Source organism: Arthrobacter echini (assembly GCF_004803505.1).
Lineage (GTDB): Bacteria > Actinomycetota > Actinomycetes > Actinomycetales > Micrococcaceae > Arthrobacter_D > Arthrobacter_D echini.
Genome location: NZ_SSWH01000002.1, coordinates 55,830 through 112,706 on the forward strand (window position 1 = coordinate 55,830; position 56,877 = coordinate 112,706).

The following is a 56,877-nucleotide window of genomic DNA, read 5'->3' on the forward strand; positions in this document are numbered from 1 at the left end:
GAGCGGTCTGGTGGTGTCCCTCGCCGGTGTCATCAGTCAGGAGTTCTTCCACGGCAGCGTCACGGGATTCCGGCGGGCTGCGCTCCTGTCAGCCCTCGTTCCCCTGGGCTTCGCGCTGCTGACGGACAGCACGGCGCTGGCGGGCAGCGTCGGCTCGGTCTTCGCGTTCACCGCCTCCACCATCTGCCCGCTGCTGCTGCTCGGGATCTGGTGGCGTGGCCTCACGGACGCCGGGGCGGTGGCCGGCATGCTCACGGGAGCGGTCCTGTGCGGAGGTGCGATCACCGCGACCGCCGTCCTGGGCCCGGGCCGGGGGAACGGCCTCGACTGGCTGGCGCAGCCGGCTCTGTGGAGCGTTCCGGCAGCATTCGCCACCATGGTGCTGGTCTCCCGCGCCACCGCCCGACGACGCCCTGCCTCGGCCTCACGCGTCCTCGCCCGGCTCCACACACCGGAGCAGCGCTAGGTGTCCCGGTGGCTCAGAGCAGACCGGGGATCAGCGTGGCGGAGAGCAGATAGGCCGTCGGGGCGGCGAAGACGATCGAGTCGAGGCGGTCCATCACGCCGCCGTGGCCCGGCAGGATGTTGCTCATGTCCTTCACGCCGAGCTCACGCTTGATCATCGATTCCGCGAGGTCACCGGCTGTTGCTGCGGCGACCACGGCGACGGCGAGCGCCAGTCCCAGCCACACGGGCTGCCCGAGCAGGAACACGGCGCCGAGACCCCCGACCACCAGCGCCCCGCCGATGGAACCGCCGAAGCCCTCCCACGACTTCTTGGGGCTGATCCTCGGCGCCATCGCGTGCTTGCCGAAGGACGCGCCGATGAGGTAGCCGAACGTGTCATTGGCGACCACCAGGAGCAGCAGCGTGATGATGACCCTGAAGCCGTCCTCCGCGCGCATCAGCACCATGGCGAAACTGAGGGTGAACGGTACCCAGAGGAGTGTGAAGGCCCCCGCCGTGAGCGCGCGGGCCGCGTCGGGTGAGGGATCGAGGGAGCGCCACACGAACAGCAGGAGCAGCGAGCCGGCGACAGCCGCACCGATCCCCTCGCCTCCGCCGAAGTAGCCGGCGAACGGCAGCACCAGCGCTCCGGCCATGGTGGGGACGAGCGGGACACGGATGTGCCGGATGGCCAGTGCCCTTCGGATCTCCCAGACACCCACGACGCCGAAGAGCGTCACCATGCCGACGAAGATGATCGGGAAGAACAGGAGTCCGACCAGGACCGGGATCAGCAGCGCCAACCCGACGCCCGTGGCGGCCGGCAGATTGCGACCTGCCCGCGATGTCCTGTTGGGGTCGGCCCCGGCCCTGCGCCGGCGCAGTATCCCGCGCCGTGCGGAGTCCTCCTGCTGCGCTTCGGGAGCAGGCGCCGCGCCTCCGGCTGCCGCCGACGGCCCGGGGCCGGGAGGATCGAGATCAGCCATCAGACCTCGAGCAGCTCGGCTTCCTTGCGCTTGAGCAGCTCGTCGATCAGATCCACCCTGGACTTGGTCAGCGCATCGAGTTCCTTCTCCGCACGCGAGCCCTCGTCCTCACCGGCGTCGCCGTCCTTGACCGCCCTGTCGATGCCGTCCTTGGCCTTGCGCCGGATGTTGCGGATGGAGATCTTCGCGTCCTCCGCTTTCGTCCTGACGAGCTTGACGTACTCCTTGCGGCGCTCCTGCGTCAGTTCGGGCAGGACCACGCGGATCACATTGCCGTCGTTGGAGGGGTTGGCGCCGAGATCGGAGTCACGCAGCGCCTTCTCGATGTCGTTCATCGCGCCGCGGTCGAAGGGAGTGATGAGCAGCGTCCGCGCCTCGGGGTTCTGGAAGGATGCCAGCTGCTGCAGCGGCGTGGGCGCCCCGTAGTACATGACCACCACCTTCGAGAACATGGCCGCGTTCGCACGTCCGGTCCGGACGGTCGCGAAGTCGTCCTTGCCGACCTCCACGGCCTTGTCCATCTTGTCGGTGGCTTCCAGCAGGGTGTCCTCGATCACAATGTCTCCTTCGTCCGCACTCGGTTGCCCGGCAACCGTTCCAGTGGTCAATCCTAGTTCACGGCTCTTCTCCGGCTGCCGTCGCCGGCGGGCGCACGATCATCACGTGATCATGCCGTGGTCACCGCGTGATGACGGTGCCGAGCTTCTCGCCCCGGATGGCGCGGGAGACATTGCCCTCGCCCTCCATCCCGAACACCACCATGGTCAGGTCGTTGTCCTTGCACATGGTCATGGCCGTCTGGTCCATCACCCTGATGTCCCGGCGCAGGGCGTCGTCGTAGGAGAGGGTGTGGAGTTTCTCTGCCGTCGGATCCTTGTGGGGGTCGGCGGTGTAGACGCCGTCCACGCCGCTCTTGGCCATCAGCACCTCGTCGGCATGCACCTCCAGCGCGCGCTGGGCCGCCACGGTGTCGGTGGAGAAGTACGGCAGACCGGCGCCGGCGCCGAAGATGACCACCCGGCCCTTCTGGAGATGCCTGATGGCCCGCCGCGGGATGTATGCCTCGGCGACCTGGCCCATGGTGATGGCACTCTGCACACGCGTCTCCACGCCGGCCTGTTCCAGGAAGTCCTGCAGGGCGAGGCAGTTCATGACGGTGCCGAGCATACCCATGTAGTCGGCCCGGGAGCGGTCCATGCCGCTCTGGGACAGCTCTGCGCCCCGGAAGAAGTTGCCTCCGCCCACGACGATCGCCACCTCGACGGTGTCCACCGTCGCGGCGATCTGTTCAGCCACGGCCCGCACCGTCTCCGGATCCACGCCCAGCTTGCCGCCCCCGAACACCTCGCCCGAGAGCTTCAGCAGAACCCGTCTCCTGCTCCCGCTACCGCCTGTGGGAGCTGTCGGGGCTGTGGAAGAAGTGGCCATGAAGTGCCTCCCGGGCATGGTGCGGTACGCCGTTCCTGGTCGGACGGCCGGTGGGGAAATGGTGAGGGACCCGTTACAGGATACGGTGCATGCTGCGGGCGCGAGGAAGGGCGGCCACCGTGCGGCAGCCGCCCTTCGACGTCGAGCTGTGGTCCGGTCTCAGGCTCCCACGCGGAAGCGTGCGAAGGCCGTGGCCTTCACCCCGGCCTCGTCGAGTACCGTGGCGACGGACTTCTTCGCGTCCTTGGCGAACGCCTGGTCCAGCAGGACACCCTCCTTGAAGAAGCCGGTCAGCCGACCTTCGACGATCTTCGTCAGGGCCTGCTCCGGCTTGCCCTCCGCACGCGCCGTCTCGTCGGCGATGCGACGCTCCGACTCCACGAGCTCAGCGGGGACGTCGTCGCGCGTCAGGTACGTCGGTGAGTAGGCGGCGATGTGCACGGCGACGTCGTGCGTGGCCTCGGCGGCAGCATCACCCGAGCCCTCGGCCGCGAACAGCACGCCGACCTGCGCCGGGAGGTCCTTGGAGGTCTTGTGCAGGTAGGCATCGACGAGCTGTCCCTCGACGCGTGCGATCCGCCGGACATCCACCTTCTCCCCGAGCAGCGCGCCGGCCTCGACGACGTGCTCGGAGACGGCCTTGCCCTCGAACTGCGACGTCAGGAGCGACTCGACGTCCGTGGCTCCCGACTCGATGGCAGCGGTGAGCACCTTGTTCGAGAAATCGATGAACGGCCCTGCCTTGGCGACGAAGTCGGTCTCGCAGTTGACCTCGACCATGACACCCACGCCGCCTTCGACCCGAGCGGCGACGAGGCCCTCGGCGGTGGAGCGGCCCTCGCGCTTGGTGGCGCCCTTCAGACCCTTGATGCGGATCAGTTCGAGTGCCTTGTCGGCATCGCCGTCGGCCTCGTCGAGGGCCTTCTTGACGTCCATCATGCCGGCGCCCGTGCGCTCGCGCAGTTCCTTGATATCAGCGGCAGTGAAGTTTGCCATATGTACTCCTGAGTTGATGTGGATCTTCGGAGGGAGACTACTCGCCGGTGGGGGCTTGCTCCGTGACGGCGGGCAGCTCCTCGGCTGCTCCGGGGACCTCCTCGGCCGGCACGTCGGTCGCTGCGGGCGTCTCGGCGGCGAGGCTCTCCGCCTCGGCGGGAGCCTGGTCGGCAGCCGGTGACTCCGATGTAGCCGGAGCACCCTCCTCCGCCGACGCGCCCTCGAGAAGCTCACGCTCCCACTCGGCCATGGGCTCCTCAGGAGCCGAGGCGTCGGAGGAGTTAGAGCGGTTGTTCCGGGCGATCAGACCGTCGGCCACCGCGTCGGCGACGACCCGCGTGAGCAGGTTCACGGCGCGGATGGCGTCGTCGTTGCCGGGAATCGGGAAGTCGACCTCGTCGGGATCGCAGTTGGTGTCCAGGATGGCGACGACCGGGATGTTCAGCTTCCGCGCCTCGTCGATGGCCAGGTGCTCCTTCTTGGTGTCGACGACCCACACGGCCGAGGGAGCCTTGGTGAGATTGCGGATACCGCCGAGGTTGCCCTGCAGCTTCGTGAGCTCGCGACGCAGCAGCAGCAGTTCCTTCTTGGTGTGGCTCGACCCGGCGACGTCGTCGAAGTCGATCTCCTCGAGTTCCTTCATCCGCTGGATGCGCTTGGACACCGTCTGGAAGTTGGTGAGCATGCCACCGAGCCAGCGCTGGTTGACATAGGGCTGGCCCACGCGGGACGCCTGGTCGGCGATGGCTTCCTGGGCCTGCTTCTTGGTGCCGACGAACAGGACGGTACCGCCGTGCGCGACCGTTGCCTTCACGAACTCGTAGGCTCGATCAATGTAGCCCAGCGATTGCTGGAGATCGATGATGTAGATGCCGTTGCGTTCGGTGAAGATGAAGCGCTTCATCTTCGGGTTCCAGCGACGGGTCTGGTGGCCGAAGTGGACGCCGCTGTCGAGCAGCTGGCGCATGGTGACTACTGGCATGACATGCCTTTCCTCAGCTTCGGCTCGAGCGCAGGGCGCTGCCGAGAGCTTGTTGACGGTTCTCGTAGTAGGACCGGGGTGGCCGCTACATCCTGGTGTCGACTCGTCCCGACGGACATCACCGCCCGCACCGGACATCGCCGGACCGTCGGGCGGGAATCGCGGCGCCCTTGCCGGGCACCGAGCAGTAGACACGCGTAGTCAGCCGACCGATTCGCCGTCGTCGCGCCCGTGGGCACAGAGATGGGTAAGCAGCAGACTGCTGGCTCCAGTGTACTACAGCGCGGAAGCCTCCCGGCCGGCACCGGATGTCCACATAGCCCACAGAACACCGGACGTGACTGCCGGCGGGGGTGCCCAATGGCCTCATGAACAGCCGATCCCTACCGGCAGGACCATCCGTCATCGCATGCTTCGTGCGCGCGCACAGGCAGACCGGCGCATCAGCCCTTCGCCGTGGCAGACCGGTTCGCAGCCTCGTCGCGATCCTGGTTCTCCTCGTGACCACCCTGGCCCCGCCCGCAGAACCGGCCCTGCCCGCGGTCCCGCCCGCAGCGCACGACGTTCCTGCCGCATCCGGCACCTTCGTCCCCGAGTGGTCATGGCCGCTGGAGCCTGTCCCGGAGGTGCTGCGCCCCTTCGACGGGCCCGCACAGCGATGGGCGCGTGGTCATCGGGGTGTTGATCTGTCCCCGGCCCCCGCCGGGTCCGCGCCGGTGCTGAGCCCAGCCGATGGGGTGGTGTCCTTCGCCGGGACAGTGGTGGACCGCGGCGTGCTGTCCATCGATCACGGCGGTGGACGGATCAGCAGCTTCGAGCCGGTGACCACGGATCTGGCCAGGGGCTCACCGGTACGCCGGGGTCAGCTGGTCGCCACCGTGGACGTCACCGTGGACGTCACCGATCGACGCGTACACTGCGGCCGATGCCTCCACTGGGGGGTGCGGGTGGACGGGGACTACGTCGATCCGCTGATGTTCGTCATGGACCGCCGCCCGTCGGTGCTGCTGCCCCTACCCGACGGCCGGACGGGGGCGGCAGCACCCTTCGCCTAGACGAACGCCGCGATGCCGGTGATCGACCGGCCGGTCACGAGGGTGTTGATCTCCTGCGTGCCCTCGTAGGAGTAGATCGCCTCCGAGTCCGAGAAGATCTTCGCCATCCCGTAGTCTGCGACGATCCCGTTGCCTCCCAGGATGTTGCGTCCGGCGGCAACGCTCTCGCGCATCCGGGCGGTGGTGAAAGCCTTGGCGAGGGCGGACTGCTCGTCCCTGGCCTTGCCTGCGTCCTCCAGCTGGGACAGGCGCACCATCATGCCCATCGAGCTCATGGCGTTGCCCAGGATCTGCACCAGCTGCTGCTGCACGAGCTGGAAGCTCGCGATCGGCCGGCCGAACTGCTCGCGCTCGACCGCGTACCGGCGTGCGACGTCGAACGCGGCCAGTTGCTGGCCCACCGCCTGCCATGCCACGGCGAGCCGCGTGACCTTGAGGACCTTGTTCGTGTCGCGGAAGCTGTTCGCACCCTTGAGGTGGAAGTCGTCCGAGATCACCACGTTCTCGAGGACGATGTCCGCGTTCTCGACGGTCCGCAACGCGATCTTGTTCTCGATCTTCGTCGACGAGAAACCGGGTGTGGTGGTGTCCACCATGAAGCCCTTGACCTGGTTGTCCTCGACGTCGCGCGCATAGATGACCACCCAGTCGGAGAACGTGGCGTTGCCGATCCAGCGCTTGGCTCCATTGAGGATCCAGGTGTCGCCGTCACGGCGCGCCGTCGTCCGGGTCCCACCGGCGACGTCGGATCCGCCGAGCGGCTCGGTGAGGCCGAAGGCCCCGATCTTCTTCAGGGCGTAGATGTCCGGCAGCCACTGCTCCTGCTGCTCCTTCGACGCGAGCGCCTCGATCGATCCCGTGAACAGACCGTCGTGAACGCCCAGGAAGGTGGCAACCGATGCGTCGGCACGCGTGAATTCCGCGTGGCAGATTCCCGCGAACAGATTCGAGTAGCCCTGGCGGTGGACGGGGCTCATCGGATCCAGCTCCGCGATCTTCGGGATGAGCTCCTGCGGGAACACTCCCTGGTTCCACCAGTCGATGGCGTTCGGGCGGATCTCCCGCGCCAGCCAGGAGCGGATCTCCTCCAGTCGCGACCGTTCCTTGTCCGTCAGGAGATCCTCGAAGGAATAGAAATCTCCATCCGCGTACGGCAGGTTGTCTGGATCGATCGATGTCTTGCTCATGGAATTGCCTCACTCCGGTCGGCGGCCTCCAGCGCTCCTCGATCACGCCGGTCGCGTGAGAGGCGCACTGCACTCGTACCCTTATGTTACCCGCGGGTAACTTAGGGCGCCACTACCGTTCCCTCCTCGGGTGTGTGGCGCCCGAAGCGAGACAGGCGCCGTCCTGCCGTACAGGACGGCGCCTGTCCCCGGCGGTTCACGACTGCCGGATCGTAGGGCTGCTGGGGCTTGAACCCAGGACAAACGGATTATGAGTCCGCTGCTCTAACCAGCTGAGCTACAGCCCCCGGCCGTGCAGCTCTCATTCTATGCGCAGCGCCGGCCCCGAGGAGATGTGCGCCCAACCATCAGCGGGCACCACCCCGTAGTAGAGTCCCTCGAACGTCTCGAGGGTGGCCTTGATGTCGTGCCTGTTCACCAGTTCCCGGCTCGCCGCGCCCATCCTCCGCCGATCCTCGTCGGGCAGCTCGAAGATCTCGGTGATGCGGCGTGCCAGCTCACCGGAGTCACCCGGGGTGAAGAGATAGCCGTTCTCACCCTCGAGGACCAGGTGCGGGAGCGCCATCGCATCGGCGAGAAGCACCGGGGTGGAGGCGGACATGGCCTCGAGGGTCACCAGCGACTGCAGTTCGGCCGTGCCGGGCTGGCAGAAGAGATCCGCGCAGAGATACCGTCTGCGCAGCTCGGCGTCGTCGACCAGTCCGAGGAAGCTCACCCTGTCCCCGATGCCGAGCCGCGCGACCTGCGCCTGCAGCGCCGGCTTGACCTCACCGCCGCCGACGATCTCGAGGCGCACACGCAGCCGCTCGGGCACCCTGGCTACCGCATCGATGAGCACGTCGACGTGCTTCTCCTCGGCGAGTCGACCCACGAACAGGACCGTGGGATCCGGACTCCGCTCGAGCGTCTCACCGGCGCCGGGCTCGTAGTTCGCCGAGTCGATGCCGTTGGAGACCGGGAGCACGCCCGGCAGGAGAGCCTTCTCGAGCATCGCCTGCGCAGCGAGCGGAGTCGGTGTGGTGACGGCGGCGGCCTTGCCCATCACCTTCCCCATGTCCTTCCATGAGTTCCGCGCGATGACGTTCTTGAGCCACTGCGGGAAGGGAAGGAAGGGGTTGAGATTCTCGGGCATGAAGTGGTTCGTCGCGACCACACGGATACCACGTCGGACCGCGGCCTCCAGGGTCTGCTTCCCCACCATGTAGTGGCACTGGATGTGCACGACATCGGGCGCCACCTCGTCGAGGAGGAGATCGATGTCACGCTTGATCTCCCACGGGTAGCACAGCCGCCAGTAGTCATGGGTGGGAACACCGTGCGAGCGGAGGCGGTGCACCGTCCAGTCGCCACCTTCCTCGGTGAAGCTGCCGCCGTCGGAGGCACCCGGAGCCAGGACATGCACCCTGTGCCCTCGCGACGTCATCCCCTTCGCGAGCCGGTACCCGAACTGGGCCGCTCCGTTCAGATTCGGCGGGTACGTCTCGGCGGCGATCAGAATGGTCAGAGGCCTGAAATCAGCCGGGTCACTCACGAGTGGGTCCCCTACGTCGATGGGTCGGTCTGGATGGTGGTGATGGCGTCAGCGCTTTCGCTGCGCGACATCGGGATGATGGCGGGACAGCGCGACCACCCCCACAATAGCAATGAGGGCTGATACACCCATCCAGAACGCGGTGAGCATGCGTACCTGCGGCTGCAGCTCGTCGAGAATCGAGATGCCGATGGCAATACCGATGATCGGGTCGATCACGGTGAGCCCGGCGATGACGAGGTCGGGCGGTCCGGTGGCGTAGGCATTCTGCACGAACCAGGACCCCAGAGCAGCCGCCGCCACGAGGGACACCAGCGTGAGCCCGGGCACATTCAGCAGCAGACGTCCGTTGGGCTCGAGCAGGTGACTCGCGGCGATCTTCGTCAGGACAGCGACGAGACCGAAGAGGACACCGGCGCCGAGGATGTAGACCGACGCGCCGAGCCGTCCACGGCCGATGGCCACGACGGAGCCGAAGAGGACCACGGCCAGACCGAGCAGCAGGACCACGGAGGACTCCTGATCCGCGTCTATGGCTCGATTGTCGCGCGTCACCGTCACGGCGAGCATCACGAACAGGGCGCTACCGCTGACGCATGCGGCGATGGCCGCCACGGTGGGGCGATTGATACGGATTCCCTGATCGTGCGAATTGACGATGGTGGTGACCACCAGTGCGATCGCACCGATGGGCTGCACCACGGTCAGACTCGCAAGGGTCAGCGCGGCCACATTGAGTACCGTACCGATACCGAGCAGTGCGAGCCCGAGCAACCAGCGCGCATTCGACAGGAGCCGGATGAATCCTGCCGGCGCGAGGGGTGATCCACCGGTGCTCGTCCGCACCGCGGTACCCTGCCGTTGCGCCCCGAACGCGAGGAAGAACGCACTGAGCAGAGCGAGCAGGATCGCCAGGAGAGGCACGCGTTCTGCCGGCTGGACCCTACTTCGTCAGGAGGCGACGCAGCATGACGATCATGGCTGCAACCGATGCTGTCAGGACGCTCAACGGCTTCCACCGGTCTGCGATGCTCGTGTTGTGCGAGACGACGCGACGCACCGATACCGCCGCGACCTCGTCGCTCCGCGACGCCCTCGTAGCACCCCGTGCCGGTCGGGGCTGCGATGAGCGGTGCCGGGCCTTCTCGAGACGCGTCTTGACGTCCGCCTTCGCCCCGAGTGAGTCGCGCGCCTCCGCCATGTGCTCGCGGCGCTCCCCCGTGCGTCCGCGGAGCTCCTCGTACGAGGGCCTCGGCTCCTTGGGTGTGGAGTCCCTGTCGTCCGAGTCCTTGCCGTCCTTGTCCTTGTCGTCCTTGGACTTCTTCACGTCGAGGGTCGCAGGATCGAAGCTCCTGCCCTCCCTGAGGACACCGAGGTCGTAGCGCACACCGTAGATGGCCTTCTCGGGCAGCAGCGGCAGTTGCTTCCTGAAGCGGGAGACCCCGATCAGTGCGAGCACGCCGGCGATCACGAGGAAGAGCAGCGCCACCAGCAGGGCGGCGAGCCAGGCCGACATCAGCTCTGCAAGACCCATGATGGCCGCGACGACGAGCGCAACGGCGAAGAACAGGGCGAACACCAGAGCCACGACGAGGAATGCAGCCGCAACACCCGCTTTGATGCCCTTCTGCTTCAGCTCCGTGACGGCGATGGAGAATTCGTCGCTGATCTGCCGGGGCGTGAGACGCCCGAGCACCTTGATGAGTCCGAAGAGTGAGAGCGAGCCCATGGGGCGCCTGACACGCGTACTGGCCGAGCTGGTCATAGGCCCTGCCTCCATTCCTGAGTTTCCTGCCGAATAATCGCTTGAACAAAATTACCACCGGGACCTCAGCCGGATGTGCCGGGCGAACCTGGAGGAGCGCCCGGCACCCGATCGGGGCCCGACCGTGCCGGCCGCGCCTGCTCAGACCGGTCTGAGTTCCGTGTTGTCCTCGAGGTCCTTGTTCATGAACTCCGGCAGTCGGGTGCGCACGAAGATGAAGGAGAGCACGGCGAACACGGTGAACGCCGCGTACATCACCCACAGTCCGAGATTCTCGCTCACCCACGGGAACGTGAGGGTGACGATGAAGTTGAAGATCCAGTTGACCATGGTGGCGACTCCCAGCGCGATCGAACGGATGCGGTTGGGGAACATCTCCCCGAGGGTCACCCACATGACAGGACCCCAGGTGGCAGCGAAGAAGATGACGAACAGATTCGCACCGACCAGGGCCACGGGACCCCATGCGCCGGGCAGTGTGATGTCGTCACCGGTGCCCTCCGCCTGGAAGAAGGAGAGCGTCGCCGCCAGCAGCCCGACGGTCATGCCGACCGAACCGATGAGGAGCAGGCGACGCCGGCCGATCCGGTCGACGAAGAAGATCGCGACGAAGGTCATGGAGACGTTGATGACGGACGTGATCACCGACGTCGTGAAGGAGTCCGACTCGCTGAAGCCGACCGACTTCCACAGCGTTGTGGAGTAGTAGAAGATCGCGTTGATCCCGACGAGCTGCTGCAGGGCCGCGATGGCCATGCCGATCCACAGGATCGGCTGCAGTCCGAGGGCGTTACCGCGCAGGTCCCGGTAGGACGCACGATCCTCACGCTGGAAGCTCTGGCGGATCTGCGTGATCCTGGTATCGGTGTCACGCACCCCCGACACGCGCGACAGGACCCCTGCAGCTTCCGCGTCTCGTCCGGCACGGATGAGGAACTGGGGTGATTCCGGAATCACCAGGGCCAGGATGCCGTAGATGACCGCGGGAGCGACGCCGACGAGGAGCATCCAGCGCCAGGCGGCAAGTCCCCACCAGAGCTCGGCCCCCGCGCTACCGGCAGCGTTGGCGAGGGAAGCGTCGGAGAGCAGGGCGGCGAAGATCCCGACCGTGATGGCGAGCTGCTGGATCGAGGCCAGACCACCGCGCCACTTCGTCGGTGCGATCTCCGCGATGTAGCCGGGGACGATCACGGAGGCGGTACCGATGGCGAGACCGCCGACGAGTCGCCAGGCCATCAGGTCCCACTCCGAGAAGGCGTAGCCCGATCCCGCGGAGTTGACCGCGAAGAGGATCGCTGCGGCGACCATGACCTTCTTGCGACCCCAGCGATCGGCGAGACCACCGGCGAACCAGGCACCGATCGCACAGCCCAGGAGCGTGATGGCGACGGTGAAACCCAGCACGCTGGGGCTCAGATCGAAGTCCGCCTGGATGGAGTCGACGGCTCCGTTGATGACGGCCGTGTCGAAGCCGAACAGCAGGCCGCCGACCGCTGCCGCCACACTGATGCCGATCACCCGGGCGAGGTGCTTCGGCGACTCCGTCTGGGCCGCACCCGCGTCGTTCTTGTCCATGTTCGATCTCCCTGCTCGTTCCGTGCTCATCACCCTACGTCAGAGCGAAGCGCTCCCACAGCAATCCGGCACGGTCCATCGAGCACGGTCCATCGAGCACGGTGCCTCGAGCACGGCTCGTCGCCCCGGTGCGCGGACGACCGGGGACACCGGGGACATCGGTGGAGCAGCTATGATCGGTCAGGCCGTCGTCGCGCTCCTCTCCCGGCACCGACCGGCCACCTCCTGCACTCAGGCCGTCCCGTTAGGCAGCAACGTGAGCACCCCCCAACCCGGCGACCTCCTCTCGCGGCGCGAGAAGATCGTCTACGTCGTCATCCTGGGCACGCTGACGGCGCTCGGACCGTTCACGATCGACCTCTACCTGCCCGCGTTCCCGGCATTGCGCGCGGATCTCGATGTCACGGAGGCCGCGATCCAGCTGACGCTCACCGGAACGGTCCTCGGCTTCGCCGCAGGCCAGTTGCTCGTGGGTCCGCTCAGCGACGCCGTGGGACGTCGCCTCCCGGTCGTCATGGCGACGAGTCTGCATGTGGGAGCGTCCATCGGCGCGGCGACCTCCGAGGACATCTCCGCACTGATGCTCTTCCGGGTGCTCCAGGGTGTGGGGGCAGCCGGCGGCGGCGTCGTCGCGATGGCGATGGTCAGGGACCTCTTCGGCGGGTACACGCTGGTGCGCATGCTCTCCTACATGGCGCTCGTGAACGGTATGGCACCCATCTTCGCTCCCGTGATCGGCTCCCAGCTGCTGTTGCTCTTCCCCTGGCCGGGCGTCTTCTGGTTCCTCGCAGGCTACGGAGCACTGGTGATCGCCGCCGTGTCGATCTTCATCGTCGAGACCCTGCCCAGGGAGCGTCGTCGTCAGTCCGGGCTGAGCGTGGGGCAGCGGTACCGCCTCGTGCTCGGCGACCGGATCTTCATCGGGATCCTGCTGGTGGGAGGCATGAACTTCTCCGGGCTCTTCTCCTACCTGTCCGCCTCGCCCTTCCTCTTCCAGGGCCCGTACGGGCTCGACGAGCAGCAGTACGGCCTGCTCTTCGCGGTCAACTCGCTCGGCATCGTCGCCGGCGTCCAGATCAGCGCCCGCGTGCTGCGTCGGGTCGGTCCGCAATGGGTCATCGCCGCAGCGACGATCGTCCAACTCGTGATGGCTCTGCTGATCGTGGCCTCCGACCAGCTCGGCTTCGGCTTCTGGGGGACGGCCCTGCCGCTGTGGTGCTACATCATGGCAACCGGCTTCGTCTTCCCCTGCGTGCAGGTGCTGGCCCTGATCAACAACGGTGCGCAGGCCGGAACGGCTGCTTCCCTGCTCGGCGCGGTCACGTTCGGCACGGCCGGGCTCGTCTCGCCCCTGGTGGGGCTGCTCGGCGAGGGCATCGAATCGGCGACGCCGATGGCCCTCGTCATGGCCGCGTGTGTCGCCCTGGGGACCACCTTCCTCTGGACGGTGGTACGACCCCGGTCCGTTCCCGCGCTGCAGTAGTTCTGCGTCAGGGCTGCACCGGAACGGACCGGCTCAGACGCGGGACGACTCGGGCTGTGACTTCTCCGGTCGTGGCTTCCTCGGCAGTTTCTCAGCAGCCCTTGCGATGTTGCGGGCCATCGCCTTGAAGATGAAGCCGTGGAAAGGAAGCACCGCGAGCCAGTACAGGCGTCCCGAGAGCCCGTAGGGGAAGAAGACCGCGCGCTGGTAGTAGTCGCTGCCCGAGCCGTCCGGTGCCACCATGAACTCGAGCCAGGCCCTGCCCGGGACCTTCATCTCAGCGCGGAGCCGCAGTCGCTCTCCGCGGACGAGCTCCTCCACCCGCCAGAAGTCGAGTGCCTCCCCGGTGTGGAGTTCGCTGGCATCCCGGCGTCCGCGGCGAAGACCGACGCCGCCGACGATCTTGTCCATCCAGCCGCGAGCAGCCCAGCCGACGGTCCAGGAGTACCAGCCGTTGTCCCCGCCGATCCCCTCGACCACGCTCCACAGCCGCTCCGGCGACGCCGTCGAGCTGTAGGTCTGCACATCCGTGTACACGGTATGCCCGGCCCACTGTGGATCGGAGGGCAGCGGATCTGCTTCTGCGCCGACCTGCGAGGCACCGGCCCAGCTCGTCTCCACCTCTCCCCCGCGCATCTTGCCCAGCGCGAGGTCCACGGCTCGCCGGTAACCCGTCAGTCCGCCCTCGGGGAGGCCGATGTACTCGTCGATATCGTGTTCGGCGGTGACGGCGTCGTGCTGCAGGGACTCCACGAGCGGCATGGCCATGGCCCTCGGGATCGGTGTCACGAGATTGACCCAGTGGCCCGCCAGGCGGGGGGTGAGCACGGGCAGTGCCAGGATGGTGCGTCTCGGCAGTCCCGCTGCGAGCGCGTACTGGTTCATCATCTCCGCGTAGGTCAGCACTTCCCGCGACCCGAGATCGAAGGTCCGGTTCAGGCCCTCCGGGAGATCGAGCGCACCCTGCAGATAGTGGATGACGTCGCGCACGGCGATCGGCTCGATGCGGTTCAGGACCCACTTGGGCGCGGGCATGACCGGCAGCACGTCGGAGAGGTGCCTGATCATCTCGAAGGACGCGGACCCCGACCCGATGACGACCCCGGCCTGGAAGGCGATGGTCGGTGTGCCCGATGCCAGCAGGATCTCGCCGACCTGCGTCCGCGAGCGCATGTGGGTCGACAGTTCGACGCCGTCGGGGTGGAGACCGCCCAGGTACACGATGCGACGCACCCCTGCCTCGGTGGCGGCCTCCGAGACGACGCGCGCGATCTCGGACTCACGCTCGTCGAAGTTCTTCCCGGAACCCATGGAGTGGACGAGGTAGTAGAGCGTGTCCACGCCCTTGCTGACCTCGCGCATGGTTCCGGCATCCTGGAGATCACCCTGCACGATATCGACGGAGCCCGCCCAGGGAACGTCCTTGAGCTTCTGCGGCGAGCGCACGATCACGCGGACCCTGTGACCGTCCGCGACCAGTTTCGTGACGAGCCGCCCGCCGATGTACCCCGTGGAACCGGTGACGAGGATGAGCCTGCCTTCGTTGTCCATGCGCTCACACTACGCCCGCCCACCGACAGTGCTACCGGGGAGCCACCTGGAAGGACGACGAAGCCCCTGACCGGTGTTTCCACTGGTCAGGGGCTCATGAGCTCCTCCGACTGGACTTGAACCAGTAACCCTTCGATTAACAGTCGAATGCTCTGCCAATTGAGCTACGGAGGAAAGCGCAGGCCCAACATTACAGATCTTCCCCAGCGAAGTGAAATCGCTCGGGGTTCACTCCTCGCGCAGCTGCCGGCGCTGCATCTCGAGCTCCATGAGGTCGCGCTGGACCTGGTTGTAGAGCGCCGGATCGGTTGCGGGATCCATGCGCTGGAGCTGCCCGAGCTTGTCCGCCTTCTGCTGCGTGATCCGCAGTTCGGTGAGCCTGTTGAGGATGTCCCGGCAGTAGCTCACCATGGCCTCGGCGTCCTTGGCGGGCAGCGGACGGACGGCGAGTTCGCTGACCAGGGGTCGCAGCACATCGGGCACACCGTCGCGCACCGATTCGACCCAGCGGGAGAGTTCCGTCCCCGCTGCTCCCGCAGCGAGGACCGCCGTATGCACCGCCGCGTAGGCGGAGGAGGTGAAACGGAAGGCGGAGAACGACTCCCACTGCACCGCGGTGAGCAGCGTCGGCTGCTGGAGGACCACCTCGAGTGCCTCGCGCTCCATGCGGGCGATCGGATCCCGCGGGTCGGGGCGCTCGAAGAACGGTTCCTCGGAGGATGTGCCACCGCCGGTGGCGCCCGGCCCGCTCTGCTGCTGGAGTCTCTGCTGCGGGAGAGCATCGGCCCCCCGGCGCTGCCCTGTGGACGGCTCGCCCTGGCGACGGGCCGCCGCGGAGACGGCCCGCGCCACCTGGTCCTCACCGACGTACTGCATACCGAGCCAGCGGGAGAGCTCCCGCGTGTAGGTGGAACGCAGCGAGACGTCGCGGATCGCCGCCACGATCGGTGCCGCATGCCGCAGAGCCTTGACCTGACCCTCCCCCGAGGAGAGATCGTAGTCGGCGAAGGACGCCTTGATCGCGAATTCGAACAGCGGACGACGATCGGCGATGAGAGCGCGCACGGCGTCGTCGCCGCCTGCCTGCCGCAGGTCGCAGGGATCCGCGCCGGAGGCCTCCACGGCGACGTACGTCTGGGCATTGAAGCGCTGGTCCTCCTCGAAGGCACGCAGGGCCGCCTTCTGACCGGCGGCGTCGCCGTCGAACGTGAAGATCACCTCGCCTCCGGCGCCGTCGTCGGACAGGAGGCGACGGGCGATCTTGATGTGGTCGGCACCGAACGCCGTACCGCAGGTGGCGACGGCGGTGCCGATGCCCGCGAGGTGGCAGGCCATGACGTCGGTGTAGCCCTCGACGACGACGAGCTGGCGGTTCTTCGCGATCTCACGCTTGGCCAGGTCGATGCCGTACAGCACCTGGGACTTCTTGTAGAGCGAGGTCTCGGGGGTGTTCAGGTACTTGGGACCCTGGTCGTCCTCGTAGAGCCTGCGCGCGCCGAAGCCGACGGTCTCGCCCGTGATGTCGCGGATGGGCCACATGAGGCGGCCGCGGAAGCGATCGTAGAAGCGGGAGGCGTTGGTCGAGGACGCGCTGAACATTCCGGTCAGCTTCAGCTCGTCGATCGTGAAGCCACGACCCGTGAGGTGATTCAGCAGGGCGTCCCAGGCCTGCGGCGCGTACCCGACACCGAAGTGCTCTGCGGCGGCGCGGTCGAACCCGCGGTCCTGCAGGAACTGGCGGGCGGTTGCGGCGCCCTGGGTGAGCAGTTGGTCCCGGTAGAACTCGGCGGCGATCTTGTGGGCGTCCAGGAGCCGCTGACGCCGCCCGACATCCTCCCGACGTGGCCCCGTGCCGCCGTCCTCGTAGTGGAGTTCATGGCCGATCCTGGCCGCGAGCTTCTCCACCGTCTCACTGAAGGAGGTGTGGTCGAGCTTCTGCACGAAGGAGATCACGTCCCCGCCCTCGCCGCAGCCGAAGCAGTGGTAGGAGCCCATCTGCGGGCGCACGTGGAACGACGGCGAGCGCTCGTCGTGGAAGGGGCACAGTCCCTTCCACGACCCGATACCCGCGGACTTCAGCGTCACGTATGCCTCGACGACCTCTTTCAGGTCCGTCCGCTGACGGATCTCATCGATGTCTTCGCGCTTGATGAGTCCGGCCATGGCATCCAGTTTAGGCCTGCGCCCTCGGCGCACCGGCAGCCGGCGTCGCGCATGTGCGCAACCCCACAGCCGGTCGGGGCCTGCGGGCAGGCTCCGAACCGGGGCTTCACCAGAGGGTCGGGACTGGTCCGACGATCCGCTCGTGGAGCCCCAGCGCGGAGCCGTCCGTGAGCGAGGCGACCTGATCGACCACGACCCGCAGGCGCGCGGCGTCGTCCGGTGCGTCGCGCCAGTCGGCGGCGAACATCGGCTCGAGGTGACGGTCCCCTGCCGCGTGGAGCTGCGAGACGAGGGAGGAGAGGATCTCCCGCTGGCGCTCGTAGAGCGGCTGGCGGTGCTCCGTGGTCATCACGTAGGTGGTGGCCAGGCCCTTCATCACGGCGATCTCCATGATCGTCTCCTCGGGCACCACCATCTGCGCGTTGTACCGGGTGAGCGCATCGGGTCCGTAGACGGAGCGGGTCGCCTGCATCGCGTCGAGGCAGAACCGGCCGATCAGCTGGCTCGTCATGTTCTTCAGCGCCGCCATCGACCGCCGTGTGCCGTCCGCCTCCCGCACCCAGACCGGTGTGGCCTCGAGCCGGGCCAGCGCGGCGTCGACGGCGGCCGGGTCGCTGCCGGGCAGGTACCACTGCTGCGTGTAGCCGACCACGCGGGCGCGGGCGTCCGCGCTGTCCATCCACCGCAGCTGCAGATGCCCTGCGACGATCGCGTCCTCGACGTCGTGCACCGAGTAGGAGATGTCGTCCGCGAGATCCATGACCTGCGCCTCCAGGCACGAGCGGGCCTCCGGCGCGCCCGCGCGGAGCCAGTCGAAGACCGGCAGGTCGTCGTCGTACGCGCCGAACTTCGTGGTGCGCTGCCCGTTGATGACGGGCGCGGACGCCGCCGTCCACGGGTACTTGCAGGAAGCGTCGAGGCTGGCGCGCGTCAGGTTCAGCCCGGCCGGCCCGCCGTCGGCCTGCATCACCTTGGATTCGAGCCGGGTGAGCAGGCGGAGGGTCTGCGCGTTGCCCTCGAAGCCACCGATACCGTGGGCGAGGTCGTTCAGTGCCGACTCGCCGTTGTGACCGAAGGGCGGGTGACCGAGATCGTGCGCCAGGCAGGCGGTGTCGACGATGTCGGGGTCGCACCCGAGGGTCCTGCCCAGTTCGCGACCTACCTGCGCGACCTCCAGCGAGTGCGTGAGCCTCGTGCGGACGAAGTCGTCGGTGTCGGGCGCGACGACCTGCGTCTTGGCGCCCAGGCGGCGCAGCGCCGAGGAGTGGAGGACCCGGGCGCGATCCCGCTCGAAATCGGTGCGGTGCAGGCTTTTCGGTGGCTCCTGCACCCAGCGCTCCGTGTCCGCCGCGCCGTAGTCGTTCGCGGATGGTTCAGGGAAGCTCATGGTGCCTTTCCGGTGGAGCGGGGTGACTTTCCGGGGCGGGGACTCTGCAGGCCGCTCATCCCCCGGAGACGTCCACCTCGGCCGCGGCGATGTCGGCCTGCTGGGAACTGTCGAGAACGCGGGCGTCCAGCCAGTGCTCGGGCAGGGCGGTCCGCTTCGGGGAACCGGCGCGGCCCCTGGGCCCCTCGGCGTCCTGCCCGGGGTAGGGCGAATCCCGGTCGAGTTCCGCCAGGAGTCCGCGCAACACCTCGAGCGTGGGTACCGTGGCGAGGCGGGCGCGCAGGTCCCCGCCCACAACGTAGCCCTTGAAGTACCAGGCCATGTGCTTGCGGATGTCGCGCAGGCCCATCAGCTCGCTGCCGAAGGTCTCGACGAGGAGCTCGGCGTGCCGGTAGACGGTGTCGGCGACCTGCCCGAGACCCGGCCGGAAGCGCTCCGCACTGCCCTCGAAGGCGTTCATGAGATCGCCGAACAGCCAGGGCCGGCCCTGGCAGCCACGGCCGATGACCACGCCGTCGACGCCGGTCCGGCGCACCATGCGCACGGCGTCCTCGGCGCTCCAGATATCGCCGTTGCCGAGGACGGGGATGTCGGGCAGGGCCTCGCGCAGTTCGGCGATCGCGTTCCAGTCGGCCTGCCCGGAGTAGAACTGCGAGGCCGTCCGGCCGTGGAGGGCGACGGCGGCGACCCCGCTGTCACGCGCGATCCTCCCGGCCTCACAAAAGGTGAGGTGGTCCTCGTCGATGCCCTTGCGCATCTTGATGGTCAGCGGGACATTGCCTTTCGACGCCTCGTGCACGGCGGTCCGGACGATGCCCGTGAAGAGATCGAGCTTCCAGGGCAGGGCTGCTCCCCCGCCCTTCCGGGTGACCTTGGGGACCGGGCAGCCGAAGTTCAGATCGATGTGATCGGCGCGATCCTCCTCCACCAGCAGGCGGACGGCTGCGCCGACGGTCTTCGGGTCGACGCCGTAGAGCTGCACCGAGCGGACGCGTTCGTCGTCGTCGTGCGAGATGATGCGCATCGACTCGGGGTTGCGCTCCACGAGCGCCCGCGAGGTGACCATCTCCGAGACGTACAGCCCGCCCCCGTACTCGCGGCACAGCCGGCGGAACGCCCTGTTGGTGATACCCGCCATGGGCGCGAGGATCACCGGGGTGTCCACGGTGATGTTCCCGAGCGTCAGGGGCGGCAACTCCAGTTTCAGCGGTGTACCCGCCACGGCAGCAGGTCCCGCACCCGGGTCGGTGGGGACGTCGTCGGACACGGCTGGGAGGATCGATACTGCGCTCACCCCTCCATTGTCGCAAGGATCCGCAAATCCTCCGGACGCGACGGCCGTCCCCGGAGGAGGGTACAAAGGATACGGACACCGGAGAACGCAGGGGCAGATCACCCGACGCGCTCACCGACGGCCGGACGAGGGAGCTGGACATGGGCTGGAAGCCACGACAGAACGACCGCATGTACCGAAGCGTGGTGTATGCGGGGAAGCTGGTCTTCGGCGCACTGCGCCTTCCCATCAGGGTCACCGGCACCGGGAACCTGCCTGCCGCGGGCCCGCTGAACGGGCGCTCGCGACGCGCGGTGCCCGGCCACGGCGCCGTCGTCGCCATCACCCACTTCGGCTATCTAGACTTCGCCTTCGCCGAACTGGTGCTCTGGAACCATGCGCGCATCCAGGCACGTTTCCTGATCTCCAAGCGCGCAGCCGAGCACTGGTTCGTCAGCCCCTTCGTCTTCGGTCTGGGGCACGTGGTCACGAACCGGATGGACGGCGCGGAAGCGTACGAGGGCGCGCTCGCCAAACTGCGTGCCGGGGAGTACGTGGCGGTCCTTCCCGAGGCGGGAGTGTCCAGGAGCTACACCGTCCGCGCCCTGAAGACCGGAGCGGTCCGCCTCGCGGCGGAGGCAGGGGTGCCGGTCGTCCCCGTCTCGGTCTGGGGCGCCCACCGGATCCTGAGCCGCGGGCACGGCTTCTCCCTGCGGCGGGCCTGGCGAACACCGGTGCGCGTCCACGTCGGCGAGCTGATCCACCCTGCACCGGGGCTCGACGTCGCCGAGGAGACAGCGAGGCTGCGCCGCGAACTGCAGGACGGGATCGAGCGCGGCATGGCCGACTACCCCGATCCGGAAGCGGGTGCCTGGTGGATGCCGGCGCACCTGGGTGGTGGTGCGATGACCGACGACGAACGTACTGCCGCGGACATCGCGGACAAAAAGGCAGGCCGGCACGACCGCGGATGAACCCCGGCGCTCCGGGCCGTCTCAGGCGGTCGTCTCAGGCGGTGGCGACGACGAGCGTCTGTTCTGCTGCCTCACGGGCCGTACCGGAGGCGAGCAGGGGCTCGACGACGGCGACGAGTGCCGCCATGGAGTCGTCCACCTCGAGCCGGACAGGGTACTGGTGGGCGAGCATGGCGACCAGCGTCGCCACCGCGGCCTGCTGTTCCTGCTCCGGGAGTGTCGTGTCGTAGCCGAGCAGGACGTCGGCCGGCTCGTCCGTGCGGGTCTGCGTGTAGCTGACGGCGAACGCAGCGATCGTCCCGCCGTCGGACTTCGGCCTCTCGCGCAGGACCACCGCTCCCCCGGCGCCGCTCGTGTCCGAGAGGAAGAGCTGCTGGGCCCGGCCCAGGCTGATGTCGGCGCGATCCCAGGCGTGCACCGACTCGTAGAACGAGGCCAGCGCGCGGGTCAGCTCCACCGACCCGGTGGCGGCTTCCTCGAGTTGCGGACCGGCGGCATCCTCGAACGCCGAGGGGGTCAGTGCGCCGGGCAGGACGTCGACGAGCCGTGAGCGCTGCAGCACCGTCAGTCCCAGTGCCGACGCGAAGAGCGCACCGCTCGACCCCGGCGTCACTTTCGAGCGCAGTGCCGTGACCTGCGAGGGTGAGGCAGCGGCCTCGTGCTGGAGCATCGTGAACAGCGTCGAGCCGATCCCGGTACGCCGGTGGTCCGCCGCGACCTCGATGTAGCACCAGAGCCGGTCGGGATGCAGCGCCGCGCCGTACACGCAGCCCGCGGCGACGGGCACGCCCTGGTCGACGGCGGTGATGCAGCGGTTCCACGGCGAGTTCGAGGAGGGCTGGAACGAGCCGCGGAACTGCTCCGCCGTGGCCGACTCCGGACCACCCCAGAGCTGGATGAGGTCGAGTTCGTCACCGTCCTGCCAGGGCCGGTACTCCACGGCCATCAGGCGCCGACCAGTCGGGCAGCGAGGTAGCCCTGCACCTTATCGAGTGCCACGCGCTCCTGCGCCATGGTGTCGCGTTCGCGGATGGTCACGGCCTGGTCCTCGAGCGTGTCGAAGTCCACGGTGATGCAGAACGGTGTCCCGATCTCGTCCTGGCGCCGGTAGCGCCGCCCGATGGCACCGGCGTCGTCGAAGTCGATGTTCCATCCCCTGCGCAGCTGCGCCGCCAGCTGCTTGGCCCTGGGCGAGAGATCCTCGTTGCGGCTCAGCGGCAGCACGGCGGCCTTGACCGGCGCGAGGCGCGGGTCGAGCTTCAGGACGGTGCGCTTGTCCACGCCGCCTTTGGAATTCGGGGCCTCGTCCTCGGTGTAGGCGTCCACGAGGAACGCCATGAAGGAGCGGGTGAGACCGGCAGCGGGTTCGATGACGTAGGGCGTGTATCGCTCGTCGGTGGCCTGGTCGAAGTACCCGAGGTCGGTTCCCGAGTGCGTCGAGTGGGTGGAGAGATCGAAATCGGTGCGGTTCGCGACGCCCTCGAGCTCACCCCACTCCGAGCCCTGGAAGCCGAAGCGGTACTCGATGTCCGTGGTGCCCTTCGAGTAGTGGCTCAGCTTCTCCACGGGATGTTCGAAGAGACGCAGATTGTCCGGGTCGATGCCGAGGTCGGTGTACCAGGAGAAGCGCTCGTCGATCCAGTACCTGTGCCATTGTTCGTCGGTGCCGGGCTCGACGAAGAACTCCATCTCCATCTGCTCGAACTCGCGCGTGCGGAAGATGAAGTTCCCCGGCGTGATCTCGTTGCGGAAGCTCTTGCCGATCTGGCCGATCCCGAACGGCGGCTTCTTGCGCGCCGTGGTCAGCACGTTGTTGAAGTTGACGAAGATGCCCTGCGCGGTCTCGGGTCGCAGATAGTGCATGCCCTCCTCCGACGCCACGGGACCGAGGAAGGTCTTGAGCAGCCCGGAGAACTCCTGCGGTTCGGTCCAGCGCCCCTTGGTACCACAGTTGGAGCAGGTGATGTCGAGCAGTCCGTTCTCGGGCGCCCGACCCTTCTTCTCCTCGTACTCCTCCTCGAGGTGGTCGGCGCGGTAGCGCTTGTGACAGTTCAGGCACTCCACGAGCGGGTCGCTGAAGACGTCCACGTGACCGGAGGCCTCCCAGACCTGGCGGGGCAGGATCACGGCGGAATCCAGGCCGACGACATCCTCCCGTCCGCGCACGACGCTCTGCCACCACTGCCGCTTGATGTTCTCCTTGAGTTCGGCACCGAGGGGCCCGTAGTCCCAGGCGGAGCGGGATCCGCCGTAGATCTCCCCCGACTGGAACACGAAACCACGCCGCTTGGCGAGGGAGATGATGGGATCGAGAGCGGACTTGGCTGCTGCCATGGGATTGGTCTCCAGTTCTGGGCAGGCCGCTGGATGCGGTCCGCCGGTCGTCGTCGGGTGGGGTTCTGCGGGAACCTCCTCGGCTGGAAAGGGCGCGAGGACACCGATCAAGCCTAGCCGCTCGGCAGTCGCGGCCCGGCGCCGCACCGCGCACCGCTCACGCTCGTGTGCAGGCCCTGCCCCGGGATCCGCCGGCTCAGCCGCGACCCGGCAGCATCAGGGAGCGGCGAGGCCAGGGCAGCGTCGTGAGGATGACCGCACCCAGGGTCAGCAGGGTCCCCGCAACCGTGGCGAACGCCACGACGGAGCCCGGTGCAGGGAACACCAGGTCCAGGACGAGCGAGCCGATCAGCTGCCCGCCGATCATGCACAGAGCCGTGAGCAGCACTCCGAGACTGCGCACGAGCAGCGCCCCGAGACCGATGAAGATGCAGCCCATCGGGCCTCCCAGGTAGTACCACCACTGGGTGGGCAGCGGATCGCCCACACCGACGACGGCGATCCTGATCAGCCAGGCGGGCAGCAGCACCGCGGTACCGGCGATGAAGTTCATGAGGGTGGCGGCCAGCGGTGTGCCGTAGTGCAGCGCCGCCGTGCCGTTCATGGCCTGCTGGAAACTCAGCAGGATTCCCGCGGCGACCGGGAGCAGCACGGGGAGCAGCCAGCCGGAGACTTCGCCGGTTGCGCCGAAGCGTGGTGAGAGGGCCCAGATGACGGACACGACCGTCAGGGTCACCCCGATGACCCGCATCGGGGTGGCGGCGCGCTTCCCCCCGGGCCCGATGCCCGCCCGGTCCACCAGGATGCCGCTGAGGGACTGCCCCATGACGGTGGCGACCGTGAACAGTGCCACCCCGAGCAGCCCGATGGTGAGGGACTGGGAGAAGACGAAGAACGCACCGATGGCACCGGCCGCAATGAAATAGGGCGGGAAACGCCGCTCCCGGACGGCGGGGATGATCTGCCGTGCTCCGGCCCGGCCCCGCGGCAGGGCGACAGTGACGACGATCATGAGCAGGAGGCCGGTGCCGAAGCTGATCAATGCCGCGGCGATGCTGTCGTCGAGCCTGAGGCCCAGTGCTCCGTTGATCCTGCCCTGGACCGGGATGGCGAGTCCCGCAGCGAGCGCGAGTGGGACTCCGAGGACGGGAGGGAGCAGGGGCGCGTCGGACACCCGTACAGCCTAGGGCGCCGGCTCGGGCATCATGGACAGCATGACGGACGACGACGCATCCAGCACCGAACTGCCCATCCGGGACGACATGATCCGGCTGGGTCAGCTCCTGAAACTCGCCTCCCTCGCGGAGGACGGCGCCGAGGCGAAGGCCCTGATCGACAACGGTCTGGTGCAGGTCAACGGCGAGATCGAGGAGCGTCGCGGCCGCCAGCTCCACCCTGGCGACACCATCCGCGTCAACGGCGCGACGCTGCGGATCGTGCGCGGATGATCCCTCGTTCGTCCGCCGGCAGCACCACTGTCCACGGCCCGGCGCCGAGGATGCTCAGCGCCGGCCCAGGACCGTCAGGGCCAGGAACTCCCGCACGTGGGCGAGTTCACGCTGGGAGATGCTGTGGAACATGTCCGGGTAGAGGATCTTCGTCAGGCGGGTGTGCGTGGTCAGCCAGGCATGCGTGAACTCGATCATCTCCGCCGAGATGACCGGGTCCTCCTGGTCTCGCCCCCAGAAGAACGGTGTCTTCGCGATCGACACCTGCTCGTCCTGGAAGAACCCGTGTCCCTCGGCCGGGACGCAGTACCCCGAGAGCCCGACGACGCACGCGAAGTCGCCCGGTCGATGGCGCAGGAGCGAGGTCGCCACTGCCATCCCCTGAGAGAAACCGAGCAGACTCACGCTCGAGTGGAGGCCGCGCACGCCGTCGAGCCAGGAAGCGACGGCCCCGACGCTCTGCACCACCGCCTCCACCGAATACGCAGGCTCGCTCGGCAGGGGGAACCAGGAGAAGCCCGGCCCCACCGGCTGCGGAGCGCGCACCGAGGCCACCGTGAAGTCCTCCGGCAGGTGATCGGCCAGGCCCATCAGGTCCTCCTCGTTCGCCAGGTAGCCGTGGAAGAGGACCAATAGCGGCGTGCCGCCCCGCTCCGACTCCGGCTTCGAGAAGAGGACCACGGGGTCCCAGGAACCGGACGAGGACGCGGCCGCGTGGGCAGTATCAGTCATGGCCCCATTTTGGCACGGACATCCCCCGGGGTAGCCGGGAAGGCGCAGCAGCTGGAGAATGGGCGGATGACCTCCTCAGCCACCCCGGCACCCGACCAGGACGACGGCGAGCCCCTCTCCCGGGCCCCCCTGACCGAGCCGGAGCAATCCGCCGGGGCGCATCCCTGGCACCGGTTCGTGGCCCTCGGGGACTCCTTCACCGAGGGCATCGGCGATCCCGATCCCGGAAGTACGGGCGGTCATCGAGGGTGGGCGGACCGGGTCGCGGAGGAGCTGGCACGCGGGCAGGAGGACTTCGCCTACGCGAATCTCGCCGTGCGGGGCCGGTTGCTGCAGCAGATCGCCGATCAGCAGGTCGAACCGGCACTCGCCCTCCAGCCCGATCTGGTCACCATCTCGGCGGGCGGCAACGATCTCCTGCGGCCGGGCGGCGATCCTGATCTGCTGGCGACGAAGCTCGACGGCGTCGTCGCGCGACTTGCGGACTCCGGTGCCACGGTGGTGATCCTGACCGGACCGGACGTCCGCGAGACCGTGCTCGGTTCCATCCGCTCCAAGACCGCCATCTACAACGAGAACCTGCGCACCGTCGCTGCCCGCCACGAGGCGCTGATCGGGGACATGTGGGCGGTGCGGCAACTGGTCCATCCGCAGATGTGGGCGCCGGACCGCTTGCACTTCTCTCCGTTGGGTCATCACACGATCGCCCTCATGGTCCTCGATACCCTCGCCGTGCCGCACACCCTCGATCCGCTCGAGCCCACGGAGCCGTCCCCGCGGTCGTGGCGGACGGCCCGCGTCGAGGACCTCGTCTGGGCACGCGAGTACTTCGTGCCGTGGGTACTGCGGCGCCTGCGGAACCAGTCCTCGGGCGACGGCGTCATCGCCAAGCGCCCGGAGCCGGCACCGATCTTCGGCCCCGGCATGCCACCGGGAACCGCGTCCTGACCGACCCGGCCCACAGTGCGGCGCCGAGACCGCAGAACGGACCGGGCAGCTGGGTGCCGACCGGTCCGTTCTGCGGTCTCGAAAGGCTCCGCCTGAAGCGTTCAGCTCTCGAGCTCGACGTCCCCGTTGGCGACGGCGTCGGCGCAGTCGCTGATGTCGGGTCCGGGCTTGAAGTCCACGAACTGCGGCTTCAGCTTCTCGAAGAGGAACTCGTAGACCTCGTCACGGGACTTCCCGTCCATGGTCTCGACGGCTTCCCGGACCGCTTCCTGCAGCGCGCGGTCGGCGTCGAGCAGGATCTTGTCGCGTGCTTCCTGATTCCAGCCGATGGTGCTCAGTTCCATGGACAGCTCCTCGTGATCTCGGATCGATAGGTCCGCGGACGTGTGCCACGGACCCGCCCGCCACACATCGGTGAGCAGGCTTGGTTCCAGAGTAGATGCGGATGGCCGGCCTACCCACCCAGATTTTCGGACGGTCGCGTCCTACGCGTAGAACGCAGCCCGGAGTGCGTGATCGAGCTGGCCGATCTCGGTCAGGAACGCGTCATGCCCCGCCGGTGAGGAGATCAGGCGGACCGGGACGGTTCCCGGCAGGTCAGCAGCCAGCTGCCGGGACTGCTCCGGGCCGTAGAGCCGGTCGGTGTCCACGGCGGCGACGAAGAAGTCCGCCGTCGTCGTCGCCAGTGCCTCCACCGGAGTGCCCCGACCGCGGGCGATGTCATGACTCATGAGCGCTTCGGTGAGGATCAGGTAGCTGTTGGCATCGAAGCGGCTCACGAGCTCGGCGGCCTGGTGATCGAGGTAGCTCTCCGCCTGGTAGCGGCCGCGGTCAGCGGGCAGGACGGCGCCCAGGGGTTGCTCCGACCCCTGGGCCGCGCGGCCGAACCGGGCCTCGAGCTCCCTCTCGGACCTGTAGGTGATGTGCGCTATGCGCCGGGCGAGACCGAGACCCGCCTCCGGATGCGGGCCCCCGTAGTAGTCCCCGCCGTGGAAGGCCGGATCGAGCCGGATCGCCTGGACCTGTGCCTGGGCGAACGCTATCTGTTCGGCCGTACTGGCGGCGGTACAGGCGATGACGGCGCACCGGCGGACGCGGCGCGGGAACGTACACGCCCACTCGAGCGCGCGTGCTCCTCCCATCGAGCCGCCGAGGACCGAGTGCCAGGTGCTGATGCCCAGCGCATCGGCGAGGAGCGCCTCGGCACGGACCGAGTCGCGGATGGTCACGAAGGGGAAGCGCGAGCCCCACGGACGTCCGTCGGGAGCCGTGCTCGCGGGCCCCGTGGAGCCGTAGCACCCACCCAGCATGTTGCTCGAGACCACGAAATACCTGTCGGTGTCCACCGTCCGGCCGGGACCGACGAGTGCATCCCACCAGCCGTGCTCGTCCGTGGCACCGCGTGCCACATGGGAGCTGCCGGTCAGGGCGTGCAGCACCAGGACGGCGTTCGAGGCGTCATGGTTCAGCTCCCCCCAGGTCTCGAAGGCGAGCTGTGCACGGGGTAGCCGGCCGCCGGTCTCCAGGTCCAGTGGTCCGATCGGTGCGATCCGCAGCTGCCCGTCACCCGGGAGCGCCCCGCCGACCCCGTGCTGCAGTGGAGCAGGAGGGTAGGTGGTCATGGCACGCAACTGGTCATGGCACGCACCGGCTAGGCGCCCTTGGCAGCCCGGAAGCCGGCGTCGAGATCGGCGAGGATGTCCGCGATGTTCTCCAGTCCCACGGAGAGCCGGACGAGCCCCGGACGCACACCCGCCGCGATGCGCGCCTCGGCGTCGAGCTGACTGTGCGTGGTGGACGCCGGGTGGATGACGAGCGAGCGGACGTCCCCCAGATTCGCGACGTGCGAGTGCAGTTCCAGGGCATCGACGAACCGCGTTCCGGCCTCGAGACCCCCGCTGATGTCGAAGCTGACGATCGCGCCGATCCCGTTGCGCCCGTATCTCCTGCCGCGCTCGTACCACGGGCTGGAGGCGAGACCGGCGTAGGAGACCTGCTCGACGTCGTCGTGTGCCTCGAGCCATTCGGCCACGGCAGCGGCGTTCTGCACATGGCGTTCCATGCGCAGGCTGAGCGTCTCCAGCCCCTGCGCGATCAGGAACGCGTTGAACGGCGAGACCGAGGCACCCAGATCGCGGAGCAACTGGACCCGGGCCTTGAGGATGTAGGCGAGATTGGCGCCGAGCGCGCTTCCCGCACCGAGATCCCGCGCGTAGACGAGCCCGTTGTAGCTCTCGTCCGGTGTGTTCAGGCCGGGAAAACGCTCGGGGTACTGCGCGAAGTCGAACCTGCCGGAGTCCACGATGACGCCGGCGATCGCCGTGCCGTGGCCGCCGAGGTACTTGGTCGCCGAGTGCACCACGATGTCGGCACCCCACTCGATGGGCCGGATCAGGTACGGCGTGGCCAGCGTGTTGTCCACGATCAGCGGCACACCGTGCTCATGGGCCACAGCACTGATGCCCTCGATGTCCAGCACATCCTGTCTCGGGTTCGACACGCTCTCCCCGAAGAACAGCTTGGTGTCCGGCCGGACCGCCGCGCGCCACTGCTCGAGGTCGTCGGGATCCGCCACGAACGTGGTCTCGATGCCGAACTTCCTCAGTGTGTGCCTGAAGAGGTTGTAGGTGCCGCCGTACAGCGACGGACTGGCCACGATGTGGTCACCCGACTCGGCGATGTTCAGGACCGAGAGCAGTTCGGCGGCCTGTCCGGAGGCGAGCAGCAGTGCACCGGCCCCACCCTCGAGGCTGGCGATCCTGGTCTCCACGGCCTCCTGGGTGGGATTGCCGATGCGGGTGTAGATGGGGCCGAGGTCGGCGAGCGCGAAACGGTCGGCCGCGCTCTCGGCACTCGGGAAGACGAACGACGTCGTCTGGTAGATGGGCAGCGCTCGCGCTCCCGTGGCGGCATCCGGTTCCTGCCCGGCGTGGATCTGTCGGGTCTCGAAGGACCAGTCGTGGCTCATGGGGAACTCCCTGTGTTCAAGGGCTCCGCCTCGTCCGACACCGGGGCCGGTGACCACAGCTCCAGGAGATCGGACCCCGGAGGAGCCCGCGCTTGCCCGACGCCGGTGGACGGCGGACCTGGTCCTCACCCGGGGCACCCCACCGCGGTTGGAGGGTTGCCGGCCAGCAAGCCGGGGCTGTGTGCTGGCACTCATGACCTGGGTCCATGGAAGCCCAGCCGCGGCAATCCGGCAACACTGTGACGCTTCGTGAAGTTCCGTGGACCTCCTCCTCGGCCACTGAACCGTTAGGCGAACCTAAGTCGAGACGTGGATCACTTAGTGCCAAGATGTCCGCATGAGACTGGATCACGTTTCTTTTGCCTGTGAACCCGACGGACTTGCCGCCACGGCGGCGCGGATCTCGACCAAGCTCGGCGTGGAACCCGTCAAGGGCGGTGTGCATCCCCGATTCGGCACCCGGAACATGATCTTCCCTCTGGTGAACGGCCAGTACCTGGAGGTCGTGGAGGTCCTGAACCACCCGGCGTCGGACAAGGCGCCCTTCGGCCAGGCCGTCCGTGCCCGGTCCGAGGCAGGTGGTGGCTGGATGGGCTGGTGCGTGGCCGTCGACGACCTGGGCCCCTTCGAGGAGCGCCTCGGCCGCGCTGCCGTTCCCGGTAATCGGAAGTTCCCCGACGGTCAGGAGCTCACCTGGCAGCAGATCGGCATCAAGGGACTCATCGCCGATCCGCAGGTCCCCTACCTGCTCCGCTGGGACGAGGACACCGGCGACCTGCACCCCTCGAAGGCCCGTCCCTCGTCCGTCAGGCTCGACTGCCTCACCATCGCCGGCTCCTCGGAGCGGGTGACCGAGTGGCTCGGCACGCAGGTCGAGGAGACGCTCGACGACGTGGTGGTCCAATGGGTCGCGCCGAACGGGACGCCGGGCATCATGTCGGTGGTCTTCGAGACCGGGGGACAGCGCGTCGAGATCTGAAGCGCGGCCCCTACCCGGACCGGCGGCTCAGGCTCCGATGCCGATCGCCGGTCCGATCAGGGCGAAGCCGACGAATCCCGTGATGTCGATCAGCGCGTGGGCGATGACCAGGGGCATGACGCGCCGTGTCCGGGTGTAGAAGTAGGCGAACAACACCCCCATCAGGACGTTGCCGATGAACGGGCCGATCCCCTGGTAGAGGTGATAGCTGCCTCTGAGCACCGAACTCGTGAGGATGATCAGCGGTGTCGACCACCCGAGCTGCCGCAGTCTGATGAACAGGTAGCCCACCACGATGACCTCCTCGAGCACCGCGTGCCGCACTGCGGACAGCACGAGTACCGGGATGGTCCACCAGTAGTCGTCCAGCGCCGCGGGGACCAGCGCCGTCGTGATCCCCAGGGCCCGGCCACCGGCGTAGACACCCAGTGTGCCGACCCCGATGATCGCCGCGAGCCCCACGCCGAAGCCGATGGTCCGCAGCGGTCCGTCGAAGGTCAGGCCGAGCCGGCGCAGGGCCGAGGTGGACTGCCCGCTGAGCAGGAGGAGGACGAGGGCCACCGGCACCAGTGCGAAGCCGATCCCCAGCAGCTGGTAGGTCAGGTCGAGGTACGGGGACTCGTTCAGGACGGGGTTCAGTGTGGTGGTCTGGCCCGACAGCGGACCCCTCGAGAGTTTCTCGATGAGCCTCACGACCGAATAGACGCCGGATTGACCCAGTGAGAGCCCGAGGACGATCAGCACTTCGGCGGTGACGAGGCGCTTCGGCATCGAGGGCATCGAGGGCATCGAGGTCATCGGACGCGCGTACCGGCCCTGAAGACCTCACGCACCAATGGCATCCCCGGCCGATAGGCCAGATGGGTCGCCGAGGGTGCGTCCAGCAACTGCAGATCCGCCCGATGGCCTACGGCCAGGGACCCGACGGCGCGAGCACCGTCGACGTCCTCGCCTGTGGCCCGCCGCAGTGCCAATGCCCCACCGACGGTCGCGGCACGCACCGCCTCGTGCACGGTCAGCCCCATCTGCAGCACCGCGGTGGCCACGCAGAAGCCCATGGAACTGGTGTAGGACGTGCCCGGGTTGCAGTTGCTGGCCAGGGCGAGCTCGGCCCCGGCCTCGAGCAGCCGGCGCGCCGGCGGGAACGGCTGACGCGTGGACAGGTCGCAGGCCGGCAGGCACGTGGCGACGGTCCCGTGATGCCCGCCCGACCAGGAGCCGGCGATGGCGTCGACGTCCTCGTCCGAGAGGTGATTGACGTGATCCACGCTCGCGGCGCCGACCTCGACGGCAAGGCGTGTCCCGGCGCCCGGTCCGAGCTGATTGCCGTGGACGCGCAGGCCCAGGCCGGCCGCGGCACAGGCCTCGAGCACCCGACGCGACTGCTCCGGCGTGAACGCCCCCGTCTCGCAGAAGACATCGGCCCAGCGGACGTGCGGAAGGACGGCGTCGAGCATGGGTCCGCACACGAGGTCGACGTACTCCTCGGCATCCCGGCCCGCCGGGACGAGGTGCGCGCCGAGGAACGTGACCTCGTCGACGACGCCGGCAGCGATGCGGGCACTGCGCGCCTCGTGCTCGACGTCGAGCCCGTAGCCCGTCTTGGTCTCCAGGTAGGTGGTGCCGCCGGCGACGGCCTCGACGAGGCGGGCTCGCACCAGCGCGTCGAGGTCGTCGTCGCCGGCGGCGCGCGTGGCCTCGACCGTGACCTGGATACCGCCTGCGGCATAGGACTGTCCCGCCATGCGCGCCTCGAACTCCGCCGTCCTGTCCCCGGCGAAGACGAGGTGGGTGTGGCTGTCCACCCAGCCGGGAAGACCCGCGCGTCCCTCGGCGTCGTGAGCCTCGTCCGCGGCGGGTGCCTCGGCGGCCGCGCCGATCCAGCTGATGCGTTCGCCCTCGAGGACCATGGCGGCGTCGCGGAGCACGGTGGCGTCGGCGTCCTGGGTCATGAGCTCGCCGATATTGGTGATGAGCAGTGACATCAGTGGTGCTCCCTCGGGTAGGTTTCGGCGTCGAGCCGGGCGATGGCGGCTGCCACGAGCTCTCCGGGGTCACCGAGGGTGGCGTGCACTCCGTCCCGGGCCATGACCACTCCCCCGACGACGACGCCGGTCACGTCCTGTCCGGTGGCCGAGTACGCGAGCTGGTCGGCAGCGGAGCCGGCGGTGCGGGTGCTGCGGGCGTCGACGACCATGTAGTCCGCGACCTGTCCTGCGCCGAAACCCGGACCCGCGCGATTCTGGGCACGCGAGCCGCCCAGCGAGGCGATGCCGTGCAGTGCGTGCGGGTCGAAGTGCCCGCGGCTGCCGGTTCGCAGGCGCTCACCGTGCTCGAGTGCCCGCATCTCCAGCCAGGGGTCGACGACGGCGTGCTGGTCGGTCCCGAGCGCGAGGTCCACGCCCGCCGAGCGGAAGTCCCCGGCCGGACCGAGACCGTCGGCGAGATCCGCCTCGGTGGTCGGGCACAGGACGACGACGGCACCTGCGTGCGCGAGCAGGCCGATGTCCTCGTCGGTGACGTGCGTGGCATGCACCGCCGAGAGGCGATCCGTGACGAGGCCGTGGTGCTGGAGCAGCCCGGTGGGCGTGCGGCCCGTGGCGCGCAGGCATTCCTCGTTCTCGGCGTGCTGCTCGGAGAGGTGGACGTGCAGGGGCAGCTCATCCGGCAGGTGCCGCGCGATGACCGCGAGCTCGCCGGCGGGGACGGCGCGCACGGAGTGGATCGCGGCTCCGACCGAGACCTGCTGCGGTGCGTACAGCGCGCCGATGGTGGTCCGCAGGGACGCGAGCCGCTCGAGCCAGTGGACCGCAGTGCCGTCCGAGAAGCGGCGCTGGACGTCGTCGAGCGGCGTGCCGAAGCCTCCGGCGAGGTAGCAGGTGTCCAGCAGGGTCAGCCGGATGCCGGCTTGTACCGCCGCGCGAGCCAGTGCCAGCTCCATGGCGTGGGGATCGGCCCCGTCCGTGCCCTGTCCGTAGGGGCTGCCGTCGGGACGGTGGTGGACGTAGTGGAACTCTGCGACACTCGTGAAGCCCACCGTGACCATCTCGGCGTAGACGGCGGTGGCGAGTTCCTCGTAGAGCTCCGGGGTCAGCGCCCCTGCCGCCCGGTACATGGTCTCCCGCCAGGTCCAGAAGGTCCCTCCGCGATCGTGGGTGCGCCCGCGCAGCGCCCGGTGGAAGGCATGGGAGTGGGCGTTCGCGGCTGCCGGGACGGCCACACCGGGGAGGACCTCGTCGCCGTCCTGAGGCTCTGTGCCCGGCACCGCGCTGACCACGGACCCGCCGGCGTCGATCCCGATCCGGACGGCGTCGGCGATACCGCCGGTATCCACCATGGCCCGCTCGCACCAGAGGGAGCGCACCACACGGGACTGAGTGCTCACAGCAGATCCTCGAGGACGTCGGCGAGCGCGAGCGCACCGGCGTCGGCGTCGTCCCGTTCCACGAACTCCTCGGGCGAGTGGCTGATGCCGGTGGGGTTGCGGACGAAGAGCATGGCCGTCGGCGCCACGGCGGCGAGGATCCCCGCGTCGTGCCCCGCTCCGGTCGGCAGCGTCGGAGCGGCGGGGAAGGAACGATTCAGGGCGTTGCCGAGCGTGCGCTGCAGGGCGCCGTCGAAGTGCACGGTGCCGCTGCGGGACTCCTCGGTCAGCGTGGCGCGGCACCCCTCGAAGGCGCAGATCTTCTGGGCCTGACCGTGGATCCGCTCGATGAGCGACGCCGTGACGGCGTCCTCCTCGTGGCGGACGTCGAGCCAGAGATCCACGCGGGAGGCGATCACGTTCGTGCCGCCGGGCACGGGCTGCAACCGGCCCACGGTGGCGCGCGCGCCGTCCTGCTCCGCGGCGATCCTCCGCACGGCGAGGACCACCTGCGCCGCGGCGATCATGGGATCCGCGCGGTCTGCCATGAGGGTGGTGCCGGCGTGATTGCCCTGGCCCGTGATGGACAGGCGCCAGCGGCCGTGACCCAGCATGGTGGAGCCGACGGCCACGGCGGAGTCGAGATCGGCCAGCCCGCGCCCCTGCTCCACGTGGAGTTCCACGAAGTCGCCGATCCGCCGGGTCGCCTCCTCGTCCCGGCCCAGGTGTGCGGGGTCGAGGCCCGCGGCCCGGGCGGCCTCGGCGAAGGTCGTGCCGTCGGCGTCCTGCAGGGAACGCGCGCGGTCGGCGTCGAGGGTCCCGGTGAGCAGGCGGGAGCCCAGGCACGCCACACCGAAGCGGGAGCCCTCCTCCTCCGGGAACACGGCGACGGCCAGGCTGCGGCGGGGCTGGACGCCGCGCTCGCGCAGCAGCTCGACGGCGACCAGCGCCGAGGCCACCCCGAGCGGACCGTCGAAGGCGCCGCCGCCGGGGACCGAATCGAGGTGGCTGCCGGTGACGAGGGCACCCTCGCGGGAGTCGGTGGCGTCCCACCAGGCCCACAGGATCCCGTTCCGGTCCGTCTCCACGGCCAGGCCCCGGCGAGCGGCCTCGGCCCGGAACCACTCGCGCAGGGTCGTCTCGGGCTCGGTGTGGACGCCGCGCGAGTAGCCGCCGCGACTCGTGTCGCGTCCGACGTCGTCGATGCCGTCGAGCAGCGAGCTGACGGTGGTGGTTGGCATCCGGTGACGCTCCGATCAGGAAATGGGCAATGGGGACGGGGGACGGACCCGGAGCACGGCTCAGCCCTCGTCCATGGGGATCCGGATGCCGCGCTCCGCGGCGATCCGGGCGGCCTCGGGGTACCCGGCGTCGACGTGGCGGATCACGCCCATTCCCGGATCGTTGGTGAGCACCGCCTCGAGTTTCGCGGCGGCGAGCTCTGTGCCGTCGGCGACGCATACCTGACCGGCGTGGAGGGACCGGCCGATCCCGACACCACCCCCGTGGTGGATCGAGACCCAGGTGGCGCCGGAGGACGCCGCGGTCAGGGCGTTGAGCAGCGGCCAGTCGGCGATCGCGTCCGAGCCGTCGAGCATCGACTCGGTCTCCCGGTAGGGGGAGGCAACGGACCCGGAGTCGAGGTGATCCCGGCCGATCACCAGGGGTGCCGACACCCGGCCCTCGGCCACGAGTCGGTTGAACAGGAGTCCTGCCTTCGCGCGGTCGCCGTAGCCCAGCCAGCAGATCCGGGCGGGAAGACCCTCGAACTCGACGTGCTCGGCGGCGGCGTCGAGCCAGCGGTGCAGATGCACGTTCTCGGGGAAGAGGTCCTTCAGCGCCGCGTCGGTGACGCGGATGTCCTCCGGGTCACCGGAGAGGGCGACCCAGCGGAACGGTCCCAGACCTGCGCAGAACAGGGGTCGGATGTAGGCCGGGACGAACCCCGGGAACTCGAACGCGCGATTGAAGCCGCCCTTGCGGGCCTCGTCGCGGATGGAGTTGCCGTAGTCGAAGACCTCGGCGCCGGCGTCCTGGAACCCCACCATCGCCTCGACCTGGACCGCCATGGACTCCTGCGCCTTCTTGGTGAAGCCGGTGGGATCCGCCTCCGCCTCGTCGTCCCACTGGTCAGGGGTGTATTCGACGGGCAGATAGCTCAGTGGATCGTGGGCGCTGGTCTGGTCGGTGACGATGTCGATGGTGAACTCCCCTGCCCGGTGGCGGCGCAGCAGCGCTGGGAAGACCTCGGCGGCATTGCCGACGCACCCCACGGACAGCGCCCGCCTCTCGGCCTTCGCTGCCAGCACCTTCGCCAGGGCCGTGTCGAGATCCGTCTCCACCTCGTCGAGATAGCGCTTGCCGGCCCGGCGCCGCAGCCGTTCCTCGGAGACGTCGATGATCAGGCACGCTCCGCCGTTGAGCGTCACGGCCAGCGGCTGGGCGCCTCCCATGCCGCCGCACCCTCCCGTGAGCGTCAGTGTCCCGGCCAGTGTGCCGCCGTCGTCCGCGTAGAGTCTGCGGGCGATCGCGGCGAAGGTCTCGAAGGTTCCCTGCAGGATGCCCTGCGTGCCGATGTAGATCCAGGACCCGGCGGTCATCTGCCCGTACATCATGAGGCCCTCCGCCTCCAGACGCCGGAACTCGGGCCAGGTGGCCCAGTCGCCCACGAGATTGGAGTTGGCGATCAGCACGCGTGGGGCCCATTTGTTGGTGGTGAAGACGCCCACGGGTTTGCCGGACTGGATCAGCAGCGTCTCGTCGTCCCCGAGCGTCTCCAGCGTGCGGACGATCGCGTCGAACGCCTCCCACGAGCGGGCGGCCCGGCCGGTACCCCCGTAGACCACGAGGTCCTCCGGCCGCTCGGCGACCTCGGGGTCGAGGTTGTTCATCAGCATGCGCAGCGGAGCCTCGGTCTGCCAGGACCTGGCGGTGAGCTCCGGACCGCGCGCCGCACGGATGCTGCGCGCGGGATCGTGCTGGGTGAATGACTGGCTCATGCGATGTCCTCCTCGACGGCGGTGCTGGTGTCCGCGAGCCGTACCTGCTCTGGCGTCCGTGGCTGCTCCGGGTTGTCCTGTTGCCCTGTGCTGTCTGATTGCCGTGTGCTGTCCGGCTCCTCCGGGCTGCCGGACGGGCCGACCAGCACCGCCGATGCCTCCGCCGCGACGTGGCGTCCGATCCCCGCAACGCTATCCGGCGTCATCCTGTAGGAGGGTGCGATGACGGAGATGACCGCGACCACGCGCGCTTTCTCGCCGTGACCGACGGTGATGGGCGCTGCGATGGCTGTGACGTCCTGCTGCAGCCCGTCGCGGACGGCGACGAAACCTTTCTCCGGGCGCTCGCCGCCGAGGAGCGCGCCCACTGCCGTCCCTTCCAGGGGGATGCTCCGACCGACCCAGCTGGTATGGCGGACGGAGTGCGTCCCCTCGCGCATGGCCAGATAGACTGCCGCGCCGTCGTGGGACGGAACGCTCAGGTAGGCCGATTCACCCGTCAGCTCCACCAGCCGGTCCAGGACCGGCGACACCAGGGACACGAGGGATTCATGACCGAGCGCCTGCGCCCCGAGCTGCACCACACGGAGCCCGGGCCGGTACCCGCCGTCGGCGTCGCGTCGCACGAAGCCGGTACCCTCGAGGGTGCGCAGGAGCCGCAGTGCCGTGGACGCGGAGAGTCCGGACTCCCGGGCGGCATCCGCGAGCGGGAGCGAGCCGGCATCGCACACGACGCCGAGCAGTACGAGTGCACGTTCCACCGTGCGGGTCGATGATTCGGCCACGGGCGCGTCCTTGCTTTTGGCAGCAGCGTATATTTCACTTATTGAAACCCGCTTTTCAGCCAATGGCAAGAGTGGGATTCGTCCCTGATGAGAGGTCCAAAGTGAGTCAGCAGTCCGTGATCGTGGGGATCGGTCCCCTCTCCCTGCCCGACGTCGTCGCCGTCACCCGCGGCGGTGCCACGGTGGAGCTGGCGCCGGAGGCCCTGGAGGCCATGGCCGCGACGCGCGCCGTGATCGACGCCCTCGTGGACGACGGCACCCCGCACTACGGTGTCTCCACCGGATTCGGCGCCCTGGCGACGAAGAACATACCGCTCGACCAGCGCACCCAGCTCCAGCGCAGCCTCATCCGCAGCCATGCGGCCTCCTCCGGAGCGCCGGTCGACCGCGAGGTGGTGCGCGGACTGATGCTGGGACGGCTGTCGACCCTGGCAACCGGTAGGACAGGAGTGCGCCCGCTCGTCGCCGAGACCTATGCCGCAGTGCTGAACGCGGGCATCACTCCCGTGGTCGGCGAGTACGGCTCGCTCGGGTGCTCCGGTGACCTCGCCCCGCTCTCCCACGTTGCTCTGGCACTGATGGGCGAGGGCAGCGTGCGGGATCGCTCCGGAGCCCTGCTGCCGGCCGCCGATGCTCTCGCCGCAGCAGGTATCACGCCCGTCGAGCTCCGCGAGAAGGAGGGTCTGGCGCTGATCAACGGGACCGACGGCATGCTGGGGATGCTGGTCCTCGCCATGGCTGATCTGCACCGGCTGCTCGACACCGCGGATCTGGCAGCGGCCATGAGCATCGAGGGCCTGCTGGGCACCGACGCCGTCTTCGCCGCCGATCTCCACGCCCTGCGCCCGCATCCCGGCCAGGTGGCCTCCGCCGCGACCATCCGCTCGCTGCTCGAGGGCTCACCGCTGATCGCCGAGCAGCTCACCTCCGAGACGGGCCGGCACCGCTTCACGCGCGTCCAGGACGCCTACTCCCTGCGCTGCGCACCCCAGGTCCACGGCGCCGCCCGCGCAACCCTCGCCCACGCCGAGTCGGTCGCCGCCGTCGAACTCTCCTCCGCGATCGACAATCCCGTGGTCACCGAGGACGGGCGCATCGAGTCCAACGGCAATTTCCACGGCGCCCCGGTCGGTTACGTCCTGGACTTCCTCGCCATCGCGGTGGCGGACGTGGCCTCGATGAGTGAGCGCCGTACCGACCGCTTCCTCGACAAGGCCCGCAGCCATGGACTCAACGCGTTCCTCGCCGACGACCCGGGGGTGGACTCCGGGCACATGATCGCCCAGTACACGCAGGCGGGGATCGTCTCGGAACTCAAGCGGCTCGCCAACCCTGCCTCGGTCGACTCCATCCCGTCCTCCGCGATGCAGGAGGACCATGTCTCCATGGGCTGGGCCGCAGGTCTGAAGCTGCGCCGGTCCATCGACGGCCTGACACGCGTACTCGCCATCGAGGTCCTGACCGCCGCCCGCGCGCTGGACATGCGCGACGGCGGTACGGACGGCGGAATGCGAAGCTCGGTCCCCATCACCGCCGTCCGGGAAGCACTGCGCCGCGACGTCGCAGGTCCGGGACCCGACCGCTACCTGGCGCCCGAGATCGAGGCGGCACGCCTGCTGGTCGAGGACGGTTCACTGCTGACCGCGGCGTTCGACGGCGTGGGGGCACGGGAGGCATAGGGAGCTGAGGCAAGCGGACCTCAGGTCGCCGGAACCGCCTTCGGGGTCCGTTTCACCACGCGGTCGATGAGTTCCATGCCCGGTTCGGCGAAACGCGCGAGAACCGGTCCGAGCACGGCCATGAGCAGCACGTAGGTTGTCGCCAGCGCTGCGAGTTCCGGGACCACGGCGCCGGAGGCGACCGCGAGACCCGCGATGACGATGGAGAACTCACCGCGAGCCACCAGTGCCGTTCCGGCGCGTGCGCGCCCCATGCGTCCGATCCCCTGCCGTGCCCCGGCCCACCAGCCGGTGGCGATCTTCGTGAGGGAGGTGACCACGGCCAGCAGGAGCGCGAAGCCGAGAACGGGCGGGATAGTCGCCGGATCCGTGTTCAGCCCGAAGACCACGAAGAAGATCGCCGCGAAGAGATCCCGCAGTGGTTCCAGGACACGGGCGGCGTTCTCCGCCGTCACTCCCGAGATGGCGATGCCGAGCAGGAAGGCGCCCACGGCGGCAGAGACCTGGAGAGCCGAGGCGATCCCGGCCACGAGGAGGGCTGCCCCGATGAGCGTCAGCAGGAAGACCTCCCGATCCGTGCTGTCCACCACCGCCGAGACGGCATTGCCCCACCGCAGGGCGATCACGAGCACGAGGGTGACCACGAGCAGGGAGATGCCCACCGTGCTGAGCCCTCCGGCGAAACTCAACCCGGCAAGGACCGCAGTCAGGACCGGCAGATAGATCGCCATGGCCAGGTCCTCGAAGACCAGGATGGCCAGGATGGTCGGGGTCTCCCGGTTACCGAGTCGGCCCAGATCACCGATCACCTTCGCCGCGATGCCGGACGAGGAGATGTAGGTGACGCCGCCCATGACCAGCGCACCGACGGGACCCCACCCGAGGATGACGGCCACCAGGACCCCCGGGGTGAAGTTCAGGACCAGATCGACGACGCCTGCCAGCCAGGACTGTCGGAGTCCGGTGACGAGTTCCTTCGCCGTGTACTCGAGGCCCAGCATGAGCAGCAGCAGGACGACGCCGATCTCGCTGGCCACCTCGCTGAAGGTGAGGACTCCCTCGAGTTCGATGATCCCGCCGCGACCGAAGAACAGGCCGCCGATGAGGTAGAGCGGAATGGGCGAGAGTCCTATGCGGCCCGCGAGCCGACCGAGGATTCCGAGGGACAGCAGAATAGCGCCGAGTTCGATCAGCGTCAGAGCAGATGTTTCCACGCGTTCTCAGCCGTGGCGCAGGATGTCCGCCGCAGTGTCGAGGCCGGCAGATGTGCCCACCACCACCAGCAGGTCACCGGCGGCGAGGACGAAGTCCGGGGAAGGAGACGCCTGCACCTCGCCGGAGCGGAGAACAGCTACGAGGGAAGCACCCGATCGGGTACGCATGCCCGTCTCCCCGAGGGTCCGGTTCTCGAAGGGCGAGCCGCGCTCCACGAGGATCTGCCGGGTCGAGATGCCCGGCACATCCCGGTGCTCCTCCGTGAGCTGTGCGACGAGCTGACGAGACCCGAGCAGGTTGCCCAGCGTCGCGCCCTCGTCGGCGGTCAGCGGGATGGACGCGATGCACGCGTCGGGATCGCTGGCCTTGGAGATGATGAGGTCGATCTCGCCGTCGCGCTGCGAGACGATCCCCACTCTGCGACCGGAACCGGTGACGATCTCGCGCCGTACTCCGATACCGGGGAGCTTCGTTTCGATGACGTTCATGCACTCATCCTAGACCGGCGGCGCGGTCTCGTTGTCCGCAGCAGCCCTCGTGGAGGCTCCGTTCGCTACGGGCGTCGGGGCATCCTCCGCATGGTACAGATCGGGCTCGAGGTAGATGGCGGAGGCGATGGGCACGGCAGCCCGGATGCGGCGCTCGGCGTTGTTGATGTCAGCTGCGATCTGCGTGCCGCTCTCCCTGCTCTCCACGGTGATCTTCGCGGCGACCAGCAGTTCCTCCGGGCCGAGGTGGAGGGTCTTGAGATGGATGATGCGCGTGGCGCCGTCGCTCTCGATGGCCTCCTCGATCTTCGCGACGTCGGACCTGGACGCGGACTCGCCGAGGAGGAGGCTCTTGGTCTCCATCGCCAGGACGCCGGCGATCACGACCAGCAGCAGCCCGATCATGGCCGTGCCTGCGGCGTCCCACAGCCCGTTGTCCGTCAGCAGGGTCAGGGTGACCCCGAAGAGGGCGAAGACGAGTCCGGTGATCGCTCCGAGATCCTCGAGGAGGATCACGGGCAGTTCGGGGGACTTCGCCGTGCGGACGAAGCGGACCCAGCCCATGGAACCGCGCACCTCGTTGGATTCCCTGATCGCGGTGCGGAGGGAGAAGCCCTCGGCGATGATCGCCCCGATGAGGACGGCGAGCGGCACCCACCAGAAGGAACCCTCGATGGGATGCGGGTCCTGGTACTTGTTGTACGCCTCGTAGAGCGCGAACAGTCCGCCGACGCTGAACAGCACGATGGACACGATGAAGGCGTAGATGTACCGCTCGCGGCCGTACCCGAAGGGATGCTCGGGACTCGCCTGCCGTTGCGAGCGTTTGCGTCCCACGAGCAGGAGGACCTGGTTGCCCGAGTCCGCCACGGAGTGGATGCCCTCGGCGAGCATCGAGGACGACCGCGTGAGCGCGAAGGCCACGAACTTGAGGACGGCGATGGTGAGATTCGCGGCGAGCGCCGCGATGATCGCCTTGTTGCCTCCGTGAGCTGCCATGATCCGATTCCGTTCCTTCTGGCCGCCTCCGTCGGCGGGCGGTCCGTTGATCGACGCCGGCCGTTCCTGCCGATGTCCGCGCCCTACTCTACGGAATTCCGGGCGGTCGTCCGGCCACGACATGGATGCGGGAACCGCTGGATGGGCGCGCCCGGCGACTTACGCGGGCCGGAGGGCTGCGGTGGCGGCGCCGATATGCGTGGGCTCGGCGCCGAGGATCTCCGGGTCCAGACCGGTCAGCAGGATCACGGCGAGTTCGGCGATCGCGGACGACGTCTGGAAGCCGTAGCCGCCCTGGCCCGCGAGCCAGAAGAAGCCCGGGTGCTCTGCGTCGAAGCCGACCACGGGCAGAGTCGAGGCCCGCTGGGTCCGCAGCCCGGTCCAGGCCCGCCGGACCGAGGTGATGCCGAGCGTGGTGCGGGTTGCCAGCTGCCGGATGAGACGCTCGATATCACCGTCCCTCGGCTGGGCGTCACCCGGTTCGGCCGGCTCCGTCTCGCTCGGGGAGATCAGCACGCCCTGCGCAGCGGGGCGGTAGTAGAAGGAGTCATCGGCGGCGGCGACCATCGGTGATCCGGGCGGCGGAGCATTCCCGACCCGGACGATGGCCGCGGTGCGCCGGTACGGCTGCAGGTGCTGCGGCTCGACCCCGCACAGTCGGGCGACGTCGTCCGCCCAGGCACCCGCGGCGTTCACGATCACGCCGGCACCGATGACGCGGGAGCCGGCCGTGACGCTCCATGCCCTCCCGTCATACCGCGCCGCGGTGACCGGAGCGCTCGTGAGGATGATGACGCCGTCGTCACTGGCGGAGCACCGGTGGTACTCGAGCAGCAGATCCGTGTCGGTCCCCACGCAGTCCGTGTCGATCGCCGCAGCGGTGAACGCTTCGGGGCGCAGCTGCGGGCACAGCTCGAGCGCCTCGGAAGGCGCCAGGTGCCGCATGGAGCCGTGGGCCCTCGCCGCGACGTCGGGCCCCGAGCCGACGAGCATGAAGGACCGCGGTACGGTCAGGGGCAGACCGGTGGCCGACTGCACGTCGGCGAGCAGGTCGAGCGTGCGCCGCGTCAGCTCCTGGACGGGTCCCGGTCCGTAGCTCGGGATGAGCTGCCGGGCCGACCGTGACGACGTGTGGTACCCCAGCGTCGGCTCGGACTCGACGAGCACCACGCTCGCGAACGGAGCAAGGGCGGAGGCCAGTGACAGCCCGGCGATCCCGCCGCCGATGATCAGCACGTCGCACGCCAGAGCGCTCATGCGTCCCTCCCCCGCTCGGCCGTGTCCGGGTTCACCGCTTACCGGGCGCCGCCGACGTGCGCGCCGGGAGCGCCGTCCGTGGCCGGCTCCTCCTGCTCGCCTGCGACCTCGGCGCGCGCGGCCACGAAGGCTGCAACGCACGCCTCGATGTCCTCGTCGGTGTGGGCGGCGGAGAGCTGGACGCGGATGCGGGCGGCCCCCTTGGGCACCACGGGGTAGCTGAAGGCGGTCACGAACACCCCGCGCGCGAGCATGGCGTCCGCGGTGCGGGCGGCCAGGACGGCGTCGCCGAACATGACGGGGATGATCGCGTGCTCTCCCTCGAGCAGATCGAAACCCTCCTCGGTCATCCGGCGGCGGAACAGCGCTGCGTTGGCAGTGAGTGTGCCCCGCAGCTCACCGCTGTCCTGGACCAGGTCCAGCGCGGTCAGGGTCGCGGCGACGATCGAGGGAGCCAGGGAGTTGGAGAACAGGTACGGCCGGGCGCGCTGGCGCAGCAGGGCGACGATCTCCGAGCGCGCCGCCACATAGCCACCGGAGGCGCCACCGAGCGCCTTGCCGAAGGTTCCCGTGAAGATGTCCACGCGGTCACCGACACCGGCGTGCTCCGGGGTTCCCGCCCCGGTCTTCCCCATGAACCCGACGGCATGGGAATCATCGACCATGACCATCGCGCCGTAGCGCTCCGCGAGATCGCAGATGGCCTCGAGCGGGGCGAGATAGCCATCCATCGAGAACACGCCGTCGGTGACGATCAGGCGCCGTCTGGCACCGGAGGCCTCCTGCAGTCTGGCCTCGAGATCGGCCATGTCGCGATTGGCGTAGCGGAAGCGCTTCGCCTTCGAGAGGCGGATGCCGTCGATGATGGAGGCGTGGTTCAGCGCATCGGAGATCACGGCGTCGTCGGCTCCGAGGAGGGATTCGAACACGCCGCCGTTGGCATCGAAGCAGGAGGAGAACAGGATGGTGTCCTCGGTGCCGAGGAACTGCGACACGCGCTGCTCGAGCTCGAGGTGCAGATCCTGCGTCCCGCAGATGAAGCGCACCGAGGCCATGCCGAAACCGCGCTCGTCCAGGGCGCTCTTCGCGGCGGCGATGATGTCCGGGTGGTCGGCGAGCCCCAGATAGTTGTTGGCGCAGAAGTTGAGCACCTCCGCGTCCTCGGCGCCGAGGGCACCGGCCGTGATGTGGCTGGACTGCGGAGAGGAGATCCTCCGCTCGTGCTTGAAGAGACCTGCGTCGCGGATCTCGTCGAGTTCACCGGCGAGCTGGTCGCGGACTGCTGAGTACATGGTGTTCCTACCTCCTAGAAGGTGGTCCAGTCGAGGACCACTTTGCCGCTCGCGCCATCGCGCGCCGTGGTGAAACCCTGCTGCCACTGCTCGGCCGGGAGGCAGTCGGTGACCACGGAGGAGACCGCGTCGCGCAGTGTCCTGTCGGACTCCAGCATGGCGCTCATCGCGTACCAGGTCTCGAACATCTCACGGCCGTAGATGCCCTTGAGGGTGAGCATGTGGGTGACCACCTTGCTCCAGTCGACCGTGATCGGCCCCGCCGGGAGGCCGAGCATGGCGATCCGCCCACCGTGGTTCATGTTGTCGACCATCTCCGGCAACGCCGACGCATGCCCGGACATCTCCATGCCGACGTCGAACCCTTCCTTCATGCCCAGTTCGGCCTGCGCATCGGCGATACGTGCGCGCGAGACGTCGACGGCGAGATCGGCTCCGACGCCGCGAGCCAGGGCGAGCCGTGGAGCCGAGACATCGGTGATGGCGATCTTACGAGCGCCCGCGTGGCGCGCGACGGCGACGGCCATCAGGCCGATGGGCCCGGCGCCGGTGATGAGCACGTCCTCGCCGACGAGCGGGAAGCTCAGTGCTGTGTGGACGGCGTTGCCGAACGGGTCGAAGAGGGCGCCCAGCTCCGGGGTGATGGTGTTCTCGTGCACCCAGACGTTGGTCTCGGGGATGACGACGAACTCGGCGAAGGCGCCGTCGCGCTGGACGCCGACGCTGGAGGTACGGATGCACATCTGGCGGCGGCCTGCGCGGCAGTTGCGGCAGATCCCGCAGACGATGTGCCCCTCGCCCGAGACGCGATCGCCGACCCGGACGTCGTGGATACCCTCGCCGAGGGCCACCACCTCGCCGTAGAACTCGTGGCCGGGGATCAGGGGCGCGTCGATCATGCCCTGAGCCCAGGGGTCCCAGCTCTCGATGTGGAGATCCGTGCCGCAGATACCGGTGGTCATGACCCGGATCTTCACCTCGCCCGGACCCGCCTCCGGCTCGGGCCGTTCGACGAAGTCGAACCCGGGGTGCGCCCCGGACTTGTACAGCGCCTTCACTGGATGGTTCCTTCCATGCCGTCACCGGGCCGTGGCGGGGTGGGTCCGGCCCGGTGGTGCGAGTGCGTGCGGTGCGGGTGCGGGATGTGCCCGGATGCAACGATAGCAGCGGGATCTCCTGGCGAACCGGTTCTTCTGGGGCAGCCGCCTCTTCCGGGAGTGTCCGACGGCGTTAGGCGTTGCCAGGTGGGGCCGCCGCGCCGGGTGCACACCTGCTGGGAACTCCTGCCGGGCACCGCAAGAGCTTCCGGGACGCCCAATGGCATCGGGAGTCGAGACGTCGCTCAAACCTGTTGCGCTGGTTCAGACCCATTGGAGTGCGGCCCCGGGTTGGGCCGCCGCGCCGAGTGCACACCTGCTGCGAGATCTTTCCGGGGCAAAGGGCGACGACGCTCCACCGCCACAGGTTAGGCTGGTCAGCCGACGCGGTGTCCTCAAGGACCGCTGGCAGGGCCTGGAGGCCTAGCTAGTGGCAAAGCGATCAGCCTACGATCGGCAAATGACGATACACTCCCGGCTAGGACAACACACTGGTGGACGGCGCTTCGTCTTCAGGACCGTCCCACCGTTTCACCGGATCGCCAGGCTCCACGGCAATCTTGCTCGATGAGTCGTAAGACGCGCCCCGCACCAATGTCTCTGTACGCGTTTCGTATTTCGGCGGGTTAAACAGGTCTACGCCTAGCGCCAGTCCGCCGCTCACCTTCACTCGTTTAGATCGAAACGTCCTGGCCAGGGCGAATTTCTCGCTCACTTCGTACACCTTCACAAGTGCCTTCGCCGTCAGCAGTTCGCCTAGGACTTCCCCTGTCTTCGGGTCCTCCAGTTTCTCGCCAGGAGCTAGGACGCTGTACAACTGGTGCTCGTAGACACCAGCTGCACTGCCGCCCGATATTGCCAACTCCCGTTCGTTGAGTACTCGAACGACATAAAGGTCGTCTGTACCGCTTTGATCGTGCTGTTCCAAGGTCCTAGTCCTCTCTGCTCTCAGCTGCTGATGCCGGAGCAACAGTCGACGCGCCGTCGACACTGTCCTGCTGCTGATTGTCCGACCCGCTTGGGGAAGCACCTTCGAATCCCCAGTTTTCCGCCGCTGCTTGAACATGATGAAGAATGCCGCGCAATGAGTTGTCGATTCCAGCAAGGCTCGCATCCGCGTCCTGCTTGACGGCAGCTACGGTGCTGCTAAGCGCCAACTGCTCACGTCTATCTGCTGTGAAGCCGATCGTGGAGTTCACTTCTCGAGCAAGCGCAAGTAGTTGCCGTTGCGAAGCGGAAGCGGAAGCTTGTCCTCTAATATCAGCGTCCCGTGCTTGCAGCAGATAACCGAGGTAGATCCCACCCGCCGTACCGAGGGCTTGTACCGCTCCTCGCAGCTCTGTAGGAAGCTCTTCGAGAGCTCCGAAGAGTGTAAGGAAAATGACAACCAATGCCAATAGAGCGGCTATCACCCCCGGCGCGGGTTTCGCGAGTTTCACCATGCAGTCACATTAGCCGTCGCTCGCTCGCGGGCAGAAAGAACAGCTAGTTCGCCGAGTTGTACACCGTCACGTTGATCTCTGCGCTCGGCGTAATCGCCATCGACCCCTCCTCTCACACTGCCACTACCAAATTAATCGACTTGGGCGGACAGCCTTGACCGAAGATGACGTCCTGAGAGCACCGACTACGCCGCCGTCGAACCTCTCACGGATCGTCGAAAACCCGTGATAGCGTCACACAACCGTGCGAACGCCGTCCCGAGTCTGGGCCGTCGCACCGGGTACATGAAAACCCGCACGGACGACGGCGCCCGCAGGGCCACTCGGAGCCCGCCGCGGACCTACCCCTCGACGCCGAGGCGCTGCAGGATGAGCTCACGTACACGCCCGGCGTCGGCCTGGCCGCGGGTGGCCTTCATGACCCCGCCGACGATCGCGCCGACGGCCTGGATCTTGCCGCCGCGGATCTTCTCGGCCACGTCGGGCTGGGCCGCCAGTGCGCCGTCGATCGCCTCGAGCAGCGGGCCGTCGTCGGACACGACGGCGAGGCCGCGCTGCTCCACGACCTCCGTGGGCGTACCCTCGCCGGCCAGGACGCCGTCGAGCACGTCGCGCGAGAGCTTGTCGTTGATCCTGCCGGCGTCGATCAGGCCCTGGAGCTCCACGATCAGCTCGGGCGTGACACCGAGCTCGGCCGGTTCGAGCTCGGCGAGCCTGGCGCGGCGCGAGATCTCACCCATCCACCACTTGCGGGCCACGGACGCACTCACCCCGGCCGCGACGGTGTCCTCGATCGAGGACATCACACCCGCGTTGACGACGTCGCGGAACTCGGCGTCGGAGTACTCCCAGTCGGCCTGCAGTCGCTTGCGCCGCTCGGCGGGCGGCTCGGGCAGCTCCGCGCGGAGCTTCGCGATCCACGCCTCGTTCGTCACGACGGGGACCAGGTCCGGCTCCGGGAAGTAGCGGTAGTCGTCGGCGTCGGACTTCGGGCGTCCCGACGTCGTGGAGCGCGTGTCCTCGTGCCAGTGGCGCGTCTCCTGCAGGATCGGCGTGCCGGTATCGAGGACCGCGGCGTGGCGCTGGATCTCGTAGCGGACGGCGTGCTCGACGGCGCGCAGCGAGTTCACGTTCTTCGTCTCGGTGCGCGTACCGAACTGCTCGCGGCCGTGCGGGCGGAGCGAGACGTTCGCGTCGCAGCGCACGTTGCCGCGCTCCATCCGGGCGTCGGAGACCCCGAGATTCTTCACGATCTCGCGGATCACCGCGACGTAGGCCTTCGCGAGCTCGGGTGCACGCGCGCCGGCGCCCTCGATCGGCTTGGTGACGATCTCGATGAGCGGGACCCCGGCGCGGTTGTAGTCCACGAGGGAGTACTCGGCGCCCTGAATGCGACCCGTGGACCCGCCCATGTGCGTGAGCTTCCCGGCGTCCTCCTCCATGTGGGCCCGTTCGATCTCCACCGTGAACACCGTGCCGTCGGCGAGTTCGATGTCGATGGACCCGTCGTAGGCGATCGGATCCTCGTACTGGGAGGTCTGGAAGTTCTTCGGGGTGTCGGGATAGAAGTAGTTCTTCCGCGCGAAGTAGCACTTCTCGGCGATGCTGCAGTTCAGCGCGAGGCCGATCTTGATCGCCGATTCCACCGCCACGCCGTTGACCACGGGCAGCACGCCGGGCAGACCCAGGTCCACCGGCGTCACGTTGGTGTTCGGCACGTCGCCGAACGCGTTCGGCGCGGAGGAGAACATCTTGGTCTTCGTGTTGAGCTCCACGTGGACCTCGAACCCGAGCACGGGATCGTACTTCTGAATGGCCTCCTCGAAGGAGATGATCTCCCCGGTCACAGCTGTCATCTGCTTCCCACCTCCGTGGTCTCTTCGATGTGGGGAGCCCTGGCCAGCAGCGGCCCGCCCCAGGTCTCCTCGAGCAGTGCTTCGAGGACGGCGCCCACGCGGTACAGGCGCGCGTCCTGGCGGGCCGGGGCCAGGAGCTGGACGCCGACCGGCAGCCCGTCCTCGTCGGCCAGACCGCCGGGCAGCGACAGCCCCGGGACGCCGGCCAGATTCGCCGGAATGGTGGCGACGTCGTTGAGATACATGGCCAGCGGATCGCCCAGCTTCTCCCCCAGCCTGAACGCCGTGGTGGGCGCCGTCGGGGAGATGAGCACGTCCGCCTGCTCGAAGGCTGCGGCGAAGTCGCGCTGGATGAGCGTGCGGACCTGCTGCGCCGAGCCGTAGTAGGCGTCGTAGTACCCGGCGCTCAGCGCATAGGTGCCGAGGATGATACGGCGCTTGACCTCGTCGCCGAAGCCTGCGGCTCGCGTGGCTCCCATGACGCGCTCGATCGTCGGTGCGCCGTCCGGCACCACGCGCAGACCGAAGCGGACGCCGTCGTACTTGGCCAGATTGCTCGAGGCCTCCGACGGCATGATCAGGTAGTAGGCGCCTAGCGCATACCGGAAGTTGGGGCAGGAGACCTCGACGATCTCGGCGCCGGCCGAGCGGAGCAGGTCCAGCGACTCGTGGAAGCGCGCGAGCACCCCCGCCTGGTACCCCTCCCCCTGCAGCTCCCTGATGACGCCGATGCGCATGCCCTCGACCTCGCCGCGGCGAGCAGCCTCCACGAGCGCGCCGACGGGGTCGGTGAGCGACGTCGAATCCTGCGGATCGTGCCCGCCGATGACCTCGTGCAGCAGGGCGCTGTCCAGGACGGTGCGGGAGACGGGACCGATCTGGTCCAGCGAGGACGCCATGGCGATGGCGCCGTAGCGCGAGACACCACCGTAGGTCGGCTTCACGCCGACCGTGCCGGTCACTGCTCCCGGCTGGCGGATGGAGCCGCCGGTGTCGGTGCCGAGCGCCAGCGGAGCCTCGAAGGCGGCGACGGCGGCGGCGGACCCACCGCCGGAACCGCCGGGGATGCGGTCCAGGTCCCAGGGATTGCGTGTGGGACCGTAGGCGGAGTGCTCGGTCGAGGAGCCCATGGCGAACTCGTCGAGATTGGTCTTGCCGAGGATCGGCATCCGTGCGGCGCGCAGCTTCCTGACGACGGTCGCGTCGTACGGGCTCTGCCAGCCCTCGAGCATCCTCGAGCCGGCCGTGGTGGGCTGACCTCGCGTGACGATCAGGTCCTTCACCGCGATGGGCACCCCGGCCAGCGGATGCAGCGCCTCGTCGTCGGCCCGGGCCCTGTCGACCCCGGCGGCGACGAGCAGCGCCTCGTCCGTGTTGACGTGCAGGAACGCATTGATGGCGCCGTCCACGGCCCCGATCCGATCGAGATGAGCGCGGGTCACCTCGACGGCCGAGACCTCCTTCGAGGCGAGTTTCTGCGCGAGGGCGTCGGCTGAGAGGTGGATCAGGTCGGTCATGGTCTACTCCCCGTCCAGGATGGCCGGGACCCGGAAGCGGCCGTCGGCGTCGTCCGGCGCCCCGAGCAGCGCCTCCTCGTTCGTGAGGGTCTGCCCCACCACGTCGTCGCGGAACACGTTGCTCAGCGGGATCGGGTGGCTCGTGGCGGGGACGTCGTCGCCGGCGACCTCGCTGATGCTCCTGATGGAGTCGACGATCACGGCGAGCTCCCCGGCCATGCGGCCGAGCTCGTCGTCGGTCATGTCGATGTGGGCGAGCCGCGCCAGATGCGCGACCTCGTCCCGGTTGATCTCAGCCATGGATCTCCCCTGGAAGTCGGAGGTGGGTTTCTGCCTCCAGTCTAGTGCTGGCACACATCCGATGCTGGCGTCAGGCACCCACCAGCACCTCAGGTCAGAGTTCCCGGCGGAACACCCAGAGCAGGATGTCCTCGTTCGGCACCCACCAGTCGCGCTCGGGAACGCGGTGGAAGCCCATCGAGAGGTACAGCTGATGTGCGCGCAGCATGTCGGAACCGCTGGTCAGACTCACCGCCTCGATGCCGGGCAGCGTGCGCGCGTGCTCGATGATGCGCTCCACCATGGCCCTGCCTATCCCCCCTCGCTGCACCGCGGGATCCACGGCCAGCATGCGGAACTCCAGCTCGCCCTCGACGGCGATGTCCGTGTACCGCTGGCCGGCGAAGGTGATGGCGACCGACCCGACGACGGCGCCGTCGCGCTCGGCCACCCATACCTGCGCATGCTGGGCCCGGTGCTCGATGTCGGAGAGGACGACGACGTAGGGGTGCGTGTCGTCGTCGAAGTAGCCGGCCTCGATATAGGCGTCACGGGTGATGCGGCGCACGTCGTCGTAGTCCTCGGGGGTGACGGGGCGGATGACGATTCCGGAATCGGTCGGCTGGTTCGGCGCTTCGCTCACCGGCGTGTTCTGGTCCACCGGTCTATTTTGCCACGACTCGCCACGAAAAAGTGCACCGCGAATAATCGAATTGTCGCCGAATTGTGCGGTGAAGCGTCGATGAATATCGCGCCGACGTCGATCAGCATTCATTCATGGATGTTCCTGCGGATATTGCGTATAATTCATACTGCTCTGCTGCTCCAAATGCGACGTGGAAAATTCAGCGTCGAGAAGCTGCCGCACCGATGAAGGGAGAGTCATGAAGGCTGTCATGTATTACGGCAAGGAAGACCTGCGCATCGAGGACATCGAGGAACCACAGGTCCGGCCCGGAACGGTCAGGATCAAACCGGCGTTCAACGGCATCTGCGGGAGCGACCTGCACCTGTACCAGGACGGACCCATCCCGCCGGCGCCGGGCGAGGAACAGCCGCATCCGCTCTCCGGCGAGACCCTCCCGGTGGTGCTCGGTCACGAATTCTCGGGTGTCGTCGAGGAGGTCGGTGACGGCGTGGACGGCATCTCGGTCGGCGACTCGGTGGTCGTCGAGCCACTCATGATCGATGGCACGTGTCCTGCCTGCCGCAAGGGAATGTACAACCTGTGCGAGCAGATGGGATTCATCGGTATCTCGGGCCGCGGCGGTGGTCTGAGCGAGCATATCGTGGTGGAGCAGCAGTGGGTCCATCGGATCGGTGACATGCCACTCGACCAGGCGGCGATGATCGAACCGCTGGCTGTCTGCCTGCACGCGGTCGAGCATGCCGGTGCCACGGCCGGTCAGACCGCTGTTGTCGGTGGCGCCGGTCCCATCGGCCTCCTCACGGCCGCGGTGCTCAAGGCGAAGGGGATCACCACGATCGTCAGCGAGGTCTCGAGGACACGTCGGGAGAAGGCTCTGTCGGCAGGTGTTGCCGACACCGTCGTCGACCCGTCCAGCGAAGATCTTGCCGCCGTGGTCGCGGACCTCACCGATGGCGCCGGAGCGGACGTGGCCTTCGACGCCGCAGGGGTCGGCGTCGTCGTCGGTCAGCTGCTCGGGGTGCTCGCCGCCGGTGGGCGGCTGGAGGTGATCGCACTCCACTCGAAGCCCGTCGAGCTCGACATCACGGATGCTCTGACGATGCAGGAACGCGTCCTGTCCAGCTGCATCGGGTACGCGAACAACCATCCGGAGGCCATCCGTCTGGTGCAGGAGGGCAGGATCGACCTGGCGCCGTTCATCACCTCGAAGATCCAGCCCGAGGACATCGTCGAGAAGGGCATCAAGCGCCTGCTGGACAACAGCGGTGAGGAAGTGAAGATTCTCGTGTCGCTGGAGTAGGGCTCAGTCCTCGCTCACCCGCCGATATCCCGTGCCGTCCGGATAGCGCTCCACGTACCCGTGGTCGACGAGTGCACGCCGGAGGGTGGGGATGTCGCGGGTGACCGTGGCGAGCAGGCGGTTGATCTCGGGCTCACCGAGTTCCTCGTCGGCAGGCAGGAGCCGCTCGGCCAGATGCGCGAGCAGATCGGCGCGGTCCTGGCCGGTCCGGGGCAGGCCGTCGATGCGACCCTCATGGAAGAATCTGTCCACGCCCTTCGGTGTGCCCGGAGCCGCAGCTGCCAGCACCTTCTTGAAGAGCTGCTCGTCGACGCTCTGGTCCTGGGTCAGCAGACCCGCGTCGAGAAGGCGCTGCACTTCCTTGGACGTCGCCTCGAGAGGCTGATGCAGGACGGCGCGCGCGTACAGTTCGCGGGCACGCGCTCCGGCCAGGGTCGAGAAGATCTTCTGCCAGGACGGCGTGGTCATGGAAGCCTTTCAGCTGGTCGGGTTCAGGCCGGCATATCGGGGGCGGGCCCGGTATCTGCAACGGTAGCGCCGTCGTCGTTCGTCTCCGCCGGGTCGGCCGTATTCGCCGGGCCGTGTTCGAGGAGGGCGATGAAACCCTCCTCGTCCAGGACCGGTACGCCGAGCTCCTCGGCCCTCTCCAGCTTGGTCCCGGCGTTCTCCCCGGCCACGACGTAGCTCGTCTTCTTCGACACGGAACCGGCCGCCTTGCCGCCGCGGGCGATGATGGCCTCCTTGGCCTCGTCGCGGTTGTACCGCTCGAGGGAACCGGTCACGACGACGGTGAGTCCCTCGAGCGTGCGCGGTGTGTTCTCGTCGACGTCGTCCTCCATCCGGACCCCGGCTTCCGCCCAACGGTCCACGATCTCGCGGTGCCAGTCCTCCGCGAACCACTCGGTGAGGGCTGCGGCGATGGTGGGGCCGACGCCGTCGACGTTCGCGAGTTCCTCCTCGCCCGCCGCACGGATGCGGTCCATCGATCCGAACGCGGTGGCCAGCGCACGCGACGCCGTGGGGCCCACGTGCCGGATCGACAATGCGACGAGCACGCGCCACAGCGGCTGGTTCTTCGCCTTCTGAAGTTCGGTGAACAGTTTGCGGGTGGTGGCGTTCGGTCCGGAGGGCTTTTTGGCCGTGCCCTTCGAGAAGAAGTAGGGCACGAGCTCGCGGCCGGCCACCACGCCCTTGACCTTCCTGTCCCGTTCGATCCTCACGTCGGCGAGCTTCTCCGGCGTGAGGTCGAAGATGTCGGCCTCGGTGGTGATCGGTGGCACCGCGGGTTCGGCGGGCTGGGTGAGGGCGATCGCCGCCTCCCAGCCCAGGGCCTCGATGTCGAACGCACCACGGCCGGCCAGATGGAAGACCCGTTCGCGCAGCTGCGACGGGCAGGAGCGGGCGTTGGGGCAGCGGATGTCGACGTCGCCCTCCTTGGCCGGTTGCAGCGTGGTCCCGCAGGACGGGCACTCGGTCGGCATGACGAACTCCCGCACCTCCTTCGGATCGCGCAGGGCCATGACCGGGCCCACGATCTCGGGGATCACGTCGCCGGCCTTCCGCAGCACGACGACGTCGCCGATCATGACGCCCTTGGCCTTGACGACCTCCTGGTTGTGCAGGGTGGCCATGCCGACGGTGGAGCCGGCGACCTTCACGGGCTCCATCAGGCCGAACGGCGTGACGCGGCCGGTCCGGCCGACATTCACGAGGATATCCAGCAGCTTCGTGTTGACCTCCTCGGGAGGGTACTTGTACGCCACGGACCAGCGCGGCACGCGTGAGGTGTGACCCAGGGCGCGCTGCAGTGCGAAGCTGTCCACCTTCACCACGATGCCGTCGATCTCGTGCAGCAGATCATGGCGGTGCTCGCCGTAGTGCTCGATGAACGCCACCACCTCGTCCTGGTCCGCGAGGACCCTGTAGTAGGGCGAGGTGGGCAAGCCCCAGGACTGCAGGAGATCGTACGTCTCGGACTGCGTCCCTGCGGTGAGCCCGGTGCGCGCACCGATCCCGTGCACGTACATCTCCAGCGGTCGCTCCGCCGTCATGGCCGGGTCCTTCTGCCGCAGGGAGCCGGCAGCGGCGTTGCGGGGATTGGCGAACGGCGCCTTGCCCGCGGCGACCATGCGCTCGTTGAGCTGGGCGAACTCCTTCGTGGGGAAGAACACCTCGCCGCGGATCTCCAGTTCCTCCGGGTGCCCGCTGCCGCTGAGGTGCCGCGGGATCGACGCGATCGTGAGGACGTTGTGCGTGATGTCCTCACCGGTGACGCCGTCGCCGCGCGTGGCGGCACGAACCAGCTCGCCGTCGCGGTACAGCAGATTGACGGCGAGACCGTCGATCTTCAGTTCGGTCAGCCACGCGATGGTGGCGCCGGGACTGCGCTGCTCGACGCCGGCCGTGGCACGCTCCAGCCAGGCCGTGAGCTCGTCGAGGGAGAAGACGTCCTCGAGGCTGTACATCCGGGCGAGGTGATCCACCGGCGTGAAGGCCGAGGAGACCTCGCCTCCGACCTCCTGCGTGGGCGAATCGTTCGAGACCAGCTCGGGGTGGAGTGCCTCCAGCTCCTCGAGCCGGCTGAACAGGGCGTCGAACTCGGCGTCGGAGATGGTGGGCGCTGCGTCCTGGTAGTAGGCCACGCGGTGCGCGCGGATCTGCTCGGCGAGCTGCGCGTACTCCTCCCTGAGCGCGTGATCGGGGATGTCGGAGTGCTCCGAGGGAGGTGCGGCTACCGGGGCGCTGTCGGGTCGTGGGGTCACTTTCTCATCCTGCCCTACCGTGCCACACCGGGCCACCGGGAACTGCCCTGCCCGCACGGTGCATCACGGGCCATCGCTGGTCGGTGCGGATCCGGCTGGCCGCAGATCTGCCCGAGTGCATGCCTCGCGAAGCCGTTCAGCCGGGGCCCCTCGGGCGGCGCTCCTGCCCGCGACGCACCTCACGGGCGGCGCCAGCCTGCCGGGCCGATGCCATCGGCGGCGAAGAAACCCCGGAATGGCGTCGTCGTCGTATCTTCTGCCCCCGGGGTCGCCGCATCGTCCGCTTCCCGCGTCGCCGCATCGACGACGATCGCCGTGACATTGTCACGCGCACCGGAACGCAGTGCCGCGGCGATCAGTTCGTCGCATACTTCCTGAGGCTCGGCGGCGATGCTCAGGATGCTGCAGATCTCGTCGTCCGTGAGCTCCCCGCTGAGACCGTCCGAGCACAGCAGGAGTCGATCGCCGTCCTCCACGGGCAGCAGCCAGAAGTCGGCCTCGGTGTCGTCCCCTGCGCCGAGGGCTCGGGTCACCACATGCCTCCTGGGGTGGGTGCGTGCCTCGTCCTCGGTGAGCTGCCCGGTGTCCACGAGTTCCTGGACCTCCGAGTGGTCCACGGAGATCTGTCCGAAAGTGCCGCTGCTCAGGCGGTAGGACCTCGAGTCTCCGACGTTGAAGAACAGCCAGTGGGGGGCTGCCGACTCCTCGACCAGGACGACGCCGGTCAGCGTCGTCCCCGCATCTCCCCCGGCTTCGCTGCGGATTCGCTGATCGACCTGGTCGATCAGGTCCTCGAGATACTCCACCGTGACGTGCGGCTCCGTGCCGGCGGTGATGCTGCTCGCCTCCAGCGTCCGCACGCAGATACTGCTCGCCACCTCGCCTGCCTCGTGCCCACCCATGCCGTCAGCCACGGCGAAGACCGGCGCGATCGCCACGAAGGAGTCCTCGTTCAGCTCACGGACCAGCCCGACGTCGGTCCCGAAACCGTAGCGGAGCCGGTTACCGAGTCCTGCTGAGGAGCGGCCCTCGCGCTCCCTGGCTGAGTGCGAATCGGCTGGTACGGCATTGATATCGATCGCGTGGGAGCCGTGCACCTGCCGGTCATGCATGATGGCTCCGGAGAGAGAATGCAACGCCGTCGTCAGCGTCACTGGGGCAGGCTCGGCAGTCTGTCATGCCACCATTCTGCCCCGGGGCTCCCCCAATCGACGCTCGCGATGTCCCCGGATCCCAGCCGGCGGCGTCGAACTCTGGGAACGAACGGTCCTTCCCAGCGGACGACGTCGAGCAGTGGGATCGAAGGGGCCGACGACCCAACACACCGGCCCGCTCCCACCCGACGGTCTCGAGCAGTGGGATCGAAGGGGTCGGGACGAGGCAGGCCTGCCCACTCCCACCCGACGGTCTCGGGCACTGGGAACGAACGGTCCCTCCCAGCGGACGACGTCGAACTGTGGGATCGGAGGGCGCGAAACCCTGCACTCCGGTCGGCTCCCACGCAAGTGCAGCGAGCAATCGGAGGCATGGTGCGAGAGCGAGGCCGAAGAGGTGAACGGGCGAAGGACAACTCAGTCGAGGATCAGGCCCGCTCCCGTGCCGCGCGTCAGCGTCGCCGGACGTACCTCACCGAAACCACGCACATTCCGGGGCTCGTGGAAGCTCAGGACGAAGTTGTCGTTGTGCTCGAGTGTGGCAGCCGTGA

52 protein-coding genes, 2 tRNA genes and 1 riboswitch (2 of these 55 running past the window's edge) are annotated in these 56,877 nt (G+C 68.4%); of the genes, 9 read left to right on the top strand and 45 right to left on the bottom strand.

From position 1 onward, the window contains the following. A protein-coding gene (locus E8P82_RS02705) for a sodium/solute symporter (protein ID WP_136452964.1) crosses the window boundary here: on the top strand, positions 1–466 show its 3' portion. Its footprint begins 1,028 nt before the window's first position; only the last 466 of its 1,494 coding nucleotides appear in the window; its start codon lies off the left edge, out of view; it ends in the stop codon at positions 464–466. Positions 467–479: 13 nt separating this feature from the next. On the opposite strand, the gene E8P82_RS02710 is transcribed toward E8P82_RS02705, so the two are convergent. The 5 genes from E8P82_RS02710 to rpsB form a co-directional block, all read right to left on the bottom strand. After that, on the bottom strand, positions 480–1,433 hold the full coding sequence (locus tag E8P82_RS02710) for a phosphatidate cytidylyltransferase (RefSeq protein WP_136452965.1): 954 nt from the start codon (positions 1,431–1,433) through the stop codon (positions 480–482). Then, positions 1,433–1,990 (bottom strand): ribosome recycling factor, encoded by a 558-nt coding sequence (frr, locus tag E8P82_RS02715; protein ID WP_136452966.1) that lies wholly within the window; start codon positions 1,988–1,990, stop codon positions 1,433–1,435. Before frr ends, E8P82_RS02710 begins: the two co-directional genes overlap by 1 nt. Positions 1,991–2,111: 121 nt before the next feature. Further along, the gene (gene pyrH, locus E8P82_RS02720) at positions 2,112–2,861 is read right to left on the bottom strand and encodes a UMP kinase (protein WP_136452967.1); all 750 of its coding nucleotides are present in this window, start codon (positions 2,859–2,861) and stop codon (positions 2,112–2,114) included. 159 nt (positions 2,862–3,020) lie between these two features. Further along, on the bottom strand, positions 3,021–3,857 hold the full coding sequence (tsf, locus tag E8P82_RS02725; RefSeq protein ID WP_136452968.1) for a translation elongation factor Ts: 837 nt from the start codon (positions 3,855–3,857) through the stop codon (positions 3,021–3,023). A 37-nt stretch (positions 3,858–3,894) separates the two neighbouring features. Then, entirely contained in the window at positions 3,895–4,839 is a 945-nt protein-coding gene (rpsB, locus tag E8P82_RS02730; RefSeq protein WP_136452969.1) for a 30S ribosomal protein S2, read from the bottom strand. A gap of 368 nt (positions 4,840–5,207) precedes the next feature. On the opposite strand from rpsB, the gene E8P82_RS02735 reads away from it, so the two are divergent. Beyond that, complete coding sequence (locus E8P82_RS02735; protein WP_136452970.1) at positions 5,208–5,894, top strand: M23 family metallopeptidase; 687 nt, start codon at positions 5,208–5,210, stop codon at positions 5,892–5,894. Here the strand turns inward: E8P82_RS02735 and E8P82_RS02740 are convergent. The 6 genes from E8P82_RS02740 to E8P82_RS02765 form a co-directional block, all read right to left on the bottom strand. After that, the gene (locus E8P82_RS02740) at positions 5,891–7,081 is read right to left on the bottom strand and encodes an acyl-CoA dehydrogenase family protein (protein WP_136452971.1); all 1,191 of its coding nucleotides are present in this window, start codon (positions 7,079–7,081) and stop codon (positions 5,891–5,893) included. The two genes, E8P82_RS02735 and E8P82_RS02740, sit on opposite strands and share 4 nt — an antisense overlap. 213 nt (positions 7,082–7,294) lie before the next feature. After that, a tRNA-Ile gene (locus tag E8P82_RS02745) sits at positions 7,295–7,368 on the bottom strand. Positions 7,369–7,382: 14 nt separating this feature from the next. Beyond that, positions 7,383–8,612: a glycosyltransferase gene (locus tag E8P82_RS02750; protein WP_136452972.1), complete on the bottom strand. Its 1,230-nt coding sequence runs from the start codon at positions 8,610–8,612 to the stop codon at positions 7,383–7,385. A gap of 48 nt (positions 8,613–8,660) precedes the next feature. Further along, a complete protein-coding gene (locus E8P82_RS02755) occupies positions 8,661–9,536 on the bottom strand; it encodes a DMT family transporter (protein ID WP_136452973.1) in 876 nt (291 codons plus the stop codon). A 19-nt stretch (positions 9,537–9,555) separates the two neighbouring features. Beyond that, on the bottom strand, positions 9,556–10,377 hold the full coding sequence (locus tag E8P82_RS02760; protein ID WP_168796469.1) for a phage holin family protein: 822 nt from the start codon (positions 10,375–10,377) through the stop codon (positions 9,556–9,558). Between the two features lie 141 nt (positions 10,378–10,518). Continuing rightward, a complete protein-coding gene (locus E8P82_RS02765) occupies positions 10,519–11,952 on the bottom strand; it encodes a sugar porter family MFS transporter (protein WP_246020908.1) in 1,434 nt (477 codons plus the stop codon). 256 nt (positions 11,953–12,208) lie between these two features. On the opposite strand from E8P82_RS02765, the gene E8P82_RS02770 reads away from it, so the two are divergent. Beyond that, positions 12,209–13,435, top strand: a complete 1,227-nt coding sequence (locus E8P82_RS02770; RefSeq protein WP_246020909.1) for a multidrug effflux MFS transporter — start codon at positions 12,209–12,211, stop codon at positions 13,433–13,435. Between the two features lie 33 nt (positions 13,436–13,468). On the opposite strand, the gene E8P82_RS02775 is transcribed toward E8P82_RS02770, so the two are convergent. The 5 genes from E8P82_RS02775 to dusB all read right to left on the bottom strand — a co-directional run bounded on the left by E8P82_RS02775 (position 13,469) and on the right by dusB (position 19,758). Beyond that, positions 13,469–14,986, bottom strand: coding sequence for an SDR family oxidoreductase (locus E8P82_RS02775; RefSeq protein ID WP_136452977.1), 1,518 nt, complete (start codon positions 14,984–14,986; stop codon positions 13,469–13,471). A gap of 101 nt (positions 14,987–15,087) precedes the next feature. Further along, positions 15,088–15,160: transfer RNA gene (locus E8P82_RS02780), tRNA-Asn, on the bottom strand. A 54-nt stretch (positions 15,161–15,214) separates the two neighbouring features. Continuing rightward, positions 15,215–17,149, bottom strand: coding sequence for a DNA primase (dnaG, locus tag E8P82_RS02785; protein WP_136452978.1), 1,935 nt, complete (start codon positions 17,147–17,149; stop codon positions 15,215–15,217). Positions 17,150–17,255: 106 nt separating this feature from the next. Continuing rightward, positions 17,256–18,536: a deoxyguanosinetriphosphate triphosphohydrolase gene (locus E8P82_RS02790; protein WP_136452979.1), complete on the bottom strand. Its 1,281-nt coding sequence runs from the start codon at positions 18,534–18,536 to the stop codon at positions 17,256–17,258. 55 nt (positions 18,537–18,591) lie between these two features. After that, a complete protein-coding gene (gene dusB, locus E8P82_RS02795) occupies positions 18,592–19,758 on the bottom strand; it encodes a tRNA dihydrouridine synthase DusB (protein ID WP_136453211.1) in 1,167 nt (388 codons plus the stop codon). 212 nt (positions 19,759–19,970) lie between these two features. Between dusB and E8P82_RS02800 the strand changes: the two genes are divergently transcribed. Beyond that, the gene (locus tag E8P82_RS02800) at positions 19,971–20,783 is read left to right on the top strand and encodes a lysophospholipid acyltransferase family protein (RefSeq protein WP_136452980.1); all 813 of its coding nucleotides are present in this window, start codon (positions 19,971–19,973) and stop codon (positions 20,781–20,783) included. A gap of 34 nt (positions 20,784–20,817) precedes the next feature. Here the strand turns inward: E8P82_RS02800 and E8P82_RS02805 are convergent, their stop codons facing one another. From E8P82_RS02805 to E8P82_RS02815, 3 genes are all read right to left on the bottom strand, one after another. Beyond that, positions 20,818–21,729, bottom strand: coding sequence for a GNAT family N-acetyltransferase (locus E8P82_RS02805; protein ID WP_136452981.1), 912 nt, complete (start codon positions 21,727–21,729; stop codon positions 20,818–20,820). Then, on the bottom strand, positions 21,729–23,117 hold the full coding sequence (locus E8P82_RS02810; RefSeq protein WP_136452982.1) for a glycine--tRNA ligase: 1,389 nt from the start codon (positions 23,115–23,117) through the stop codon (positions 21,729–21,731). Before E8P82_RS02810 ends, E8P82_RS02805 begins: the two co-directional genes overlap by 1 nt. 196 nt (positions 23,118–23,313) lie before the next feature. Then, positions 23,314–24,291, bottom strand: a complete 978-nt coding sequence (locus tag E8P82_RS02815; RefSeq protein WP_136452983.1) for a DMT family transporter — start codon at positions 24,289–24,291, stop codon at positions 23,314–23,316. Positions 24,292–24,322: 31 nt separating this feature from the next. Between E8P82_RS02815 and E8P82_RS02820 the strand changes: the two genes are divergently transcribed. Next, on the top strand, positions 24,323–24,565 hold the full coding sequence (locus E8P82_RS02820) for an RNA-binding S4 domain-containing protein (RefSeq protein WP_425455978.1): 243 nt from the start codon (positions 24,323–24,325) through the stop codon (positions 24,563–24,565). A gap of 54 nt (positions 24,566–24,619) precedes the next feature. Here E8P82_RS02820 and E8P82_RS02825 read toward each other — a convergent pair whose 3' ends face one another. After that, on the bottom strand, positions 24,620–25,297 hold the full coding sequence (locus E8P82_RS02825; protein WP_136452984.1) for an alpha/beta hydrolase: 678 nt from the start codon (positions 25,295–25,297) through the stop codon (positions 24,620–24,622). 66 nt (positions 25,298–25,363) lie between these two features. Between E8P82_RS02825 and E8P82_RS02830 the strand changes: the two genes are divergently transcribed. After that, entirely contained in the window at positions 25,364–26,245 is an 882-nt protein-coding gene (locus tag E8P82_RS02830) for an SGNH/GDSL hydrolase family protein (protein WP_136452985.1), read from the top strand. Between the two features lie 101 nt (positions 26,246–26,346). On the opposite strand, the gene E8P82_RS02835 is transcribed toward E8P82_RS02830, so the two are convergent. The 3 genes from E8P82_RS02835 to E8P82_RS02845 all read right to left on the bottom strand — a co-directional run bounded on the left by E8P82_RS02835 (position 26,347) and on the right by E8P82_RS02845 (position 29,213). Beyond that, positions 26,347–26,589 carry a hypothetical protein gene (locus E8P82_RS02835; RefSeq protein ID WP_136452986.1) on the bottom strand — a complete coding sequence of 81 codons (243 nt, stop codon included), beginning with the start codon at positions 26,587–26,589 and terminating at the stop codon, positions 26,347–26,349. A gap of 141 nt (positions 26,590–26,730) precedes the next feature. Further along, positions 26,731–27,867 (bottom strand): homoserine O-acetyltransferase MetX, encoded by a 1,137-nt coding sequence (metX, locus tag E8P82_RS02840; RefSeq protein WP_136452987.1) that lies wholly within the window; start codon positions 27,865–27,867, stop codon positions 26,731–26,733. A 29-nt stretch (positions 27,868–27,896) separates the two neighbouring features. After that, a complete protein-coding gene (locus E8P82_RS02845; RefSeq protein ID WP_136452988.1) occupies positions 27,897–29,213 on the bottom strand; it encodes a bifunctional o-acetylhomoserine/o-acetylserine sulfhydrylase in 1,317 nt (438 codons plus the stop codon). Between the two features lie 83 nt (positions 29,214–29,296). Beyond that, positions 29,297–29,412: riboswitch (SAM riboswitch) on the bottom strand. A gap of 138 nt (positions 29,413–29,550) precedes the next feature. On the opposite strand from E8P82_RS02845, the gene E8P82_RS02850 reads away from it, so the two are divergent. Beyond that, entirely contained in the window at positions 29,551–30,192 is a 642-nt protein-coding gene (locus E8P82_RS02850; RefSeq protein ID WP_136452989.1) for a VOC family protein, read from the top strand. 27 nt (positions 30,193–30,219) lie between these two features. On the opposite strand, the gene E8P82_RS02855 is transcribed toward E8P82_RS02850, so the two are convergent. Genes E8P82_RS02855 through E8P82_RS02880 form a run of 6 tightly spaced genes read right to left on the bottom strand, consistent with a single transcriptional unit; the run spans position 30,220 to position 37,340 of the window. Continuing rightward, positions 30,220–30,972, bottom strand: a complete 753-nt coding sequence (locus E8P82_RS02855; protein WP_425455984.1) for a CPBP family intramembrane glutamic endopeptidase — start codon at positions 30,970–30,972, stop codon at positions 30,220–30,222. Positions 30,973–30,986: 14 nt separating this feature from the next. Then, positions 30,987–32,177 carry an imidazolonepropionase gene (hutI, locus tag E8P82_RS02860; RefSeq protein ID WP_136452991.1) on the bottom strand — a complete coding sequence of 397 codons (1,191 nt, stop codon included), beginning with the start codon at positions 32,175–32,177 and terminating at the stop codon, positions 30,987–30,989. After that, entirely contained in the window at positions 32,177–33,577 is a 1,401-nt protein-coding gene (locus E8P82_RS02865; RefSeq protein ID WP_246020910.1) for a formimidoylglutamate deiminase, read from the bottom strand. Before E8P82_RS02865 ends, hutI begins: the two co-directional genes overlap by 1 nt. Next, positions 33,574–34,797: an allantoate amidohydrolase gene (locus tag E8P82_RS02870; protein ID WP_136452992.1), complete on the bottom strand. Its 1,224-nt coding sequence runs from the start codon at positions 34,795–34,797 to the stop codon at positions 33,574–33,576. Before E8P82_RS02870 ends, E8P82_RS02865 begins: the two co-directional genes overlap by 4 nt. Before the next feature lie 60 nt (positions 34,798–34,857). Continuing rightward, the gene (gene hutU, locus E8P82_RS02875) at positions 34,858–36,555 is read right to left on the bottom strand and encodes a urocanate hydratase (protein ID WP_136452993.1); all 1,698 of its coding nucleotides are present in this window, start codon (positions 36,553–36,555) and stop codon (positions 34,858–34,860) included. Beyond that, a complete protein-coding gene (locus tag E8P82_RS02880; RefSeq protein WP_136452994.1) occupies positions 36,552–37,340 on the bottom strand; it encodes an IclR family transcriptional regulator in 789 nt (262 codons plus the stop codon). The genes hutU and E8P82_RS02880 overlap by 4 nt, the downstream gene beginning before the upstream one ends. Before the next feature lie 62 nt (positions 37,341–37,402). On the opposite strand from E8P82_RS02880, the gene hutH reads away from it, so the two are divergent. Next, a complete protein-coding gene (gene hutH / locus E8P82_RS02885; protein WP_136452995.1) occupies positions 37,403–39,019 on the top strand; it encodes a histidine ammonia-lyase in 1,617 nt (538 codons plus the stop codon). Between the two features lie 20 nt (positions 39,020–39,039). Here hutH and E8P82_RS02890 read toward each other — a convergent pair whose 3' ends face one another. The 12 genes from E8P82_RS02890 to E8P82_RS02945 form a co-directional block, all read right to left on the bottom strand. Continuing rightward, positions 39,040–40,233, bottom strand: coding sequence for a cation:proton antiporter (locus tag E8P82_RS02890; protein ID WP_136452996.1), 1,194 nt, complete (start codon positions 40,231–40,233; stop codon positions 39,040–39,042). 6 nt (positions 40,234–40,239) lie between these two features. Further along, on the bottom strand, positions 40,240–40,722 hold the full coding sequence (locus E8P82_RS02895; protein WP_136452997.1) for a cation:proton antiporter regulatory subunit: 483 nt from the start codon (positions 40,720–40,722) through the stop codon (positions 40,240–40,242). Between the two features lie 9 nt (positions 40,723–40,731). Further along, a complete protein-coding gene (locus E8P82_RS02900) occupies positions 40,732–41,721 on the bottom strand; it encodes a cation diffusion facilitator family transporter (RefSeq protein WP_136452998.1) in 990 nt (329 codons plus the stop codon). A 159-nt stretch (positions 41,722–41,880) separates the two neighbouring features. Next, positions 41,881–42,978: an NAD(P)/FAD-dependent oxidoreductase gene (locus E8P82_RS02905; protein ID WP_136452999.1), complete on the bottom strand. Its 1,098-nt coding sequence runs from the start codon at positions 42,976–42,978 to the stop codon at positions 41,881–41,883. Between the two features lie 38 nt (positions 42,979–43,016). Further along, positions 43,017–44,270 (bottom strand): glycine C-acetyltransferase, encoded by a 1,254-nt coding sequence (locus tag E8P82_RS02910; protein WP_136453000.1) that lies wholly within the window; start codon positions 44,268–44,270, stop codon positions 43,017–43,019. A 14-nt stretch (positions 44,271–44,284) separates the two neighbouring features. Then, complete coding sequence (gene tdh / locus E8P82_RS02915) at positions 44,285–45,328, bottom strand: L-threonine 3-dehydrogenase (RefSeq protein ID WP_136453001.1); 1,044 nt, start codon at positions 45,326–45,328, stop codon at positions 44,285–44,287. A 517-nt stretch (positions 45,329–45,845) separates the two neighbouring features. Next, the gene (locus tag E8P82_RS02920; RefSeq protein WP_136453002.1) at positions 45,846–46,295 is read right to left on the bottom strand and encodes a hypothetical protein; all 450 of its coding nucleotides are present in this window, start codon (positions 46,293–46,295) and stop codon (positions 45,846–45,848) included. 4 nt (positions 46,296–46,299) lie between these two features. Further along, positions 46,300–46,809, bottom strand: coding sequence for a hypothetical protein (locus tag E8P82_RS02925; protein ID WP_136453003.1), 510 nt, complete (start codon positions 46,807–46,809; stop codon positions 46,300–46,302). Between the two features lie 341 nt (positions 46,810–47,150). Next, the gene (gatB, locus tag E8P82_RS02930; protein ID WP_136453004.1) at positions 47,151–48,665 is read right to left on the bottom strand and encodes an Asp-tRNA(Asn)/Glu-tRNA(Gln) amidotransferase subunit GatB; all 1,515 of its coding nucleotides are present in this window, start codon (positions 48,663–48,665) and stop codon (positions 47,151–47,153) included. After that, complete coding sequence (gene gatA / locus E8P82_RS02935) at positions 48,662–50,182, bottom strand: Asp-tRNA(Asn)/Glu-tRNA(Gln) amidotransferase subunit GatA (RefSeq protein ID WP_136453005.1); 1,521 nt, start codon at positions 50,180–50,182, stop codon at positions 48,662–48,664. The genes gatB and gatA overlap by 4 nt, the downstream gene beginning before the upstream one ends. Before the next feature lie 3 nt (positions 50,183–50,185). Continuing rightward, entirely contained in the window at positions 50,186–50,482 is a 297-nt protein-coding gene (gene gatC / locus E8P82_RS02940) for an Asp-tRNA(Asn)/Glu-tRNA(Gln) amidotransferase subunit GatC (protein WP_136453006.1), read from the bottom strand. Between the two features lie 94 nt (positions 50,483–50,576). Next, positions 50,577–51,122, bottom strand: coding sequence for a GNAT family N-acetyltransferase (locus tag E8P82_RS02945; RefSeq protein ID WP_425455979.1), 546 nt, complete (start codon positions 51,120–51,122; stop codon positions 50,577–50,579). Between the two features lie 223 nt (positions 51,123–51,345). On the opposite strand from E8P82_RS02945, the gene E8P82_RS02950 reads away from it, so the two are divergent. After that, positions 51,346–52,410 (top strand): 2,3-butanediol dehydrogenase, encoded by a 1,065-nt coding sequence (locus E8P82_RS02950; protein ID WP_136453008.1) that lies wholly within the window; start codon positions 51,346–51,348, stop codon positions 52,408–52,410. 3 nt (positions 52,411–52,413) lie between these two features. On the opposite strand, the gene E8P82_RS02955 is transcribed toward E8P82_RS02950, so the two are convergent. The 4 genes from E8P82_RS02955 to E8P82_RS02970 form a co-directional block, all read right to left on the bottom strand. Further along, the gene (locus E8P82_RS02955; RefSeq protein WP_136453009.1) at positions 52,414–52,878 is read right to left on the bottom strand and encodes a DUF2087 domain-containing protein; all 465 of its coding nucleotides are present in this window, start codon (positions 52,876–52,878) and stop codon (positions 52,414–52,416) included. Between the two features lie 23 nt (positions 52,879–52,901). Next, entirely contained in the window at positions 52,902–55,172 is a 2,271-nt protein-coding gene (ligA, locus tag E8P82_RS02960; RefSeq protein WP_136453010.1) for an NAD-dependent DNA ligase LigA, read from the bottom strand. A 179-nt stretch (positions 55,173–55,351) separates the two neighbouring features. Further along, positions 55,352–56,284, bottom strand: coding sequence for a PP2C family protein-serine/threonine phosphatase (locus E8P82_RS02965; RefSeq protein ID WP_136453214.1), 933 nt, complete (start codon positions 56,282–56,284; stop codon positions 55,352–55,354). 459 nt (positions 56,285–56,743) lie between these two features. Further along, positions 56,744–56,877: the 3' end of an adenylate/guanylate cyclase domain-containing protein gene (locus E8P82_RS02970; RefSeq protein WP_136453215.1), read on the bottom strand. Its footprint extends 958 nt past the window's final position; the window shows 134 of its 1,092 coding nt (coding positions 959–1,092); its start codon lies beyond the right edge, outside the window; it ends in the stop codon at positions 56,744–56,746.

Excerpts from the sequence above, each read along its gene's own strand:
- E8P82_RS02855 (WP_425455984.1), bottom strand. The coding sequence starts at position 30,972 with ATGCCCTCGATGCCGAAGCGCCTCGTCACCGCCGAAGTGCTGATCGTC.
- E8P82_RS02820 (WP_425455978.1), top strand. The coding sequence starts at position 24,323 with ATGGACAGCATGACGGACGACGACGCATCCAGCACCGAACTGCCCATC.
- pyrH (WP_136452967.1), bottom strand. The coding sequence starts at position 2,861 with ATGGCCACTTCTTCCACAGCCCCGACAGCTCCCACAGGCGGTAGCGGG.
- gatC (WP_136453006.1), bottom strand. The coding sequence starts at position 50,482 with ATGGCTGAGATCAACCGGGACGAGGTCGCGCATCTGGCGCGGCTCGCC.
- E8P82_RS02775 (WP_136452977.1), bottom strand. The coding sequence starts at position 14,986 with ATGGACAACGAAGGCAGGCTCATCCTCGTCACCGGTTCCACGGGGTAC.
- E8P82_RS02950 (WP_136453008.1), top strand. The coding sequence starts at position 51,346 with ATGAAGGCTGTCATGTATTACGGCAAGGAAGACCTGCGCATCGAGGAC.
- rpsB (WP_136452969.1), bottom strand. The coding sequence starts at position 4,839 with ATGCCAGTAGTCACCATGCGCCAGCTGCTCGACAGCGGCGTCCACTTC.
- E8P82_RS02835 (WP_136452986.1), bottom strand. The coding sequence starts at position 26,589 with ATGGAACTGAGCACCATCGGCTGGAATCAGGAAGCACGCGACAAGATC.
- metX (WP_136452987.1), bottom strand. The coding sequence starts at position 27,867 with ATGACCACCTACCCTCCTGCTCCACTGCAGCACGGGGTCGGCGGGGCG.
- E8P82_RS02845 (WP_136452988.1), bottom strand. The coding sequence starts at position 29,213 with ATGAGCCACGACTGGTCCTTCGAGACCCGACAGATCCACGCCGGGCAG.
- E8P82_RS02925 (WP_136453003.1), bottom strand. The coding sequence starts at position 46,809 with ATGGTGAAACTCGCGAAACCCGCGCCGGGGGTGATAGCCGCTCTATTG.
- E8P82_RS02790 (WP_136452979.1), bottom strand. The coding sequence starts at position 18,536 with ATGAGCTTCCCTGAACCATCCGCGAACGACTACGGCGCGGCGGACACG.
- E8P82_RS02910 (WP_136453000.1), bottom strand. The coding sequence starts at position 44,270 with ATGTACTCAGCAGTCCGCGACCAGCTCGCCGGTGAACTCGACGAGATC.
- E8P82_RS02735 (WP_136452970.1), top strand. The coding sequence starts at position 5,208 with ATGAACAGCCGATCCCTACCGGCAGGACCATCCGTCATCGCATGCTTC.
- E8P82_RS02965 (WP_136453214.1), bottom strand. The coding sequence starts at position 56,284 with ATGCATGACCGGCAGGTGCACGGCTCCCACGCGATCGATATCAATGCC.
- E8P82_RS02850 (WP_136452989.1), top strand. The coding sequence starts at position 29,551 with ATGAGACTGGATCACGTTTCTTTTGCCTGTGAACCCGACGGACTTGCC.
- E8P82_RS02740 (WP_136452971.1), bottom strand. The coding sequence starts at position 7,081 with ATGAGCAAGACATCGATCGATCCAGACAACCTGCCGTACGCGGATGGA.
- E8P82_RS02905 (WP_136452999.1), bottom strand. The coding sequence starts at position 42,978 with ATGAGCGCTCTGGCGTGCGACGTGCTGATCATCGGCGGCGGGATCGCC.
- hutH (WP_136452995.1), top strand. The coding sequence starts at position 37,403 with ATGGCAAGAGTGGGATTCGTCCCTGATGAGAGGTCCAAAGTGAGTCAG.
- E8P82_RS02825 (WP_136452984.1), bottom strand. The coding sequence starts at position 25,297 with ATGACTGATACTGCCCACGCGGCCGCGTCCTCGTCCGGTTCCTGGGAC.
- tsf (WP_136452968.1), bottom strand. The coding sequence starts at position 3,857 with ATGGCAAACTTCACTGCCGCTGATATCAAGGAACTGCGCGAGCGCACG.
- E8P82_RS02870 (WP_136452992.1), bottom strand. The coding sequence starts at position 34,797 with ATGCCAACCACCACCGTCAGCTCGCTGCTCGACGGCATCGACGACGTC.
- dnaG (WP_136452978.1), bottom strand. The coding sequence starts at position 17,149 with ATGGCCGGACTCATCAAGCGCGAAGACATCGATGAGATCCGTCAGCGG.
- E8P82_RS02805 (WP_136452981.1), bottom strand. The coding sequence starts at position 21,729 with ATGGCCGTGGAGTACCGGCCCTGGCAGGACGGTGACGAACTCGACCTC.
- hutU (WP_136452993.1), bottom strand. The coding sequence starts at position 36,555 with ATGAGCCAGTCATTCACCCAGCACGATCCCGCGCGCAGCATCCGTGCG.
- E8P82_RS02710 (WP_136452965.1), bottom strand. The coding sequence starts at position 1,433 with ATGGCTGATCTCGATCCTCCCGGCCCCGGGCCGTCGGCGGCAGCCGGA.
- gatB (WP_136453004.1), bottom strand. The coding sequence starts at position 48,665 with ATGACAGCTGTGACCGGGGAGATCATCTCCTTCGAGGAGGCCATTCAG.
- E8P82_RS02900 (WP_136452998.1), bottom strand. The coding sequence starts at position 41,721 with ATGGCAGCTCACGGAGGCAACAAGGCGATCATCGCGGCGCTCGCCGCG.
- E8P82_RS02765 (WP_246020908.1), bottom strand. The coding sequence starts at position 11,952 with ATGGACAAGAACGACGCGGGTGCGGCCCAGACGGAGTCGCCGAAGCAC.
- hutI (WP_136452991.1), bottom strand. The coding sequence starts at position 32,177 with ATGTCACTGCTCATCACCAATATCGGCGAGCTCATGACCCAGGACGCC.
- E8P82_RS02895 (WP_136452997.1), bottom strand. The coding sequence starts at position 40,722 with ATGAACGTCATCGAAACGAAGCTCCCCGGTATCGGAGTACGGCGCGAG.
- E8P82_RS02810 (WP_136452982.1), bottom strand. The coding sequence starts at position 23,117 with ATGGCAGCAGCCAAGTCCGCTCTCGATCCCATCATCTCCCTCGCCAAG.
- gatA (WP_136453005.1), bottom strand. The coding sequence starts at position 50,182 with ATGACCGACCTGATCCACCTCTCAGCCGACGCCCTCGCGCAGAAACTC.
- E8P82_RS02955 (WP_136453009.1), bottom strand. The coding sequence starts at position 52,878 with ATGACCACGCCGTCCTGGCAGAAGATCTTCTCGACCCTGGCCGGAGCG.
- E8P82_RS02830 (WP_136452985.1), top strand. The coding sequence starts at position 25,364 with ATGACCTCCTCAGCCACCCCGGCACCCGACCAGGACGACGGCGAGCCC.
- E8P82_RS02800 (WP_136452980.1), top strand. The coding sequence starts at position 19,971 with ATGGGCTGGAAGCCACGACAGAACGACCGCATGTACCGAAGCGTGGTG.
- E8P82_RS02760 (WP_168796469.1), bottom strand. The coding sequence starts at position 10,377 with ATGACCAGCTCGGCCAGTACGCGTGTCAGGCGCCCCATGGGCTCGCTC.